General features: G+C 63.2%; 58 protein-coding genes (1 of these 58 only partly in view). 23 read left to right on the forward strand and 35 right to left on the reverse strand.

Translation table 11 applies throughout. The features are described from left to right. The first annotated feature begins 128 nt into the window (after positions 1-128). The 6 genes from AABB87_RS03315 (at position 129) to AABB87_RS03340 (ending at position 5,128) form a co-directional block, all read left to right on the forward strand. A complete protein-coding gene (locus AABB87_RS03315) occupies positions 129-1,313 on the forward strand; it encodes an MFS transporter (RefSeq protein WP_341969823.1) in 1,185 nt (394 codons plus the stop codon). Beyond that, complete coding sequence (locus AABB87_RS03320) at positions 1,310-1,438, forward strand: hypothetical protein (RefSeq protein ID WP_341969825.1); 129 nt, start codon at positions 1,310-1,312, stop codon at positions 1,436-1,438. Before AABB87_RS03315 ends, AABB87_RS03320 begins: the two co-directional genes overlap by 4 nt. Further along, entirely contained in the window at positions 1,429-2,007 is a 579-nt protein-coding gene (locus tag AABB87_RS03325; protein WP_445944827.1) for a class I SAM-dependent methyltransferase, read from the forward strand. Before AABB87_RS03320 ends, AABB87_RS03325 begins: the two co-directional genes overlap by 10 nt. Before the next feature lie 46 nt (positions 2,008-2,053). Continuing rightward, the gene (gene dapA, locus AABB87_RS03330) at positions 2,054-2,935 is read left to right on the forward strand and encodes a 4-hydroxy-tetrahydrodipicolinate synthase (protein WP_058719969.1); all 882 of its coding nucleotides are present in this window, start codon (positions 2,054-2,056) and stop codon (positions 2,933-2,935) included. A gap of 119 nt (positions 2,936-3,054) precedes the next feature. Continuing rightward, positions 3,055-4,254 carry an outer membrane protein assembly factor BamC gene (gene bamC, locus AABB87_RS03335; protein ID WP_445944828.1) on the forward strand — a complete coding sequence of 400 codons (1,200 nt, stop codon included), beginning with the start codon at positions 3,055-3,057 and terminating at the stop codon, positions 4,252-4,254. Positions 4,255-4,348: 94 nt separating this feature from the next. Next, positions 4,349-5,128 carry an MBL fold metallo-hydrolase gene (locus AABB87_RS03340; RefSeq protein WP_341969828.1) on the forward strand — a complete coding sequence of 260 codons (780 nt, stop codon included), beginning with the start codon at positions 4,349-4,351 and terminating at the stop codon, positions 5,126-5,128. 69 nt (positions 5,129-5,197) lie between these two features. On the opposite strand, the gene AABB87_RS03345 is transcribed toward AABB87_RS03340, so the two are convergent. The 3 genes from AABB87_RS03345 to AABB87_RS03355 form a co-directional block, all read right to left on the reverse strand. Then, positions 5,198-5,440 carry a hypothetical protein gene (locus AABB87_RS03345; protein ID WP_058719972.1) on the reverse strand — a complete coding sequence of 81 codons (243 nt, stop codon included), beginning with the start codon at positions 5,438-5,440 and terminating at the stop codon, positions 5,198-5,200. Positions 5,441-5,617: 177 nt separating this feature from the next. Then, positions 5,618-6,121 (reverse strand): hypothetical protein, encoded by a 504-nt coding sequence (locus tag AABB87_RS03350; protein ID WP_341969829.1) that lies wholly within the window; start codon positions 6,119-6,121, stop codon positions 5,618-5,620. A gap of 52 nt (positions 6,122-6,173) precedes the next feature. Continuing rightward, positions 6,174-7,286, reverse strand: a complete 1,113-nt coding sequence (locus tag AABB87_RS03355; RefSeq protein WP_341969830.1) for a JmjC domain-containing protein — start codon at positions 7,284-7,286, stop codon at positions 6,174-6,176. Positions 7,287-7,354: 68 nt separating this feature from the next. Between AABB87_RS03355 and AABB87_RS03360 the strand changes: the two genes are divergently transcribed. Next, positions 7,355-7,876, forward strand: coding sequence for an FKBP-type peptidyl-prolyl cis-trans isomerase (locus tag AABB87_RS03360; RefSeq protein ID WP_058719974.1), 522 nt, complete (start codon positions 7,355-7,357; stop codon positions 7,874-7,876). A 223-nt stretch (positions 7,877-8,099) separates the two neighbouring features. Here AABB87_RS03360 and AABB87_RS03365 read toward each other — a convergent pair whose 3' ends face one another. From AABB87_RS03365 to coaBC, 4 genes are all read right to left on the reverse strand, one after another. Further along, a complete protein-coding gene (locus tag AABB87_RS03365) occupies positions 8,100-9,098 on the reverse strand; it encodes an SDR family NAD(P)-dependent oxidoreductase (RefSeq protein WP_341969831.1) in 999 nt (332 codons plus the stop codon). 28 nt (positions 9,099-9,126) lie between these two features. Next, positions 9,127-10,584, reverse strand: coding sequence for an alginate export family protein (locus AABB87_RS03370; protein WP_341969832.1), 1,458 nt, complete (start codon positions 10,582-10,584; stop codon positions 9,127-9,129). A gap of 699 nt (positions 10,585-11,283) precedes the next feature. Then, positions 11,284-11,742: a dUTP diphosphatase gene (gene dut / locus AABB87_RS03375; protein WP_341969833.1), complete on the reverse strand. Its 459-nt coding sequence runs from the start codon at positions 11,740-11,742 to the stop codon at positions 11,284-11,286. Beyond that, complete coding sequence (coaBC, locus tag AABB87_RS03380; RefSeq protein ID WP_341969834.1) at positions 11,739-12,971, reverse strand: bifunctional phosphopantothenoylcysteine decarboxylase/phosphopantothenate--cysteine ligase CoaBC; 1,233 nt, start codon at positions 12,969-12,971, stop codon at positions 11,739-11,741. The genes dut and coaBC overlap by 4 nt, the downstream gene beginning before the upstream one ends. Positions 12,972-13,076: 105 nt before the next feature. Here coaBC and AABB87_RS03385 point away from each other — a divergent pair, with 105 nt between their 5' ends. Further along, positions 13,077-13,823: a YoaK family protein gene (locus AABB87_RS03385; protein ID WP_341969835.1), complete on the forward strand. Its 747-nt coding sequence runs from the start codon at positions 13,077-13,079 to the stop codon at positions 13,821-13,823. On the opposite strand, the gene trmB is transcribed toward AABB87_RS03385, so the two are convergent. The 8 genes from trmB to AABB87_RS03425 form a co-directional block, all read right to left on the reverse strand. Beyond that, the gene (gene trmB / locus AABB87_RS03390; RefSeq protein ID WP_058719979.1) at positions 13,820-14,566 is read right to left on the reverse strand and encodes a tRNA (guanosine(46)-N7)-methyltransferase TrmB; all 747 of its coding nucleotides are present in this window, start codon (positions 14,564-14,566) and stop codon (positions 13,820-13,822) included. The two genes, AABB87_RS03385 and trmB, sit on opposite strands and share 4 nt — an antisense overlap. 97 nt (positions 14,567-14,663) lie before the next feature. Further along, complete coding sequence (gene deoC, locus AABB87_RS03395) at positions 14,664-15,416, reverse strand: deoxyribose-phosphate aldolase (protein ID WP_341969836.1); 753 nt, start codon at positions 15,414-15,416, stop codon at positions 14,664-14,666. After that, entirely contained in the window at positions 15,413-16,255 is an 843-nt protein-coding gene (locus AABB87_RS03400; protein WP_341969837.1) for a purine-nucleoside phosphorylase, read from the reverse strand. Before AABB87_RS03400 ends, deoC begins: the two co-directional genes overlap by 4 nt. A gap of 15 nt (positions 16,256-16,270) precedes the next feature. Beyond that, on the reverse strand, positions 16,271-16,687 hold the full coding sequence (cdd, locus tag AABB87_RS03405; protein WP_341969838.1) for a cytidine deaminase: 417 nt from the start codon (positions 16,685-16,687) through the stop codon (positions 16,271-16,273). 2 nt (positions 16,688-16,689) lie between these two features. Then, positions 16,690-17,670, reverse strand: a complete 981-nt coding sequence (locus tag AABB87_RS03410) for an ABC transporter permease (RefSeq protein WP_341969839.1) — start codon at positions 17,668-17,670, stop codon at positions 16,690-16,692. After that, a complete protein-coding gene (locus AABB87_RS03415; RefSeq protein ID WP_295080479.1) occupies positions 17,663-18,787 on the reverse strand; it encodes an ABC transporter permease in 1,125 nt (374 codons plus the stop codon). Before AABB87_RS03415 ends, AABB87_RS03410 begins: the two co-directional genes overlap by 8 nt. After that, on the reverse strand, positions 18,784-20,379 hold the full coding sequence (locus AABB87_RS03420) for an ABC transporter ATP-binding protein (protein ID WP_341969843.1): 1,596 nt from the start codon (positions 20,377-20,379) through the stop codon (positions 18,784-18,786). The genes AABB87_RS03415 and AABB87_RS03420 overlap by 4 nt, the downstream gene beginning before the upstream one ends. After that, entirely contained in the window at positions 20,379-21,374 is a 996-nt protein-coding gene (locus AABB87_RS03425; RefSeq protein ID WP_058719984.1) for a BMP family lipoprotein, read from the reverse strand. Before AABB87_RS03425 ends, AABB87_RS03420 begins: the two co-directional genes overlap by 1 nt. Before the next feature lie 391 nt (positions 21,375-21,765). On the opposite strand from AABB87_RS03425, the gene AABB87_RS03430 reads away from it, so the two are divergent. From AABB87_RS03430 to AABB87_RS03455, 6 genes are all read left to right on the forward strand, one after another. Beyond that, complete coding sequence (locus AABB87_RS03430; protein WP_341969844.1) at positions 21,766-22,053, forward strand: FeoA family protein; 288 nt, start codon at positions 21,766-21,768, stop codon at positions 22,051-22,053. Further along, positions 22,043-23,920, forward strand: a complete 1,878-nt coding sequence (gene feoB / locus AABB87_RS03435; RefSeq protein ID WP_341969845.1) for a ferrous iron transporter B — start codon at positions 22,043-22,045, stop codon at positions 23,918-23,920. Before AABB87_RS03430 ends, feoB begins: the two co-directional genes overlap by 11 nt. A 157-nt stretch (positions 23,921-24,077) precedes the next feature. After that, positions 24,078-24,500 (forward strand): hypothetical protein, encoded by a 423-nt coding sequence (locus AABB87_RS03440; protein WP_341969846.1) that lies wholly within the window; start codon positions 24,078-24,080, stop codon positions 24,498-24,500. Between the two features lie 103 nt (positions 24,501-24,603). Continuing rightward, a complete protein-coding gene (locus tag AABB87_RS03445; RefSeq protein WP_341969847.1) occupies positions 24,604-26,421 on the forward strand; it encodes a patatin-like phospholipase family protein in 1,818 nt (605 codons plus the stop codon). Then, on the forward strand, positions 26,394-30,650 hold the full coding sequence (locus tag AABB87_RS03450; RefSeq protein WP_341969848.1) for a non-ribosomal peptide synthetase: 4,257 nt from the start codon (positions 26,394-26,396) through the stop codon (positions 30,648-30,650). The genes AABB87_RS03445 and AABB87_RS03450 overlap by 28 nt, the downstream gene beginning before the upstream one ends. After that, positions 30,647-31,342 (forward strand): TVP38/TMEM64 family protein, encoded by a 696-nt coding sequence (locus tag AABB87_RS03455; RefSeq protein ID WP_341969849.1) that lies wholly within the window; start codon positions 30,647-30,649, stop codon positions 31,340-31,342. The genes AABB87_RS03450 and AABB87_RS03455 overlap by 4 nt, the downstream gene beginning before the upstream one ends. 17 nt (positions 31,343-31,359) lie before the next feature. Here the strand turns inward: AABB87_RS03455 and AABB87_RS03460 are convergent, their stop codons facing one another. Together AABB87_RS03460 and AABB87_RS03465 are read right to left on the reverse strand one after the other, a co-directional pair. Beyond that, complete coding sequence (locus AABB87_RS03460) at positions 31,360-32,007, reverse strand: helix-turn-helix transcriptional regulator (RefSeq protein ID WP_341969850.1); 648 nt, start codon at positions 32,005-32,007, stop codon at positions 31,360-31,362. Further along, positions 32,004-33,362 (reverse strand): MFS transporter, encoded by a 1,359-nt coding sequence (locus tag AABB87_RS03465; RefSeq protein WP_341969851.1) that lies wholly within the window; start codon positions 33,360-33,362, stop codon positions 32,004-32,006. Before AABB87_RS03465 ends, AABB87_RS03460 begins: the two co-directional genes overlap by 4 nt. A 203-nt stretch (positions 33,363-33,565) precedes the next feature. On the opposite strand from AABB87_RS03465, the gene AABB87_RS03470 reads away from it, so the two are divergent. From AABB87_RS03470 to AABB87_RS03490, 5 genes are all read left to right on the forward strand, one after another. Further along, the gene (locus AABB87_RS03470) at positions 33,566-34,009 is read left to right on the forward strand and encodes a protein-tyrosine phosphatase family protein (protein WP_341969852.1); all 444 of its coding nucleotides are present in this window, start codon (positions 33,566-33,568) and stop codon (positions 34,007-34,009) included. Position 34,010: 1 nt separating this feature from the next. Beyond that, entirely contained in the window at positions 34,011-34,610 is a 600-nt protein-coding gene (locus AABB87_RS03475) for an RluA family pseudouridine synthase (RefSeq protein WP_341969854.1), read from the forward strand. A gap of 3 nt (positions 34,611-34,613) precedes the next feature. After that, positions 34,614-35,258: a DUF938 domain-containing protein gene (locus tag AABB87_RS03480; RefSeq protein ID WP_341969855.1), complete on the forward strand. Its 645-nt coding sequence runs from the start codon at positions 34,614-34,616 to the stop codon at positions 35,256-35,258. Continuing rightward, on the forward strand, positions 35,255-36,025 hold the full coding sequence (locus AABB87_RS03485) for an SDR family NAD(P)-dependent oxidoreductase (RefSeq protein ID WP_341969856.1): 771 nt from the start codon (positions 35,255-35,257) through the stop codon (positions 36,023-36,025). The genes AABB87_RS03480 and AABB87_RS03485 overlap by 4 nt, the downstream gene beginning before the upstream one ends. A 190-nt stretch (positions 36,026-36,215) precedes the next feature. Beyond that, complete coding sequence (locus tag AABB87_RS03490) at positions 36,216-37,178, forward strand: Tim44 domain-containing protein (protein ID WP_341969857.1); 963 nt, start codon at positions 36,216-36,218, stop codon at positions 37,176-37,178. Positions 37,179-37,274: 96 nt separating this feature from the next. On the opposite strand, the gene AABB87_RS03495 is transcribed toward AABB87_RS03490, so the two are convergent. The 7 genes from AABB87_RS03495 to rpsP form a co-directional block, all read right to left on the reverse strand. After that, positions 37,275-37,658, reverse strand: coding sequence for a hypothetical protein (locus AABB87_RS03495; protein WP_341969858.1), 384 nt, complete (start codon positions 37,656-37,658; stop codon positions 37,275-37,277). A gap of 355 nt (positions 37,659-38,013) precedes the next feature. Further along, positions 38,014-39,003 carry a CobD/CbiB family protein gene (locus tag AABB87_RS03500; RefSeq protein WP_341969859.1) on the reverse strand — a complete coding sequence of 330 codons (990 nt, stop codon included), beginning with the start codon at positions 39,001-39,003 and terminating at the stop codon, positions 38,014-38,016. A gap of 28 nt (positions 39,004-39,031) precedes the next feature. Then, positions 39,032-39,727, reverse strand: a complete 696-nt coding sequence (locus AABB87_RS03505; RefSeq protein WP_341969861.1) for an NUDIX hydrolase — start codon at positions 39,725-39,727, stop codon at positions 39,032-39,034. An 87-nt stretch (positions 39,728-39,814) separates the two neighbouring features. Then, entirely contained in the window at positions 39,815-40,168 is a 354-nt protein-coding gene (gene rplS, locus AABB87_RS03510; RefSeq protein WP_058720001.1) for a 50S ribosomal protein L19, read from the reverse strand. Positions 40,169-40,337: 169 nt separating this feature from the next. Next, positions 40,338-41,126, reverse strand: a complete 789-nt coding sequence (gene trmD, locus AABB87_RS03515) for a tRNA (guanosine(37)-N1)-methyltransferase TrmD (protein ID WP_341969865.1) — start codon at positions 41,124-41,126, stop codon at positions 40,338-40,340. A gap of 21 nt (positions 41,127-41,147) precedes the next feature. After that, positions 41,148-41,774, reverse strand: coding sequence for a ribosome maturation factor RimM (gene rimM, locus AABB87_RS03520; RefSeq protein ID WP_058720003.1), 627 nt, complete (start codon positions 41,772-41,774; stop codon positions 41,148-41,150). A gap of 11 nt (positions 41,775-41,785) precedes the next feature. Continuing rightward, positions 41,786-42,043 carry a 30S ribosomal protein S16 gene (gene rpsP / locus AABB87_RS03525; protein ID WP_058720004.1) on the reverse strand — a complete coding sequence of 86 codons (258 nt, stop codon included), beginning with the start codon at positions 42,041-42,043 and terminating at the stop codon, positions 41,786-41,788. Between the two features lie 287 nt (positions 42,044-42,330). Between rpsP and AABB87_RS03530 the strand changes: the two genes are divergently transcribed. Together AABB87_RS03530 and AABB87_RS03535 are read left to right on the forward strand one after the other, a co-directional pair. After that, positions 42,331-42,891 (forward strand): GNAT family N-acetyltransferase, encoded by a 561-nt coding sequence (locus AABB87_RS03530; RefSeq protein ID WP_341969866.1) that lies wholly within the window; start codon positions 42,331-42,333, stop codon positions 42,889-42,891. Next, on the forward strand, positions 42,888-43,331 hold the full coding sequence (locus tag AABB87_RS03535) for an NINE protein (protein ID WP_058720007.1): 444 nt from the start codon (positions 42,888-42,890) through the stop codon (positions 43,329-43,331). The genes AABB87_RS03530 and AABB87_RS03535 overlap by 4 nt, the downstream gene beginning before the upstream one ends. 61 nt (positions 43,332-43,392) lie before the next feature. Here AABB87_RS03535 and AABB87_RS03540 read toward each other — a convergent pair whose 3' ends face one another. From AABB87_RS03540 to murJ, 8 genes are all read right to left on the reverse strand, one after another. Beyond that, positions 43,393-44,403, reverse strand: a complete 1,011-nt coding sequence (locus AABB87_RS03540; protein ID WP_341969868.1) for an inorganic phosphate transporter — start codon at positions 44,401-44,403, stop codon at positions 43,393-43,395. A 9-nt stretch (positions 44,404-44,412) separates the two neighbouring features. Further along, a complete protein-coding gene (locus AABB87_RS03545; protein WP_058720009.1) occupies positions 44,413-45,063 on the reverse strand; it encodes a DUF47 domain-containing protein in 651 nt (216 codons plus the stop codon). A 284-nt stretch (positions 45,064-45,347) separates the two neighbouring features. After that, on the reverse strand, positions 45,348-45,911 hold the full coding sequence (gene folK, locus AABB87_RS03550; protein ID WP_341969869.1) for a 2-amino-4-hydroxy-6-hydroxymethyldihydropteridine diphosphokinase: 564 nt from the start codon (positions 45,909-45,911) through the stop codon (positions 45,348-45,350). Next, positions 45,895-47,580 (reverse strand): polynucleotide adenylyltransferase PcnB, encoded by a 1,686-nt coding sequence (gene pcnB, locus AABB87_RS03555; RefSeq protein ID WP_341969870.1) that lies wholly within the window; start codon positions 47,578-47,580, stop codon positions 45,895-45,897. Before pcnB ends, folK begins: the two co-directional genes overlap by 17 nt. Beyond that, positions 47,577-48,266 carry a histidinol-phosphatase gene (locus AABB87_RS03560; RefSeq protein ID WP_341969871.1) on the reverse strand — a complete coding sequence of 230 codons (690 nt, stop codon included), beginning with the start codon at positions 48,264-48,266 and terminating at the stop codon, positions 47,577-47,579. Before AABB87_RS03560 ends, pcnB begins: the two co-directional genes overlap by 4 nt. 2 nt (positions 48,267-48,268) lie before the next feature. Then, positions 48,269-48,961: a DnaA regulatory inactivator Hda gene (hda, locus tag AABB87_RS03565; protein ID WP_341969872.1), complete on the reverse strand. Its 693-nt coding sequence runs from the start codon at positions 48,959-48,961 to the stop codon at positions 48,269-48,271. Positions 48,962-49,045: 84 nt separating this feature from the next. Then, entirely contained in the window at positions 49,046-49,933 is an 888-nt protein-coding gene (locus AABB87_RS03570; protein ID WP_341969873.1) for a SirB1 family protein, read from the reverse strand. Between the two features lie 18 nt (positions 49,934-49,951). Further along, positions 49,952-51,514, reverse strand: coding sequence for a murein biosynthesis integral membrane protein MurJ (gene murJ, locus AABB87_RS03575; protein WP_341969874.1), 1,563 nt, complete (start codon positions 51,512-51,514; stop codon positions 49,952-49,954). 262 nt (positions 51,515-51,776) lie between these two features. On the opposite strand from murJ, the gene rpsT reads away from it, so the two are divergent. Further along, positions 51,777-52,070 (forward strand): 30S ribosomal protein S20, encoded by a 294-nt coding sequence (gene rpsT, locus AABB87_RS03580; protein ID WP_058720014.1) that lies wholly within the window; start codon positions 51,777-51,779, stop codon positions 52,068-52,070. Between the two features lie 156 nt (positions 52,071-52,226). Here the strand turns inward: rpsT and AABB87_RS03585 are convergent, their stop codons facing one another. After that, a complete protein-coding gene (locus tag AABB87_RS03585; RefSeq protein WP_341969875.1) occupies positions 52,227-53,048 on the reverse strand; it encodes an alpha/beta fold hydrolase in 822 nt (273 codons plus the stop codon). Continuing rightward, positions 53,048-54,094, reverse strand: coding sequence for a M14 family zinc carboxypeptidase (locus AABB87_RS03590; protein WP_341969877.1), 1,047 nt, complete (start codon positions 54,092-54,094; stop codon positions 53,048-53,050). Before AABB87_RS03590 ends, AABB87_RS03585 begins: the two co-directional genes overlap by 1 nt. A gap of 181 nt (positions 54,095-54,275) precedes the next feature. Here AABB87_RS03590 and AABB87_RS03595 point away from each other — a divergent pair, with 181 nt between their 5' ends. Continuing rightward, entirely contained in the window at positions 54,276-54,401 is a 126-nt protein-coding gene (locus AABB87_RS03595; RefSeq protein WP_341969879.1) for a hypothetical protein, read from the forward strand. Positions 54,402-54,510: 109 nt separating this feature from the next. Here the strand turns inward: AABB87_RS03595 and AABB87_RS03600 are convergent, their stop codons facing one another. Next, positions 54,511-54,519 carry the end of a DUF3579 domain-containing protein gene (locus AABB87_RS03600; protein ID WP_058720015.1) on the reverse strand. The gene runs 345 nt beyond the window's last position, so the window shows 9 of its 354 coding nt (coding positions 346-354); its start codon lies off the right edge, out of view; it ends in the stop codon at positions 54,511-54,513.

Here is a 54,519-nt window from a genome sequence, read left to right on the forward strand (position 1 = left end):
CTGGTCGCGCCGCAGACGACTTCACCTGCGGGACAACCTGAAATCCAAATTCTGGCTAGAGTGCCGGGATGACTGCCGCACATTCCTCCCCTCTGCCTCCAGCATCCTCAGCCCCTGCGAAACTTTCGATGTTTCAGGTACTGCTGTGCGGCGCCATGATCGTCACCCTGTCCATGGGCATACGCCACGGCTTTGGCCTGTGGCTGCAGCCCATCACCGTGGACCGCGGCTGGACGCGCGAGACTTTTTCCTTCGCGCTGGCGATTCAAAACCTCTCTTGGGGCTTGGCGGGGCCCTTCACCGGCATGCTGGCGGATCGTTTTGGCCCTTTCCGCGTGCTGATGGTTGGCGGCTTGCTTTACGCCCTGGGCTTGGTGCTGATGGCGCTGTCCACCTCGGGGCTGGCTTTCACCGGCAGCGCCGGGCTCTTGCTGGGCATTGCGCAGTCGGGCACCACCTACGCCGTGATTTACGGTGTGATCGGCCGCAATGTGGCGCCGGAAAAGCGTTCCTGGGCCATGGGTGTGGCCGCAGCGGCGGGCAGTTTCGGGCAGTTCCTGATGGTGCCGGTGGAGAACTGGCTGATCGGCTATACCGGCTGGCAGAACGCCTTGTTTGTGCTGGGCTGCGCGGCCCTGATCATCATTCCTTTGGCCCTGGGCCTGCGTGAACCCAAGGGCGCCGCAGCAGCACCGGGCCACCAGCAGAGCATTGGCCAGGCCTTGCGCGAGGCCTTTGGCTACCGCAGCTTCCAGCTGTTGATGCTGGGCTATTTCGTCTGCGGCTTTCAGGTGGTGTTCATCGGCGTGCACATGCCCAGCTATCTGAAAGACCATGGCCTGAGCCCGCAGGTGGCGACCTATTCCCTGGCCTTGATTGGCCTCTTCAATGTGTTTGGCACCTACGCGGCCGGCTCGTTGGGCCAGCGCTTCCCCAAGCGCTTCATCCTCTCGGCCATCTACGCCTTGCGCGCCGTCGCCATCGTCTGCTTTTTGAGCGCGCCGCTGACGCCCACCTCGGTCTATTTGTTCTCGGGCGTGATGGGCTTTTTGTGGCTATCCACCGTTCCGCCGACCAATGCGGTGCTGGCGCAGATCTTCGGCATTCAACACATGTCCATGCTCAGCGGCTTTGTGTTCCTAAGCCACCAGATCGGCAGCTTCCTGGGCGTGTGGCTGGGTGGGCGGCTCTATGACCTGAGCGGCAGCTATGACGTGGTCTGGTACTTGGCGGTGGGCCTGGGCGTGATGGCGGCCTTGGTGAATCTGCCGGTGCGCGAAACCGCGATTGAGCGGCGGATGGCACCAGCATGAAACGGATCGCGCGGGCTTGGTGGTGGCGCCTGCTGGCCGCCGTGCTGCTGGCCTTGGTGTTCCTGGCCTATATTCAGCCCGCAATGATGATCAATCTTTCCGAACAAATCTGGGCTTGCTTTTGACCTCTGACGTTTCCCCCTGGCTGCTGCGCTGGCCCGCAGCCGCCCCAGCCGGCGCCACGGCGCTGGACCTGGCTTGCGGCAGCGGCCGCCACCTGCGCTACCTGGCTGCAAAAGGCTTGCACGTCACCGGTGTCGACCGCGACAGCGCGGCCACCGCGCCGCTGCAAGCCCTGGCCGAAATCATCACCGCCGACATCGAAGCCGGCCCCTGGCCACTGGCCGGGCGGCAATTCGATCTGGTACTGGTGACGAACTACCTCTGGCGCCCGCTGCTGCCGCAAATCATCGCCTCGGTGGCCCCGGGCGGCTGGTTGATTTACGAAACCTTTGCCCATGGCCAGCAGAGCATTGGCCGCCCAGCGCGTGCCGACTTCTTGCTGCAGCCCGGCGAGTTGCTGCACGCTTGCGCGGACTTGCGCGTGGTGGGCTATGAAGATGGTTTTGAGTCTGCTCCCGATGAAATCAGCCCTGCGGCGGTCAACGGCCGCTTCGTCCAGCGCGTTGCGGCTGTTCGCGCCGCGTCTGAAGACGAGGGGGTTTTCCAGCGATATGCCCTGCCCCGCCCGTAAAAGGGTTTGCGGCTGAGTAGAATCGACTGATTACAAGGATTGCTCAATGAACGGACTAGTTGGCAGCATCGTCGCACTCATCACGCCGATGCTTGAAGATGGCAGCGTTGATTACCCCAGCCTGCGCAAGCTGATTGACTGGCATATTGCCGAAGGCACCGACTGCATCTGCGTGGTCGGCACCACCGGTGAGTCGCCCACCGTCAGCATGGAAGAAAACCGCGAAATCATTCGCGCTGCGGTTGAGCATGCCAAGGGCCGCGTGCCCATCATGGCTGGCACCGGCGCCAATTCCACCTCGGAAGCCATTGAACTGAGCCGCTACGCCAAGGAAGTCGGCGCCGACTGCACTTTGTCCGTCGTGCCTTACTACAACAAGCCCTCGCAAGAAGGCATCTACCAGCATTACAAGGCCATCGCCGAGGCCGTAGACATCCCCATGATGCTCTACAACGTGCCCGGCCGCACCGTGGCCGATATGCAGCCCGAAACCACCTTGCGCTGCGCCAGCTTGCCCGGCGTGTTCGGCGTCAAGGAAGCTACTGGCAATATCGAACGCGCCGCTTGGCTGATCAAGAACGCCCCCAAGGGCTTCTCGATCTATTCCGGCGACGACGGCACCGCCATTGCCCTGATGCTGCTGGGCGGCCACGGCAATGTCAGCGTGACGGCCAACGTCGCGCCACGCGCCATGCATGAGCTGTGCAAGGCCGCGCTGGCCGGTGACATCGCCACCGCCCGCCGTATTCACTTCCAGCTCTTGAGCCTGCACAAGAACCTGTTCTGCGAACCCAGCCCGGCCCCCACCAAGTGGGCGCTGGCCAAGCTGGGCCGCATTCAGCCTCATCTGCGCTTGCCCATCACCGGCTTGACGCCGGCCGGCCAAGCCGTGGTTGAACAAGCCATGAAAGAGGGCGGCCTGCTGTAAAGGCAGGGCATGCGGGGCGGCAACACATGCGGCCCCGCAGCTTCTTCTGCTCTAATCGCCCCACTGAATTCGACGCCGCTGTTGGCCTGGCCCAGCAGCTGCAACCCTGACTCCCGGAGATGTCTAGCGTGACTCGTTCTGCACCCCTTACCGCCCAAAGCACCCCGCTGCGCATGGCCACGCTGATGCTGGTGGGCTCGCTGGCCGCCGGCTGCTCGTCGATTGACAACGTGATTTCCACCGACAAGGTGGACTACCGCAGCGGCGCCAAGCAGACCACCGGCCTGGACATCCCGCCCGATCTGACCCAGCTGGCACGCGACACTCGCGCGCCCGGCGCGGCCGTCAGCGCCGCCAGCTTCCAGCAAAGCAGCGCAGCCGCCAAGGCAGCACCCGCCACAGCCGCCGCCAACACCGTCGCACTGAACGCCGCCGGCAAGGTGCAGCTGGAGCGCGTTGGCAACGAGCGCTGGCTGCATGTGGACCAAACGCCCGAGCAACTGTGGCAACCCCTGAAGGATTTCTGGGTTGAGCGCGGCTTTGAGCTGGCTAAGGATCAAGCCGACATCGGCCTGCTGGAAACCAACTGGAACGAGAACCGCGCCAAGCTGCCGCAAGACGTGATCCGCTCCACCATCGGCAAGGTGTTTGACAGCTTCTACTCGACCGGCGAGCGCGATATGTTTCGCACCCGCGTCGAACGCTCGCCCAAGGGCGGCACCGACATCTTCATTGCCCACAAAGGCATGCAAGAGGTCTACACCAATCAGCAAAAGGAAGCCACGGCCTGGCAACCCCGCCCGAATGACCCGCAGCTGGAAGCCGAGATGCTGTCCCGCCTGATGGTCAAGCTGGGCGCCAAGGACGAGGCCGCCAAGGCGGCTGTGGCTGCCGCAGCAGCGCCCGCCCCCGTGGCCACGGCCGCAGTGGCCGGCACCGCCGCAGCCGCTGTCACGGCACAAAGCCGCAGCCTGGCCGATGTGCCGGACGAGTTGAAGGTCAATGAAGGTTTCGAGCGCGCCTGGCGCCGCGTCGGCCAATCGCTGGATCGCCACGGCTTCACCATCGAAGACCGCGACCGCAAGCAAGGCCTGTTCTATCTGCGCTATGCCGACCCCAGCCAAGCCGGCAAGGAAGAGCCCAACTTCTTCCAACGCCTATTCAGCAAGGACGACGGACCGGCCAAGGTGCGTTACCGGGTCTCGGTCAAGTCCGAGGGCGAGCGCAGCACCGTCACCGTGCTGGACGACAAGGGCCAGAAGCAGAGCAGCGAGATCTCCAAGCGCATTCTCAATTTGCTGATGGACGACCTGCGCTAAACCACAGCGCCGCGAAACCATCCCAACGCCACCACCCTCGGGCTGGTGGCGTTTTTCATTCCCCACCCATCAGCTCATTCCAGCGAGGCCACGCATGCGTTTTTGCAGCCTAGGCAGCGGTAGCGGCGGCAACGCCACCCTGGTCGAAGCCAGCCAAGGCATCACCAGCACGCAGCTGCTGGTGGATTGCGGCTTCAGCCTGCGCGAATTAACCCGCCGCCTGCAGCGCGCCGGCAGCGCGCCCGAGGCACTCACCGCCGTTTTCATCACCCACGAGCACGGCGACCACATCGGCTGCGCGCTCAAGCTCTGCCAGCAATACCGAATCCCCCTGTGGACCAGCCGCGGCACCTGGCGTGCCGTCGGCAACCCGGACTTTGAGCCCAGCCTGCTGCACTTCGCCCGCGACGGCGAGCTGATCGAGTTGGGCGATCTGCAGCTGCAGCCGCTTGCCGTTCCGCACGATGCCAACGAGCCATTGCACCTGCGCTGCAACGACGGCGCCAAACACCTGGGCTTGCTGACCGATCTGGGCTGCCCGAGCAGCTCGGTGCTCGCCGCCTTGCAAGGGCTGGATGCCATGCTGCTGGAGTGCAATCACGATGAAGAACTGCTGAAAAATTCCAGCTACCCCGCCAGCCTGAAGCGCCGCATCCTAGGCAGCCACGGCCATCTCTCAAATGCGCAATCGGCCACCCTACTGCAACAGTGCCTGCACGCAGGCCTGCAGACCGTGCTGGCGGCCCATTTGAGTGAGCGCAATAACCGGCCCGAGCTAGCCGCCGCTGCTTTGGCTGCAGTGCTGGGCTGCTCCGAGGACGAAATCCCGGTGGCCGATCAGAAGCTGGGCAGCGACTGGTTCACGATCGACTGAAAAGCCCAGACGTAAAAAAACCGCCGGGCTTGCGCCGGGCGGTTTCTTCAGAGAACCGACGGGAGTCGATTACTTCTTAGCAGCGTCAACAGCGCTGGCAGCAGCGGCGCCAACGGCCGAAGCAGCGTCAGCAACAGCCGAAGCGGCGTCAGCAACCGGAGCAGCAACAGCGGAAGCAGCAGCGTCAACAGCGCTGGCAGCAGCCGAAGCGGCTTCAGCGACGGGAGCCACAACAGCGGCTTCTTCCTTCTTGCCGCAAGCGGTCAGGGCAACAGCAGCCAACAGGGTAGCCAACAGGATCGACTTGTTCATACTTGTCCTCAAAATTCGTTAAACGACGATTCAATTACCGGTAATTTTTTGAAGCATCGCGATTGCATCGATTCCCTTGGGAATCAAGCCGTCGCGTGCCTCGACGTCACAAGACGAGGAAACCTCGAGCGCTTCCATCGCCTAGCCAACAAGTATAGCTGGTACTTTTGTCACGCCTCACAGGCCCAAGGTCCTTGAGCCGAATGATTCGTAAGACCGTTGCAAGCTTGCATCAAACTCTTCGCTCAATGCCTGCACCTCGCCCTTATCCAGGGAGATATGACCGCGCCAATGACCTTGGTCGAATAAACGCAAGCCCAAATGCCCGGCCGCGCCTTTAACGATCAACAAAGCTTGATGCCGACTGCCAGGCGGCAGCCCTGGCTCATCCAAGGCGCGGGCATGAACGCAGTGGCCGTAGCGAGCCCGCCACTGCACAAAGCGCGGGTGGCGGCGAGCCACATCGTCATATTGCTCGGCCAGCAAGTGCAAGCGCCGCCCCGGCTGGGCCCATTGGCGTAAATGCGCCAGCACAGCTGCATCCGACAAGGGCCAGTCGGCAAAACTGCGGTCCAACCAGAACATCTCTCGGCAGCCCTGCTCTGCCGCCCAAGCGATGGCCTGCGAAATGGCCGAGGAAAACGCCTGCCGCCCCTCAAAGCTGCCACTTTGGTCTTGCATGGATTGCTCCTTCGCAGGCTCGCTCATCTAACCCGTCAAACGATGGCGAGCATCAGGCCGCCCGAACCCAGCCATCCTCGGCCCACTGGTCCAGCAACTCGCGCGCACCTTCTGACAACTGTGCCAGTTGCTTGGCCGTCAGGCGCCGCTCATCCGCAAAGATGCGCATCAGGCGCGCATCACGGCCCGCAGCGCGGAAGGATTCGCCATTGATGAAGACATGGGCGGCGTCGTAGAGCATGCGGCTGCAACGATCCAGCACGGCGTCGGCACCTTCAGGCAAGGGCTCGCCGGCCTCAAACCAGACCTTGGGCTTGGGCTCAGTCAAGGCTTCGCCCAAGGCCCGCTCCAGCGCCAAGGGCTCGCGCAGCGCGCGCTCGGCCGCGTCACGCGCAAAGTCCAGCAATTGCTGGGGCACCAAGCCCGGCGTGGCGGTGGCGGGCTGCTTGGGGTCGGCATACATCTTGTTGGCGTAATGCTGATCCTCATCATCCATCAAGCGGCTCAGCAAATCCTTGGCCAGCTCGGCACGCCACGGCGTACGAAAGCCCACGGAGCAGGTCATGCATTCGCCGACAGCCACGCCGTCATGCGCCCAGCCCGGCGGCAGGTACAGCATGTCGCCCGGCTCCATCAAATACTCTTGCTCGGGCTCGAAGTTGGCAATGATCTTCAACGGCACATCGTCGCGCAGCTCAGCATTCTTTTGCTGCCCGATGCGCCAGCGGCGCTGGCCATGCACCTGAATCAGGAAGACGTCGTAGGAGTCGAAATGCGGGCCCACGCCGCCGCCATCGGTGGCGTAGGAGATCATCAAATCATCCAGCCGAGCCTCAGGCACAAAGCGGAACTGCTCCAGCATGTTGTAGGCCGCATCCAAGTGCTGCTCCAGGCCTTGCACCAGCAAGGTCCAACCGGCTTTGGAGTACGGGGGCAGTTTGGCAATCGGGCCCTTGCGCATGGCCCAGCGGCCATCAAAAGCGCTGACCAAGCGCGACTCGGTGTCTTCGCTGGCGGCCAGGGCAGCCAACTCGCTGCGCGAGGCCGGCGGCTTGACGCCGGGCATGGCCTGGCGCACCACCAAGGGCTTCTTCTGCCAGTACTGGCGCATGAATTGTTCGGGCGTGAGGCCACCCAAAAGAGCCAAGTTTGCGGTGATATCCATGGCCGACATTGTGCTTGATGCCGCGCGCGCCGGATGCAGCCCGGCGAGGCATGTGAAACAATGGCGGCATGAAAATTTCCGCCCCCTGTGTTGTCGCCTTGAGCTGGCGACTTGAAGATGCCCAAGGGCAGTTGATCGACGAATTGGCCGAGCCGCTGGAGTTTTTCTACGGCGGCAGCGACCTTTTTGCCAAGGTCGAAGAAGCCTTGTTGGACCAAGGCGCCGGCTACGAAGTGAGCCTGGCCCTGCAGCCCGAAGAAGCCTTTGGCGACTACGACTCCAGCCTGGTGTGCTTCGAGTCGCGCACCCTCTTCCCCGACGAAGTGGAGCCCGGCATGCAGCTTGAAGGCCTGCCCGAAGGCGCAGCCACACCCGATATGCCCCAGCACGCGCTCTACACCATCACCGATGTCTACCCCGAGCATGTGGTGCTGGACGGCAACCACCCGCTGGCCGGCCTCGGCCTGCGCATGCATATGAAGGTGCTGGATGTGCGTGATGCCACGGAAGCCGAGATCGAAGCCGGCACCCTGGGCGAAGCCGTGTTCAGCGTGATTGGCGGCGCACCGGCGGATCAGCCTTTGCACTGAGCGAGCTTGGCGGCCGCTGAACCCGCATGGGTGCCAGCGGCCGTTGGCAAGAAAGCGTTGCCAGCAAACTGCAAGACGAGCCGGAGGGCTGCGCCCTCCTCCGCTCAAAGCCCAACCATGTTGGCCCGCCGCTCAGACGGACCCTTACGGAATCGTTAGATCCCGCCGGGGCTCAGCACGCTGCGCTGGCAAGTCCAGTCCGCAGCGACTCCTGCTTAGACCCTCAGTAGGCGGTCCAACCGCCATCCGTGGCGTACATCGCGCCGGTCAGATTGGAAGCTTCGCTGGACAGCAAGAACAGCATCACGCCAACTTGCTCACCCACGGTAGCCGGGCGACGTTTGGAGTCAGCGTAAGCCAAGACGCTCTGCGTCTTGATGGTGCCCATCTTGGGGCCCGTAGAGGCCTTGGCGGCCGCCATCACCAGCTGACCCGCACGCGCCACCATCGGCGTGTCGGTAGCGGCCATATTGACCGAATTCACCCGAATGCCGTAGGGCGCGTAGTCGATCGCCGCATTGCGAGTCAAACCATTGACCGCATGCTTGCTGGCCACATAAGCGGGATTGCCGGCCAAACCGGTCAAGCCGGCGATGGAGCCCACGTTGACGATGGCACCACCTCGCCCTTGCTTGACCATCTGCTTGAGTTCGGCGCGCAAGCTGCGGAAGACACCGGCCGCGTTGCTCAGGAACACCCGGTCCCAATATTCATCGGTGGCTTCGTGGATCGGGGCAAAGATCAATGACTTTTGCTTCTCGTAATCGATGGGGTCACCCGAGTAGACACCATCCATCACCCCGGCGTTGTTGATGGCGAAATCCAAGCCGCCGAAGTTATCGACTGCGGCCTTGACCATCAGATCGCAGGTCGCGGAATCACCCACGCTGCCATGCACGAACACGGCCTTGCCGCCCGCCGAATTGATGCGATCAATGGTGCGGGCGCCCAAGTCTTTGATCCAGTCGACGCCAACAACATTGGCGCCTTCACGCGCTGCGCGAATAGCCACGGCCTCACCCATGCCACGGGCGCAACCCGTGACGATCAGGGTCTTGCCCTTGAAACGGCCGGGGATGAAATAGTCCTCAGCCACCGGATCCACATCCTTGACGCCAACCGGCGCCTGCTTGCTGGCCTGAAACTGCGCGGATGCGTTGCTTGCGGCCACGCCTGCGGCCGCCATCACTGCAACACCCTTCATCAAATCTCTGCGTTCCATCGCTATCTCCATGGGTTGGTGGACAAGACTAGTAACCGATTCGCACAAAGAACATCGTGCTGATCCAGGGGCTGGAATAAGTGCCCAGCCCTTGTTTGATCGCGTCGCCCGCAAAAGTGGCGGCGATATGTCCCTGGAACATCACATTCCTGGACATGAAGTACTTGGCGGTGAGATTGAGCTCAGTGCCCAGATTCTTGGACTTCAAGAACGACAAGGCTGGATTGCCACCCAGATTGGTCAGCGAATCGGCGCTGAAGAACCAGAGTTGCGGAACCAGTTCAATCTGCTGCTGCGGCCGCAGTCGCATTTGGATGCGATGCGCCACCAGGTTGGAATCCTGGAAGATCTTGTAGTGGTTGATACCTTGAACCCAGGTTTCCCCATTGCCGCCCGACAACAAAGGATCCCAGCGACCGAATTTCTGGGAATCGGCCTGATCACCCGAAAACCGGGCGTAGCGGTAGCTCAGAGTGGGCGTCCACGGCGCTTGAGCAAACACATAGCCGAGTTCGCCAAAATAGGCCCAGGCCTCCATATCAAACTTGCTGTGGGTCTGGCGCGCCAACTCTGCCGCCACGAAGGGGCCTGCCTTGCCCGCAGGCGCGGGCTGCCAGCGCATGCGCATATCGGCCACACGCAGCCCTTCGCGCGGCAACTGATTGGCGTCTTTGTAATAAACCGACTTGGACTTTGGCACATGTAATGCGGTAAAGCCCAAATTGAAATCCCCCAGCGCCGAGGCTTCAAGGTTCACGCCTTGAATCTGGGTTTTGGAATCCAGCTCGGGCATCTCGTCCGGCTCGACGTGAAACAGATCAAGCTTCCAGTTATTGAAGGCGAAGCGGCCCAGCGTCACGCGATCACCCGCCCAGCGCGGATTCGACTGCAAAGCCGCCCGATTCAGGCCATTGGCGGCCGTATTGACCAAAAGAAAACCTTCACCGATGGTGAATCTCTGCCGGCCGGTGGACAGGTTGTAGACAAAACGATCGCCCTGCTCAGAAGTCGTGCCGCCCACAATGCCGACAAAAGCATCTTCCACCGCCAAGTGGCTGCGGGTTTTGTCGGTAAACAACTCTTGACCGACCGAGCCGCTCGCCAGCGCGCTGATACCACCATAGGTATAAATTGAAGGCGAAATGGGCGTAATGCCATACAGACCCAAATGCACAAAGCCTTCAAGCCAGTCGCTATAACCCTTGCCAGCGGATTGGCCGACCGCAAATGGGTTGCCATTGAGCATGACATCATTACGGCCAAACCACGCATTATTGTTGCCGTAATACATGGCCAAGGTTTCCAGCTTGGCGCGCACGACCGTCCCATTGGATTCATACAAAGTGGGGAATGCGGGCAGCACCTGCGCAGCCGGCGTTTCTTTGCCGGCGGCGCCGCGCTCGGCCAAAGTCACTTCAATGGTCAGCAGCACACCGCCGGTCGCGCCGGGTGTGGCTTCATGCTTGGCCTGCTGAATCTCAGGCATGAGCGAGATACGTGCCAGCGAGGACAGCAAGCGCAATTCCGAATAAACATCACTCGGGAAAACGGCAATCGTGCGCCGCACCAAATCCTCGACACGGCCATTGAAGGCGGTATCCGCACTCGGATTTTTGATGAGGACTTGAATCGACTCAATTCTCTGGCCGGAAACCGGATCAGTTTGCACTTGCGCCCAAGCTGGCTGCGCCAAACCAAGCCCAATTACCCCAAGCGCCCCGACAAGACCTGAAACCAGGAATTGATGCCGCATATCAATTACTCCAACTTAAAATCATGACAGGGCGATTTAATTTGCCGAAATATTGACTGAATCGAATCAATAATCACGACCATCGGGCCACCGACAAGAATAATCAAGCTACCCTAAAAGCATCACGCCCATAAAGATGAGCTGGCAAAAAATCCACCAATTCACCGAATAGAAAATTCTATTTCAAACTAGGGACGACCCTTAAAACGGCCACCCCCTAGAGTTAGGGACAAAAGCAGCTAGATCCAAGACTTTCAAATTCCCAGCCCTGAAAACTGAATTCAAACCCAGCGCACAAAATCTAGACATGCACTAGCCGGTGACTGAGCGATAAAAAAAGAAGGGCGTGGTTTTGCCCTAGCAAGGCAAATACCACACCCTCCGTGCCGCGCCTCACCATGCGCGGAGGATCTCAAGAGCTGCGCGAAGCCATCAGGCTTTGCCGGTCGATCCAAAGCCGCCCTCGCCCCGCTGCGAGGCATCGGCGAAATCGTCAACGCGGCGGAACGCGGCTTGCACCACGGGCACCAGCACCAGTTGGGCAATGCGCTCCATGGGCTGGATCACAAAAGCCGTCTGGCCACGGTTCCAGCAGCTGACCATCAACTGGCCTTGGTAGTCGGAATCGATCAAGCCAACCAGATTGCCAAGCACGATGCCATGCTTATGGCCCAGGCCGGAGCGCGGCAGGATGATGGCCGCCAGGCCCGGATCATTGATATGAATGGCCAGCCCGGTGGGCACCAGAAAGGTTTGGCCGGGCTCCAGCGTGACGGGCGCATCCAGGCAGGCGCGCAGGTCCAGGCCGGCGCTGCCGGGGGTGGCATAACTGGGGATTTGCTCGGCCATGCGGGCGTCGAGCACTTTGAGGTCTACCGTGGTTTGGGTCATGCTTTTGGGTCGGTTTGATGCAGACGCTGGGCAATGTCTTGCACCAGCTGACGAGCCAGGCTCGCTTTGTCGTTGTGAGGAATCTCGCGCTCGCCCCTGGCATCAACCAGCAGCAAAGCGTTGTGGTCTTGGCCAAAAGTGGCCGGGCCGATATTGCCGACCAGCAAGGGCACGTTCTTGCGCAAGCGCTTGGCGCGGGCGTGTTCCAGCAGCTTCTCGCTTTCAGCCGCAAAGCCGACGCAGAAAGGCGGCGGGTTCAGAGCCGCGACGCTGGCCAGGATGTCGGGGTTCTCGCACATGGCAATCATGGGCGCGGCGCCGCTGCCGTCTTTCTTAATTTTTTGCTGGGCATGGCTGGCGGGCCGCCAGTCGGCCACCGCGGCGGTGGCGATGAACACTTCGTTCTGCGGCGCCAGCGGCAGCACCGCATCAAACATCTGCTGCGCGTTTTGCACATCGATGCGGCGCACGCCACGCGGCGTGGCCAGGTGCACCGGGCCGGCCACCAGGGTCACCTCGGCACCGGCTTCACGCGCCGCGCGGGCGATGGCGAAACCCATCTTGCCGCTCGAATGATTAGTAATGCCGCGCACCGGGTCGATGGGCTCAAAGGTGGGGCCGGCGGTGATCAGCAGCTTTTTGCCGGCCAAGTGTTTGGGCGCCAACATGGCGCAGATGTCCTCGAACAGCTCGGCGGCTTCGAGCATGCGGCCGTCGCCAACCTCGCCGCAGGCTTGCTCACCGGCACCGGGGCCGAGGATTTGCGTGCCATCGGCAATCAGCTGCGCCACATTGCGCTGCGTGGCCGGGTGCGCCCACATCTCGCGGTTCATGGCCGGCGCCACGGCCAGGGGGCAAGTGCCCATGGGCCGGGCCAGCGCCGTCAAACTCAGCAACTCATCGGCTCGGCCTTGCGCCAGCTTGGCGATGAAGTCCGCGCTGGCCGGGGCAATCAGCATCAGATCGGCCTCGCGGCTCAGATTGATGTGGGCCATATTGTTGGGCTCGCGCGCGTCCCATTGGCTGCTAAGCACAGGCCGGCCCGACAGGGCTTGCAGGGTCACGGCGGTGATGAACTGCTCGGCCGCCTCGGTCATCATGACCTGCACCGATGCGCCGGCTTTCGTCAGCAAGCGGATCAGCTCGGCAGTTTTGTAGCAGGCAATGCCACCCGAGAGGCCCAGCAAGACATGTTTGCCAGCCAGTTGAAGAAAAGAGGTTTCAGACATGGGCAGCACTCTAGCAGGCTGACCGCGCCGCAGCGGGCATGCGGTGCGGCTGGCAGCAGGCGGCAAGAGACAGTTGGCGCATGGCGCATCCCGTATGCTCAGCGCATGCCCGTCAACTATCTTGCTGAGCTCACCGCCCCGGTGCGCAGCCCGCGCGCCAATTTGCATCTGGGCGCCGGCCTGGCTTTTGTGGCCGGGGCGTTGAACGCGGGCGGCTTTCTGGCGGTGGGCCAATACACCTCACACATGACCGGCTTGGTGTCGGGTGCGGCGGATGAGATCGCGCTCGGCCATATCGGTCTGGCGATCAGCGCGCTGGTGGCGGTGGCTGCTTTTGTGATGGGGGCGGTCAGCACGGCCGTGATGGTGAACTTCAGCCGCCGCAATTTCCCGGCCTGGACCTATGTGCCCACGCTTTTGCTGGAGGCCGCGCTGCTGCTGGCCTTTGGCCTGATCGGCAGCGCGATGCTGCCGCAGCAGATTGAGCGGGTCTCGCTGACCACCCTGCTGCTGTGCTTTGTGATGGGCTTGCAAAACGCCCTCATCACCAAGATCTCCAAGGCCGAGATTCGCACCACCCACGTCACCGGCTTGCTGACCGATCTGGGCCTGGAGCTGGGACGCTTGCTGTACTGGAACTTGGGGCCGCAGTTGGAACAGGTGCGCGCGGACCGGCGCCGCCTGCGCATTCACGCCACCCTGGTGCTGGCCTTCTTTGTTGGCGGCCTGTCCGGCGCCTTGGGCTTCAAGCACGCCGGCTTCATCGCCACCCTGCCCTTGGCCGCCGCGCTGCTGGTGCTGGCCTTGGCCAGCTTGCTGCGCGGTTGGCAGTCAGACGGAGCCGACAGTTAGGCCTTGCGACGGAACACCAAATCCCAAACGCCGTGGCCCAGCTTGATGCCACGGTTCTCGAACTTGGTCAGGGGGCGATAAGCGGGCGTGGGGGCATAGGCCTCGGCCGTGTTCTCCAGCGTTGGCTCGGCGCTGAGCACTTCCAGCATCTGCTGGGCATAGGGCTCCCAGTCGGTGGCGCAGTGCAGATAGCCGCCGGGGCGAATGTGCTTGACCAACTTGGCCACGAACTCGGGCTGGATCAGGCGGCGCTTGTTGTGGCGCTTTTTGTGCCAAGGGTCGGGGAAGAAGATGTGCACGCCGGCCAGCGAGGCGGGGGCAATCATCTGCTCCAGCACTTCCACAGCGTCGTGCTGGAAGATGCGGATATTGCTGAGCTGGCGCTCATCGATGTGCTTGAGCAAGGCGCCGACGCCGGGCTCATGCACTTCGCAGCCGATGAAGTCATGGTCGGCCAAGGTCTGAGCGATCTTGGCGGTGGCGTCACCCATGCCAAAGCCGATCTCGAACACCACCGGCGCCTCGCGGCCAAACACGGCCGCAGGGTTGAAGGTCTGGCCCGGCGTGAAGGGCAGCACAAAGCGCGGCCCCAACTCGGCCAAAGCCTTGACCTGGCCCGAGCCCATGCGGCCGGCACGCACCACAAAGCTCTTGATGGGGCGATGCTCGGCCTTGGCATCTGGGGCGGCAGCCGCGACGTCGGGTGACTGAGGCTGCTCGGGCAATTCTGGGGTGACGGACATGCTACTGCTCGAAAAATGAGGCGGGCTTCGCGCTAGGTGCGAAGAGATGCGAAGGAATGCGACGAAGTGCGAAGGAATGGGGCTGAAGTTTAGGGCCTCAGTAGCCAGCCGGTGCACCTGCTGCTGCCGAGCCTTGGCCGCCCAAGACCGCCAAGATGTCGTTCAGCAAACCGCTGGCACCGAAGCGCAAGCGCCGGGCGTTCAGCGACTGCTCGCCCAGCGCGGCCTGCGCCAACGCGAGATAGCCTTGCGCCTCCGCCACCGTGCGGATGCCGCCGGAGGCCTTGAAGCCCACGCTGGGGTACGCAGCGATTTCAGCCAGCATCACCTGGGCGGCTAGCGGCGTGGCCGACACCGGCGTCTTGCCGGTGCTGGTTTTGACGAAGTCTGCGCCGGCGGCAATCGCCAGCTGGGTCGCGCGTGCGATCAGCTCGGGCGTTTGCAGCTCACCGCTTTCGATGATGACCTTCAAGGTCAGTGGGCCGCAGGCCGCGCGCACGGCGGCCAGAAACTCGGCCGCCTGATCCAGCTCACGGTAAGGCAAGACAACATCCACCTCATCGCCGCCGGCCGCGCGGATGGCGGCCACATCGGCCAAGGCCAGAGGCAGGTTCAAGTCACCCGCCGGAAAGTTCGCCACCGCCGCGACCTTGATCGCCGCAGGCAAAGCCGCGCGTGCCTGGGCCACAAACCGCGGCCACACGCACACGGCCGCCACGGGACCGAAAGGCGTTTGTGCGCGCTGGCACAGGGCCGCGATGTCGGTGGCGCTATCGGCCTCGTTCAGGCTGGTCAGGTCCAGGCATTGCAGGGCCAGGCGGGCGGCGTCAGCAGCCGCGAGCGTGCTCATTGCATCGAGGGCAGTTCGGCCAAGCTGGCCACCACGGCGGCCAGATACTTGGCGGCCACTTCGGCGGAAGACTGCGCTTGCTGCAGGGTCAGCGCATGCGTCAGCGCCTCGTCGGACAGGCCGGCGGCCATATTCGTCATCAGGGCCAGGCCCATCACGCGCAGGCCGCAATGGCGGGCCAGAATGGTCTCGGGCACGGTGCTCATTCCGACGGCCGAAGCGCCCCAGGCGGCAAACATGCGAATCTCGGCCGGGGTTTCAAACTGTGGCCCCAGGGCCCAGATGTAAACGCCCTCACCCAAGGCCTGGCCTTGCGCCTTGGCCACAGCCAGGGCATTGGCGCGCAGCTCGGCGTCGTAAGCGGTGCTCATGTCGACAAAGCGCTCGCTGCCGGGCTCGCCCACCAGGGGGGAGCGCTGCGGGGCGTTGATGTGATCGGTGATCAGCATCAAGCTGCCGGGCGGCAAATCGCTGCGCAGCGAGCCCGAGGCATTGGTCTGCAAGACCGCCTTGACGCCCCAGCGCTTGAGCGTACGCAGCGCGCCGGCCATGCCGGTGCAGTTACCGCTTTCATAAGTGTGGGCACGGCCACGCAGCATCACCACACGTTGTGCGCCGATGCGGCCGACCACGATCTCGTTGACATGGCCCTCCACCTTGGGCTGCGGGAAGGCGGCCAGCTCGGCATAGCTCAGATGCTTGGCGTCTTCCACCAGGCTCACGGCACCCGACCAGCCCGAGCCCAGCACCACGGCCACGGCCGGGGCTGCGCCGAACAGACTGTTGAGCTTGGCGACGGAGTCGGCGATCTGGATGTCCAGTGTTTTGTTATCAATCATGATGGTCTACTGCTTTCAAAATTTGAGATGGTCGGGGCCGAAGCTGTGCGGCAGCAGTTCGCCCAGAGTCCATTGCTGACGGATGCCGCCGGGGTCGGCCGCGAGGATGAGCAGTTCTGCTGTCGCGAACTCGCGCAGCTTTTGCCGACATCCACCGCAGGGTGTGATCACGTTTGGCCCGGGTCCACTGACCAAGACCGCCTTGGCTTCGCGGCCACCGGCCATCACCATCGCACCGAGTGCGGTGGCTTCGGCGCACCAGCCCTGCGGGTAGGCGGCGTTTTCAATATTCGCGCCCACATGGATGCGGCCTTGCTCGTCCAGAATCGCCGCCCCCACCTGATAGCGCGAATAGGGCGAATGCGAATGCGCGCGTGCGGCCAGGGAGGCGGCCAGCAGGCGCTCTTTCAATTCGGGCGTGAGTTCAAGCATGCTCAACGCTCCTTCACATACGGTGTGCCCAGTGCCTTGGGCGCCAGGGCCTGGCCGATGAAGCCGGCCAGCAAAACAACCGTCAACAAATAAGGCAGCGCTTGAATCAGCTGCACCGGCACCTCACCCACGCCGGGGATGGCCACACCCTGCATGCGGATCGCCAAGGCGTCCAAAAAGCCGAACAGCAGGCAGGCAAACAGCGTAGGCACCGGCTTCCATTTGCCGAAAATCAGCGCCGCCAGGGCGATGAAGCCACGCCCAGCCGTCATATTGGGCGAGAAGGAAGCATTCTGTGCCAGCGTCAGATAGCTACCCGCCAGGCCGCACAGAACGCCGTTGATCAGCAGCGCCGCATAACGCAGCTTGGCCACGGACACCCCGGCCGCATCAACCATGGCCGGGTTCTCACCCACCGCACGCAAGCGCAGGCCCGGTCGGGTGCGTTCCATGAAGAACCACACGCCAGCCACCAGGGCAAAAGCCAGATAGACCAGCACGTTATGGCTCAGCAAGCCGTGGCCGACGATGGCACCCAGCCAGTTGCCCAGATCGGCTTGCGCGCCGCTGGGCTCGCTCCAGGCCGGCACCAGGCCGGTCAGGCGCACGCTGGGGTCGATGGGTGGGGTCTGGCCGCCTTGGGCGAACCAGGCAATGCCCAGCACGGCGGTCAAGCCTGCCGCCACCATATTCAGGGCCACGCCCGACACCACTTGGTCGCCGCGATGGCTGACACAGGCAAAGCCGTGAATCATGGACATGAAACTCGCCACGGCGATGGCGGCCAACAGCGCCAGCCCCGTCGAATGCGTCACCGTGCCCACGGCCGCTGCGGCAAAGGCGGCGAACAGCATCTTGCCTTCCAGTCCGATGTCCACCACACCGGAGCGTTCACAGATCAAGCCGGCCAAGGCGCACAGCAGCAGCGGCACCGACAGCCGCAGGGTCGAGGCCAGCAACGAGCCCAGCATCAACTCATCCATGAGCCGGCTCCTTTTCTTTCTTCTCGAACGCGGCCAGCACGCGGCCAAACAGCGGCACGCTCACGGTGGCCATGGCGCCAGCGAACAGCACGATCAGGCCTTGGGCCGTGACCACCATATCGCGGCTGAAACCGGGGATCTCGAAGCTCAACTCCACCCCGCCTTGATAAAGCATGCCAAACAGCAAAGAGGCCAGCACGATACCCACCGGGTGGTTGCGCCCCATCAGCGCCACCGCAATGCCGGTGAAACCGGCGCCGGCCACAAAGTCCAGCGTCAGCTTGCCCTGCACGCCGGAGATTTCATTCACCGCCACCAGGCCGGCCAAAGCGCCCGACAAGCCCATTGCCAACAAGACTTGGCGCTTGGGCGCAATGCCGGCGTAATGCGCCGCACGCGGCGAGGAACCGACTGCGCGCAAGGCATAGCCCGGGCCGCTCTTCCACAAAAACCATTGCACGAACACGCAGGCCAGCAGCGCCAGCAACAAGCTCAGATTCAGCGGCGAGGACGGCAACTCCCAACCCACCATTTCAGCCAAGCTGTGCAAGCTGGGCATGCGTGCGCTGTCGGCAAAAGCCTGGCTTTCCACCGCCATGCTGTCGCTGGGCCGCAGCCAATTGACCAGCAAATAGACATTCAGGCTGCTGGCCAGAAAGTTGAACATGATGGTGGTGATGACGATGTGGCTGCCGCGCCAGGCCTGCAAATAGCCCGGCACCGCCGCCCAAGCCATGCCGAACAGCGCGGCCGCTAGCACCAGCAGTGGCAACAGCACCAGCGCCGGCAAATGCGGCCCCAGCAGCAAGGCCAGCAGCGCCAGGCCCAGGCCACCGAAAGTGGCTTGGCCTTCACCACCGATATTGAACAAACCGGCGTGAAAAGCCACCGCCACGGCCAGGCCGGTGAAGATGAAGGTGGTGGTGTAGTAAAGCGTGTAGCCGATGCCGCGGGCGCTGCCTAGGGCACCGTTGAGCAAGACACCGAGTGCTTGCGCAGGGCTTTGGCCGATCAGTAGCAGCACCAGGCCGGCGACGCCCAAGGCCACGGCCAAATTCCACAGCGGCAGCAGACCGACATCGATCCAGCGCGGCAAAGGTTTGAGGGACTGGCTCACGCGGCCACCTCCTGATGTTGTGCCGCCATCAACAAGCCCAATCGTTTTTCATCACAGTCTTCAATCGCCAACTCACCGGTGATGCGACCACTATTCATCACCAGCACCCGATCCGCCAGGGCCAGGATTTCGTCCAACTCGCTGCTGACCAACAGCACCGCGCAGCCCGCATCACGCAAGGCGCGCAGCTGCTTGTGGATGAACTCGATGGCGCCGATATCCACCCCGCGAGTGGGCTGGCCCACCAGCAAAACCGTGGGCGCCTGGCCGATCTCTCGCGCCAGCACCAGCTTTTGCTGATTGCCGCCGGAGAACTTGGAGGACCCCAGATTCACATCACGTGGCCGCACATCAAAGCGCTCTTGCATGGCTTGCGTGGCGGCGCGCATGGCGCCGTGATTCAAGCCCAAGCCTTGCTGATACTCAGGGCGATGCTGATAACCCAGCGCCGCCGTTTCCCAGGCCGGGAAGCTCAGCACCATGGCGCAGGCCAGGCGGTCTTCCGGCACATGGGCCAGCTTGAGTTCGCGCGCCAGGCCGGGCGTCAGCCAATCACCGCTGGCCGCGTCAAAGGCCCGCTCGCCCACTTGCATGCGGCCGCCTTGCGGCGCCAGCATGCCGGACAGCACTTCCAGCAATTCACTCTGGCCGTTGCCGGAAACACCGGCCACGCCAACGATCTCACCCGCATGCAGGCTGAGGCTGACCTCGCTGAGCGCATGCACGCCATTGGCGGAGCGGACGCTCAAGCCTTGCGCTTGCAGGCGCAGGGCCTCGCCACTGGGTTTGAGGCCGGCCACCCGGCCCAGATTGACCTTGCGCCCGACCATGGCCTCGGCCAGATCGGCCTCGGAGGTGTCGGCGATGGCGCGGGTCTGAATCACCTGGCCGGCGCGCATCACGGTGACCGTGTCGCACAAGGCCATCACTTCCTTGAGCTTGTGGGTGATCAAGATGATGGTGGTGCCACTCTTGTCCCGCAGACGGCGCAGGGTTTCAAACAACTGCGTCGTTTCTTGCGGGGTCAGCACCGCGGTGGGCTCGTCCAGGATCAAAACCTTGGCGCCACGGTACAGGGCTTTCAAAATCTCGAGGCGCTGCAACTCGCCCACGGGCAAGTCGCCCACCAGGGCGTCCAAATGCACATGCAGGCCGGTCTCGGCCATCAAAGCTTCCAGACGCTGGCGCACGGTGCGTTTACCGCGCTGCAGGAAAAAGCCGGGCTCGGCGCCCAGCATGATGTTGTCCAGGCAAGTCAGCGTGTCCACCAGCATGAAATGCTGATGCACCATCCCTAAGCCCAGCTCAATCGCCTGATGCGAATTGGCGATCTGCACCGCCTGGCCGTTGACCTCGATATGACCCGAGTCGGCCTGGTAGTAGCCGTACAGAATCGCCATCAAGGTGCTTTTGCCGGCGCCGTTCTCGCCCACCAGGCCATGCACGCTGGCCGGGGCAATATCCAAGCTGACGGCTCGATTGGCCTGCACCGCGCCAAAGCGTTTGCTGATTTGATGCAAACGCACGGCGGCCGCTGCAGGCACGGCGGGCATCGCAGCCCCAGGGGCCACGCCCCGCTCCAAGGAAGTCATCAGTATTTGCAGCCGCCGGTGGCCATGAAGTCCACGACCTTGATCTTGCCGGAAATGATGTCGGCCTTGATGGCCTCCACCCGGGTCTTCAGCGCGGGCGTGATCAGCTTGGCGTTGTGCTCGTCCAGGGCGTAGTCCACGCCGCCTTCTTTCAGGCCCAGATCGCTGACGCCGGGCTGCCAGCCCTTGAGCACGTTGTAAACCGCCACATCCACCCGCTTGACCATGGAGGTCAGCATGGTGCCGGGCTGCAGATGGTTCTGATTGCTGTCCACGCCGATGGCCAACTTGCCGGCGTCTTTGGCGGCCTGGTAGACACCGGTGCCGGTGCCGCCAGCAGCGGCGAACACCACGTCCGAGCCCTTGGCGAACTGGGCCTTGGCCAATTCACCACCCCGCGTGGGGTCATTCCAGGCGGTGGAGGTGGTGCCGGTCATATTGGAGAACACCTCGGCCTTGGGATTGGTGGCCTTGGCGCCCTGCTCGTAGCCGCACTGGAATTTGCGGATCAGCGGGATGTCCATGCCGCCGACAAAGCCGACCTTGCCGGTCTTGCTGGCCAGCACCGCCATGGCGCCGACCAGATAGCTGCCTTCATGCTCCTTGAAGAGCAGGGACTGCACATTGGGGCGATTGACCCGCGCATCGATGATGGCGAACTGGGTCTTGGGGAAATCTTTGGCCACCTGTTCCAGGGCCGAGGCCTGCGCAAAGCCCACGCTGATGATGGGGCTGGCGCCACGCTCGGCCATGCGGCGGATGGCCTGGGCACGCTGGGTGTCGTTGCTGATCTCGAATTCGAGGTAAGTCTTGCCGGTTTCCTTCTTCCAGCGCTCGATGCCCCGGTAGGCCGACTCGTTGAAACTCTTGTCGAACTTGCCGCCCATATCGAAGATGACGGCGGGTTGGGTCTGGGCTTGGGCCTGGCAGAGGCCGGCCGCAGCCATCAGCGTGAGAGTCACAGCGGCGCGAAAAAGCGGATGGGGTGCAATCATGGCGGTGGCAAGAGCTGGCTGAGATGAAGTAAAGGGCAAGAAGCGTGGTTGTCAGGCAGGCAAAAACACCAGCCTCACGTTCACGCGCGGCACATTGTAAGAAGCGCCAGTGTATCGACAGCGGAGTAGAAACACTAAAACGTTTGCGCCCGCATCAACAAAGGCTTCTCGCGGATTGCTTGCAGGCCGAATTTGGGCTCCAAATTGACTATTTTTTGATCACATCAGCCTGCGGCGGCTCGCCGCCAAGCCTGTTCTACAAGGCCTTTGGGCTTGAGTAGGATCAAAACGTCATTCAAAAGTGCCGGCCTACAATAAGAATCATTCGCGATTCGATTTATTTTCGCACTACTCACGCTGTTGCGCCGGCACCGCACAGCCAGGATGCCCCATGACTCAAGCACCGCCCGCCAACCTCGCGCTGGCTTCCATTGGTGAGCCTTTGCTGGTCCAGCACGTCAGCGCCCCCGCCCACGCGCCGGAATGGGCGCAATGGTTGGAGGAGATCGGTTTTTTGCCGGGTGAGGCGGTCCGAGTGATGGCACGCGGCTTGCCCGGTGCCGATCCGCTGGTGGTACGCATTGGCACCTCCACCTTCGCCTTGCGCCGCGCTGAGGCCGAATGCGTGCTGGTCAGCCGCCCCACGAATTCCGCCAAGATCGCCCCTCATGTCCGTTGAATCCGTCATCCACGTCCATCGCGGCGGCCCCTTGCTGGCCCTGGTGGGTAATCCGAATTGCGGCAAAACCGCCCTCTTCAATCGCCTGACCGGCAGCCACCAAAAAGTTGCCAATTACGCCGGCGTGACGGTGGAGCGCAAGGAAGGTCGCCTGCTCAGCGCCGCAGGCCGCGCCCTGCGCCTGCTGGACCTGCCGGGCACTTACAGCTTGCACGCGCGCTCGCCCGATGAGCGCGTCACCTGCGATGTGCTGAGCGGCCGCGCGCAAGGCGAAAAGCGCCCCGACCTGGTCATCTGTGTGCTCGACGCCACGAATCTGCGCCGCAATCTGCGCCTGCTGCTGGCCGTCAAGCGCTTGGGCCTGCCCTGCGTGGCGGCGCTGAATATGAGCGACCTGGCCGCCAAGCGCGGCTTGCACATCGATACCAAGGCGCTGTCACAAGCCCTGGGCGTGCCGGTGATCAGCACCGTGGCCACCCACGGCCAGGGCATTGACGAACTCAAGGCCCTGCTCGATCAAACCCAGGTTTGGCAAGGCCCGGCCCCCGGCGCCCAAGCGGAGCTCAGCGCCGAAGCCGACCATGCGGTGGTGCGCCAGATCCTGCAGGACCTGGGCCTGGATGTGCAATTGCCCGACCTGCTCAGCGACAAGGCCGACCGGGTCTTGCTGCACCCGGTGGCCGGCTTGCTGATTCTGGGCGCTGTGCTCTTCCTGCTGTTCCAGGCGGTGTTCTCTTGGGCCGAGGCGCCCAAGGACTGGATCGAAGGCGGCATCGCCTGGCTCGGCGCGCAGCTGACCCAAGCCATGCCGGCCGGCTATTTGCAAAGCCTGCTGGTGGACGGCGTGCTGGCCGGCGCGGGCAGTGTGCTGGCTTTTTTGCCGCAGATCCTGATCTTGTTCTTCTTCATCCTGGTGCTCGAAGAATCGGGCTATCTGCCACGTGCCGCCTTTTTGCTGGACCGCTTGATGGGCAGCGTCGGCCTGTCGGGCCGCAGCTTCATTCCGCTGCTGTCGAGCTTTGCCTGCGCCATTCCCGGCATCATGGCCACGCGCAGCATCGCCAATCCGCGCGACCGCCTGGTCACCATCATGATCGCGCCGCTGATGACCTGCTCGGCCCGGCTGCCGGTCTATGCCTTGTTGATTGGCGCATTCATTCCGCAACAGCAAATCTGGGGCGGGCTGGAATTGCAGGGCCTGGTGCTGTTCGGCCTCTACCTGGCGGGCATCGTCGGCGCCATGGCGGTGGCCTGGGTGCTCAAGCAATTCACCAGCCGCGCCCAGGTGCGGCCCTTGATGATGGAATTGCCCAGCTACCACTGGCCCAGCCCACGCAATGTGTTGATCGGCTTGTGGCAGCGCGCGCAAATCTTCATCAAACGGGTCGGCGGCATCATCCTGAGCCTGACCATCATTCTTTGGGCGCTTGCCAGCTTCCCCGCCCCGCCACCGGGCGCCACCGGCAGTGCCATCGAGTACAGCATCGCCGGCTATCTGGGCCGAGGCTTGGCGGTTTTGTTCGAGCCCCTGGGCTTCAACTGGCAGATCAGCCTGGCCCTGGTGCCAGGTCTTGCCGCCCGCGAGGTGGTGATCAGCGCGCTGGGCACGGTCTATGCCCTGTCGGCCAGCGGCACCGATGCGGCGCAAGCCCTGGCCCCGCTGATCGCCAAGAGCTGGTCTTTGCCCACAGCCTTGTCGCTGCTGGCCTGGTTTGTGTTTGCCCCACAGTGCATGGCCACCTTGGCCGCAGCGCGGCGCGAAACCGGCAGCCTGAAGTGGCCGCTGCTGATGGCGGCTTATCTCTTCGGTCTGGCCTATGCCGCGGCCTTCATCACCTTCCGACTCAGCAGCATGTTGTTGAGCTGACATTGGCCGCACACCCACCCAGCCAGCCGCTCAACTAGGTGTTTACGTTGATGCCAGAGGCCTCTAGCAAGGGCTTTAGAGGGGCAAAGCTGTCCATACAATGCCCAGCTAAATCTTGACCCGATCAAGCCATCCCGTGTTTCTTGGAAAAACCACCATGCAAGTTTCCCGACTGCTCGCCGCCCTGTTGTTGACGAGCGCCACCCAGGCCTTTGCTGCAGACCCAAGCTACCTGCTGGTCGATCATTCCAACGCGTCGCTGATGGACAAGGCTACGGCCAAAGAAGTCTGGGCCAGCAAGGGACCTGCCAAGTTCCACAAGTTCTACCCGGTCAAGAAGTGGGGCTTTGCCACGGACGTGGAAGGCGGCTTCGATGCCGACAAAAACTGCATCATCACCGCCCGCACCACCATGCTGCCGCGCGGCGTGAAGGTGGACACCTTGGTCTTGCGGCCCGCCAAGTCGGCCACCACGTTCGGCATTCAAGCCAACGCCACAGTCGAGCAATGCAAGGCCCTGGCCAAAGCCAAGCTGAGCGACAGCATGGACGCCGTGCGCACCGCCCTGCTGCACGACTAAAAACATCCGTGAACGCGGCGCCGAACTCGCAAGCCTTGAATGGCTTGCTTTTCGGCGCTTTTTAGTTTGGCCAGCGACTAGGCTGCCGCCCTAGACTCAGCGCATGGAGCATTCGCTGAGTTTTCGCGTTCGCGTCGCCGAGGTGCTGCGTGCCAGCGCCGTCTTCGGCTCACTGAGCGAAATCGTGCTGCAGGCCCTGGTGGGCGTGATGGACGAGTGGCGGGTGCATGGCGGCGAAGAGCTGATCCGTGAAGGCGCGGAATCCGACAGCATTCTCTTCGTCATCAGCGGCGGCCTGCGGGTCTGGCGCCGCGACCGGGACGGTCGCGTGCTGCTTTACAACCAAGTCCAGCCCGGCCAGAGTGTGGGCGAGCTGGGCATGATTCTCCAGCAGCCACGCGCCCAGCATGTAACGGCCTTGCGCGACTCGCGCCTGGCGCTGCTGAGCCGCCAGGCTTACGAGCAGCTCTTGCAGCGTTTCCCGCTCGAACTGAGCCAGGTCTTTCTCAAAGCCGTCTACGACCGCATGCGCAATGCCACGGACGCGGTCGCCGTTCAAGGCCTGGCGCAAACCTTCGCCCTGGTGCCCTTGCACGCGGACCCCGGCGTCGGGCCACTGGCGCAGGAGCTGAGCCTGGCGCTGTCCAAGCTTGGCCGCACCGCGCATCTTTGCCAAAGCCCGGACGGCCAGCAGTTGCTGCTCAACGGCGAGCTGTTCACCGGCCAGGATTGGGCTCGCCTGGAGGATGAGCATGAGTTCATCCTCTACGAAACCCCGGATCGCGATTGCGACTGGAGCCGCTTCGCCCTGCGTCAGGCCGACCAGCTGATCTATGTTTCTGCCGCGAATCAATCCCCCGCCCTGACCGCGGTGGAGCAAAGCCTGATGGGCGAGACCGGCTACGCCTTCAAGCGCCATCATCTGGTGCTGCTGCACCCCGCCGATCAGGCCGAGCCGGTGCCGCCCGCTCCATGGCACCAGGGCCGCGACCTGGAACGCATCTACCCGCTGCGGCGCGAGCGGCGCGATGACTCTGAACGCCTGGCCCGCTTTCTCACCGGCCGCGCCGTTGGCCTGGTGCTGGGCGGCGGCGGTGCGCGTGGTTTTGCCCACCTGGGCGTGCTTCGCGCCTTGCAGGAATGCCATATTCCGGTCGACCTGATTGGCGGCAACAGCATGGGCGCACTGATCGGGGCCCAGGTGGCTTGCGACCTCAGCCTGCCCGAGATCTTGCGCAACACCCAAAAATTTGCGGCCGGCGGCGAGCGCCCCACCCTGCCATTGATTTCCATCGTCGGCGGCCGCCGGGTCGAGCGCGACCTCAAGCGCATGTTTGGTGAGCGTTTGATCGAAGGCCTGTGGCGCCCTTATTTCGCCGCAGCCTGCAATCTCACCCTGGGCAATACCACCGTGCAAGACCAGGGCCCGCTGTGGCGCGCGGTGCTGGCCAGCAATTCGCCCGCCGGCCTCTTTCCGCCGGTGCTGTTGGATGGCCAGCTGTTGGTGGACGGCGCGATTCTGGAGAACGTGCCGGTGCAAGCCATGCGTATGCGCTTGGGAACGCCGCTGGAGCGACGGCGCGGCAATGGCCGCATCATCGCCATCGATGTGGATGTGCGTGAGAACCTCAGCGCCGACCCCGGCCTGCAGCGCCTGACGGTAATGAGCACCCTCAAACGCATGCTGTCCGCCAAGGCGCCCTCATCGCCAAGCATTGCCGACATTCTCTACAGCGCCGGCCATGTCGGCGGCTTGAATCAGCGCTTTCGCACCATCGCCCAGGCCGACCACTATTTGGAGCCACCGGTGGCCGATTTTTCCCTCATGGCCTATGCCAAGGGAGCCGATATCGCCGAAGTTGGCTATCGCTACGCCATGGAAAAAATCAGTCAATGGGATCATCACCAGACCGGCCACTGAACGCCCCAGCGCTAAGCCTGCCACTCTCGCTGAGCCAGCGCGAGGTCTGGTTGGATCAGCGGGCCTGGCAGGGCTGCGCCCACCTCAATATTGGTGGTGGCGCATTCCTGGTCGGTCGGCTGGATCTCGCACGCTTTGAGCACGCCTTGCGCCTGCTGGTGAACCGCTGCGACGCCCTGCGCCTGGCCCCGCTGGCCGATGGCACGCAGCAGCTGCTGCCCTTTTTCGAGCCTCGGCTGGAGGTGGTGGACATTGCCCATGGTCAGCCGCTTGACGCCTCGGCCGCCAAGCAGGCCATGCGCGATTGGTGGAATGCCCGCATCCGCGAGCCCTTTGTGCTGGGCGGCCAGCCGCCCTGGCGCTTCGCCCTGCTGCGCGCCAATGATGAGCTGCATGGCCTGACGATTCAGTTCCACCACCTGGTGATGGACGGCTGGGGCACCACCCAGGTGATGCGCGAGTGGGCCGAGATCTACCAAGCCTTGGGCCAGGAAGCCAGACCCGGCGAGGAATTCACCGAGCTGCATCAACTGGTGCAAATACACGGTGCGGGCGATCAGCCCCAAGCGGCGGCCCCTGGCACGCCACCCGCCGGATCAGCACCCGCGGCCAGCTACCTGGACTTCATCGAAGAGTCCACGCAATACCAAGCCTCCGCCCTGTTCGAGCGTGACGCCAATTATTGGCGCCAGCATCTGCATGAATTGCCCAAACCCTTGATCGAGCCGCGCCGGCGCCTGGCTGCCGAGCCCGATGGTGGCAGCGCGCCAAGTAGCGGCGCCAAGTCACTGCCGCCCGCCCATGTCGTGACCCAGCAGTTGGAGCAGGCCGACTACGCGGCGCTGAGCAATGCCGCGCTGGCCCTGGGGGCGACGCCCTTCACTTGTTTTCTGGCCGCCCTGGCGCTCTACTTCGCCCGCGTCCAGGAGCGTCAGTCGGTACTGATTGGGGTGCCCAGCCTGAACCGTTCGGGCCGGCGCTTTCGCCAGACGCCAGGCATGTTTGTAGGCATTCTGGCCATCAAGATCCAGCTCGAGCCGCAAAGCAGCGCTGCTGAGCTGCTCGCTCATGTGGCCCAGCAAGTGCAAGGCGCACTGCGCCACCCGCGCTATCCGCTGAGCGATTTGAGCCACCAATTGCAGTTGCTGCGAGAGGGTCGCGACAGCTTGCTGGACGTGCTGCTGTCCTTCGAACGGCAAGACTATGCTTTGGAGTTCGGCGCGGCGGAGCTGCAGGATTCGCGTCAGCTATTTGCCGGCCTGGCGCGCTATCCGCTGGCCGTGACGGTGTGTGAATTCGCCGGCGCGGCCGACACCGAGATGGTGTTGGAAAGCAGCAGCCTGGCCTTCAGTGCCGCAGAAACCGCCATGCTGGGTCGGCGCATCTGGCACTTGGCCCAAACCTTGGTGCAAGAGCCGCGCGACCGCTTGAGCCAGTTCGAGATCGTGCCGGGCGAGGAACGCTGGGCGCTGCTGGAAGGCTTGCACAAGGATCTGGCCCAGCTCGATGCACCGCAGCCCTATATCGACTTGTTCGAACACCAGGCAGCCCTGCGCCCCGAGGCCTGCGCGCTGATCTGGGAGCAACCCGAGGGCCAAGGCCAGGAAGGAACTACCTGCCAGCTGAGCTACTCGGCGCTGGCGCGCCGGGTCGAGTCCTTGGCGGGGCAGTTGCGCCAGCTCGGTGCCACCCGCAACAAGGTGGTGGCCCTGGCCGCCGAGCGTTCGCCCGAGATGGTGGTGGCCTTGTTGGCCATCGGCCGCGCCGGGGCGGCTTTTTTGCCGCTGGACCCACAACTGCCCCACGCCCGCTTGGCCAGCATCTTGCTCGACAGCGAGGCCGTGGCCTTGTTGGTGGACAGCCATTTGTCGGCCGAGCTGCCGCCCCTGCATTCGCGCTGCCTGCGCATCCCCAAGCTGAGCGAACCCATCCCCGCGCCCGGGACGGCAGGGGCGGCCGAAGCCGTGCATGCCGAATCTTTGTGGACCTGGGCCAAGGCTAGGCCCGAGGATCTGGCCTATGTGCTCTTCACCTCCGGCTCCACCGGCCGGCCCAAGGGGGTGATGATTGAACATGACACCTTGTCGCGCCGCCTGGCTTGGTTGTCGCGCGCCTGGGCCATCAATGCCAGCGACCGCTCGGCCCAGGGCACGCAGCTGGGCTTTGACCCCGCGCTGATCGAACTCTTGCTGCCGCTGACCCAGGGCGCCAGCATCGCTCTGCCCCCCCCGGGCCGGCTGCACCCGCAAAAGCTGGCGGCCTTCATCCTCAAGCATGAGGCCACATTCAGCGCTTTTGTGCCAACCACCCTCGGCGGCCTGCTGGCCGGCTGGCGCGGCAAGAACAGCAAGAGCAAGCAACTCAAGCTGCGTGTGGCCTGCTGCGGCGGCGAGGTGCTGGCGCCCGAGTTGGCGCAGCGCTTTGTCGATGAAACCGGCGTGCAGCTCTACAACGTCTACGGCCCCACCGAGACCGCCATCTTTGCCACCGCCTGGCTGTGCCAGGGCAGCCAGGATGCCAATGGCGATGCAGAGCCTGGCATGCAGACGATGGAACCCAGCGGCGATATCCCCATCGGCCGCCCCATCGATGACACCCGCATCTATGTGCTCAGCCCAGACCTGGAGCCCCAACCCTTCGGCGTGCCGGGCGATATCTTCATCGGCGGCAAAGCGGTGGCGCGCGGCTACCTGGGCCGACCCGACCTGAATGCGCTGGCCTTTGTGCCCGACCCTTTTGTCGAAGCCAGCTTGCCGCCGCAACGCATGTACCGAAGCGGCGACCGCGGTTGGCTGGACACCCTCGGCAATCTGCATTTCAGCGGCCGCAATGACCGCCAGATCAAGCTGCGCGGCTACCGCATTGAGCTAGGTGATGTGGAAGCCGCCTGCTGTGCCGTGCCTGGCGTCAAACAAGCCGTGGTGCAGAAAATTGATCACGAAGGCAAGGCCTTGCTGCACGCCTGGCTGGCGCTGGAGCTGCCGCTAGGCCTGCCCGAGGTGCAAGCCGGCCTACGCGCACGCCTGCCCGACTACATGCGCCCGAGCAGCTTCACATTGATGGCCGAGCTGCCACTGAGCAGCAACGGCAAGATCGACCACAAAGCCCTGCCTGAGCCGCTGCTGGCCGGCGTCAAAGCTGAGCACCGCGAAGCCAATACCGAGCTGGAGCGTGAGCTGCAAAAGCAATGGACGCTGGCCTTGCGCGCGCCGCAGCCCAAGCCCGCAGCGTCCGAAGAGCACACGGCCGAAGCGCCCTTGCCCCTGGTGGGACTGCACGACAACTTCTTCGACCTAGGCGGCGACTCACTCGCGGCCCTGAGCATTCTGGATGCGATGGAGCAGGTTCTGGGCCGCCGATTGCCGCTGCAATTGATCACCGACAACCCCACCATCGCCCAACTGGCCCAAACGCTCACAAAACCGCAAGCTCGGCCCGGTATCCTGCGCGCCATGAACTACAGCCCCGGTGCCGCCCCGCTCTATCTGGCCTCTTCCGGCCACGGTGACGTGATGCGTTTGCAAAACCTCGCCTCGGCCCTGAAGGGCGAGGTCAATCTCTTCATGCTGCAGGCGCCGCTGGACCCGGCGCCCACCACCATGGCGGAATTCGCCAGCCTCTATGCCGACAGCATCCTGGCCCAAAACAACCCACCCGGCTGGTTGGCCGGCTTCTCGGTGGGCGGCATCACCGCCATCGAAACAGCCAATGAACTGGCACGGCGCGGCCACGCGGTGCGCGGCCTGATCCTGCTCGACTCCATCCACCCCGACGCCATGTTTGGCGGTGCCGGCTCCTGGCGCACGCTGGGCTGGCTGGTGCAAAAACTGCATGTTCAAGACCTCAGCATGAATGGCCGCCGCCTGGGCGCCATGTTCAGCGACCCCGGCCTGATCAGCCAGGTGCTGGCTTTGCGCGGCTACCGCTGCGCGGGCTTTGAGGGGCCTGTGCTGCTGATCAAATCCACCGGCCTGGCCAGCTGGAACCGGCTGCTCTTCAAGCCTTGGCAGCGCCTCATGCCCAAGAGCATGGTCACGCGCGAAGTCAGCGGCCTGCACGGCTCGATTTTCGAGCCCCAGCATGTGGACCAGCTGGCCAATGAGTTGCGGGAGTTTCTACAGGCCTGTGAGGCGCTGGAAGGCCGCAGCGACCACGCAGGCGATGCCGAACCCTTGGTTGCGCTGAGCGATACGACCAGCCAAAACCTGCCTTCAGGTCTGCTCGCATGAACCCCTCGATGCACAAGCGGCGCTTGCAGCGCCGGCTGATTCTGCTCGGCCTGTGCCTGCTGGCCTTGCTGGGCCTGGCCTTGGCATGGAGCAGCACGCCGCTGCGCGAGGCCCTTGATCCGGCAAAGCTATTGGCCCAGTTGCAAGCACGCGGTCAAGCCATGGGGCCGCTGCTGACGATTGCATTCTTTTCGCTCGCCGTGAGCCTGGCCGTGCCGCTGAGCTTGCTGACCTTGCTGATGATTGCCGCGCTGGGGCCGCTGCAAGGCGCGCTGGCCAGTGTGGCGGGCGCCTTAATCGGCGCGGCGCTGAGCCACGGCGCCGGCAGCCTGCTGGGCCACGAGGCGCTGTGCCGCCTGGCCGGGCCGCGCGTGCAGCAACTCAGCCAAAGCCTAGGCGAGCGCGGCTTGCTGGCCGTCATCACCTTGCGCCTGCTTCCTGTGGCGCCTTTTGCGGTGGTGAATATGGTGGCCGGCGCCACCCATATCCGCTTGATCGATATGCTGCTCGGCACCTTGATCGGCATCCTGCCCTCCACCCTGGTGATGGCTTTTTTTCTGGACACGATTCTGCAGGCCATCCAACACCCAGGGCCGCTGACCTGGGCCGTGTTGGCCGGGGCCTTGCTGCTGCTGGGCGTGGCCATGGCGCTGGTGCGGCGCTGGATGCAGAGGCAAGGTCGCGAGCTGTAGGCTGGCTCAAACGCGCGTCACGCCCGCGCCTGAATTTCATACACGCAGCGTCGCCCGCCGCTGAGTTGGTGCTCCACCCGCACCACCTGAGCCCCCTCGCCCAAGCATGCTTGGAACAAGGCCAGCTCGGAGCGGCAAAAACCCTGGCACTGGGTCGCGGCGGCGCAGATGGGGCAATGGTCTTCAATCAGCAGCAGCACCTGACTCGCGCCGCGCGCTTGCCCTTGCCCTTGCACTTCCACCCGGGCCATGTAACCTTCTTCGGCCCGCAGCGCGGCCAGCGCACGCACTTTCGCCGCCAAGCTGGGCTTGCCAAGCAGCTTGGCTTGGTAGAGGGCCAGCGTTTCACGCTCCCTGGCCTCAATCAATTGCTCAAGCGCCTGCGGCCCCAGCACTTGCGCGGCTTGGCGGATCAGCTGCACGGCCAGGTCGCCATGCCGATCCGGGAAGCGGGCATGGCCGGCCGCGCTGAGCGACCAAATCCGTGTCGGCCGCCCGGCGCCGCGCACCTCATCCTCTGCCGTCAACAAACCCTGCTGCAGCAAGGCCTGCAGCTGCTTGTGCGCCCCCATGGGTGTAATGGCACAGGCAGCAGCCAAGGTCGCCGCAGACTGCGGCCCGCGGCTTTTGAGCTGGTAAAGCAATTGCTCGGCGAGCTTGCTCATGCCTGCGCCTGCCGACGCGCCAAGCGCAGCAAGGCCAGTGCGGCCAGCACACAACACAGCCCTCCCAGGCCCATGATCCAGCGCGTCGACAACAAAGAGATCAAGCCACCCGCCAGCGCCACCGTGACGTTGGCAATGCAGAAAATGGTGGACAGCAGGCCCATCACCCGACCTTGGCCATAATTCGCAAAGCGCTCAGACACCCAAGCCGGCAAGACCGCGTTGTAAAGCGCCAGCGGCGCGCCCAGGGCGATGATGACGAACACGCCCAAATGCCCAGGCAACACCGCCAGCAAACTCAAGCCCAACGCCGCACACAGCGCGAGCAACGCAGCGCCTTGCAGTGCCCGGCCATGGCCGCCGCGACTGAACTTGCCGGCCAGCACCGAAGCGAGAGTCATGGTGGCGCATTGGGCGGCGGTGACCCAGGCGATGCCGCGGCTGTCCAGCCCCAGGTTTTCCACCATCCACAGTGGCGCGAATTCGTACAGGGCGTTGATGCCCATGGTGTAGAAAAGCTGCATCACGAACAAGGCCGCCAGCAGCTTGTCGCGAGCCAACAGGCCCAGGGCCTGCTGTGCCCACAAGGCCCGCCATGACCAAGGTGCGGCGGCCTGCGCACCCGCCGCAGCGGGGACCCACAAAGTCAGCACCGCCAGGCAAGGCAGCATGGCCAGGCCAGCCAGCACAAAGGGCACGGCCTCACCCAGCGGCAGCGTCAGCCCACCCACCAAGGGCCCCAAGAGCCAGCCCATGTACAAGCAGGAATTCAACCAGGCAAACGCGCGGGTGCGGTCGATTTGCTGGTGCATATCCGCCAGCAAGGCCCGCGCCACAGCCACATTGCTTTCGGTCAGGCCGGTGACGAAGCGGGCCAGCACAAAGAGCAGATAGTCGCGTTGCGCCAGCGCCAAGGCACTCAGCAAATAGCTCACCAAGGTGGCGCTCAGCGTCACGGCCAACACAGCACGCCGGCCGTAGCGATCGGACAAGGGGCCGATGAACAAGCTGCCCAGCAAGATGCCCAGCGGATTGGCGGCCAAGGCAAGCCCCATCAGCAGCTTCGGGTCCAGACCGGCGAAATGGGTGAAGTCATCGACCGGCCCGCCGACAAATATGGGCGCCAGGATCGGATAAGGCATGGACACGCCAATCGTGCTCATCAGCCCCAAGGCGCAGATCGCCAGCAAGACCCACATGGGGTGTTTCAGCGGCGCCATCGCGGCGGCTGCACTGGGTGCGGCAGGCGCATTGCTTGTTGCATCGGGTGAACTGGCGGATGAAGGTGCCGGGATCTGAGCAGGCAAAGTGGCGGCCGACTGGCCGGTGTGTGGCGGCGATTGCGTTGACGTCATGCCGCCATCTTCGCAGGCCCGGATAGTTAATCAACTTTTTGTTGATTAACCCCATGCAAGTCAGGCTCAAGAGGCATGCCAAAGAAGCTGGCGGCGGACAGGCACAATGCGGCGCTTGGTGTTCATTTCGCCTCCCGACCCGCCCCACCTCCTCTCTTATTGCCATGCCATTTCGCAGCGTCACCCTTGCCCCCGCCCTGACCGTGAGCGGACAACTCTGGTTGCAGTCCATGCCCGGCCGGCTGGAGTCCTGGGGTGCCTTTCTGGATGAGGCCAGGCTGCGCCAACTCAATCTGGTGGTGTGCCTGAACCCTCTGGAAGAGGTGGCGCAGCTCTCGCCCAGTTATCACAAAGCCATCGCCGAAGGGCGCTTGCCCTTTCGATGGCAGCACCTGCCGATGCGCGATTTCGGCCTGGGCGCCGACCCGGCCGCATTCACGCAAGGTGTTGAGCAAATCGCCCATAGCCTGCGCCTGGGCGAGCAAGTGCTGCTGCATTGCGCGGCTGGCATTGGCCGCACCGGCACGGTGGCCGCTTGCGTCCTCAAGCATTTGGGCCTGAGCGCTGAACAGGCGCTGGCCGCCGTTCGGGCCGCCGGCTCCAACCCGCAATCGGCGCTGCAGTCCGGCTGGATCGACCGGTTCTAAATTGCAGATTCTTTTCGTTAACGAGCAACTGCTGCTGGTCAACAAACCCAGCGGCCTGCTGTCGGTGCCCGGCCGGGGTGAGGACAAGCAAGACTGCGCTATCCACCGCGCGCAGGCGCAGTTCGCCGATGCCTTGATCGTGCACCGACTGGACATGGCCACCTCGGGCCTTTTGCTGATGGCGCGCGGCGCCGAAATGCAGCGCCGCCTGAGCATGGACTTCGCCGCCCGCAAGGTGCACAAGCGCTACATCGCCCTGGTGACGGGCCGGCTTGCCGCTAAGCCTGACTGGCAGGAAGTCAATCTCCCCCTGCTGACGGACTGGCCCAATCGCCCCCGCCAGAAAATCGATTTCGAAGCCGGCAAGCCCTCGCTGACCCGCTACCGGGTGCTGAGCACCGACGAGGCGCAAAGCCGCGTTGAGTTAGAGCCTGTCACCGGCCGCACCCATCAATTGCGCGTGCACATGCTGGCCCTAGGGCACCCCATCGTTGGCGACGCGCTCTACGGCCAAGCCACCGGCGGCGCCATGTGTTTGCATGCCTGCTCACTCAGCCTGCCCGAACTGGGCCTGCACTTTGACTGCCCACCGGAGTTCTAAATCATGACTGTGCCCATTCCTGCGCACCCCCCTGCCCGCCACTCTCCTGCCGCCGAGCGCAATCAATTCCCCATCGGCGAGGCCCTGCTGCGCCTGCTGCCGCCCACCGGCCTGGCGCTGGAAATCGCCAGCGGCAGCGGTCAGCATGCGGCGCATTTCAGCGCCCTGCTACCGGGCTGGCACTGGCAGGCCTCCGATCCGGACGCGCAAGCCTTGGCCTCCATCACCGCCTGGAATCCCAATGGCTTGCCGCCGCTGCAGCTCGATGTCTGCCAGCCCGACTGGGCGCTACCCGCCAGCCACCAAAGCCTGGACCTAGTGTTCTGCGCCAATATGCTGCACATCTCTCCCTGGGCCAGCTGCCAGGGCTTGATGAAAGGAGCAGGCCGCCACTTGAAGGCGGGCGGCCTGCTGGTGGTCTACGGCCCCTTCATCCTCAGCGATCAAGACACCGCCCCCAGCAATCTGGCTTTTGACGCCGATCTGCGGGCGCGTGATGCCCGCTGGGGCTTGCGCGAGTTGGATGCTGTCAAGGCCGAAGCCCTCGCAGCCGGGCTTGAATTGCGCGACATCCAGGCCATGCCGGCCAATAATCTGCTGCTGGTGTTCAGCCGCCAGCCCAGCCACCCGAAGAAAGCACAAGCATGACAAGCCAGACTCAAACCGCGCTCTACATCGTTACCGGCAGTTCGCGCGGCATGGGCGAAGCGATTGCGCGCCAATTGCTGGCACCCGGCCATCTGGTGATTGGCATCGCCCGCAAGCGCAGTGCGGCTCTGCAGGAACTCGCCCTCGCGCAGGGCCTGGCACTGGAACAGTGGGAGCTCGATTTGAATCAGCCCCTGGCAGCGGCCCAGCATTTGCAAGCCTGGCTGCAAGCGCAAGACCCGGCACGCTTTTCTGAAGCCACCCTGATCAATAACGCGGGCGTGGTGGCTACGCCCGGGCCGGTGGACGAGGCCAGCCTGGAAGAGCTCTCGAATGCCTTGCGCGTAGGCCTTGAAGCCTGCTTGCTGCTGAGTAGCGCTTTCCTGCGCGCCACCGCCCATCTGGGCGCGGCGCGGCGCATTCTGAATATCTCCTCGGGCCTGGGGCGCCGCGCCATGGCCGGCTCGGCCTCTTACTGCGCCGCCAAGGCGGGCATGGACAATTTGTCGCGCGCCATGGCACTGGACGAAGCCGCTAAGCCGGCTGGCGCGCGCATCGTCTCCTTGGCACCCGGCATCATCGACACCGATATGCAAGTGGCGCTGCGCAGCGGCGACCCAGCCAAGTTCCCCGATGTGGCGGTGTTTGCCAACTTCAAGGCCAGCGGGCTGTTGATGAGCCCCGAGCAAGCTGCGGCAAAGGTTTTGACCATGCTGCAACGTGAGGATTTCGGCAGCCAGGTGCTGGCGGATGTGCGCGAGGCATAAACTCTTGTGCGCTGCTTTGCACTTTTTTACGTAATGGGCGCGCACCGAACAAAGCTGACTTGAAGAAGGCTACCCTAGGCCCCACCTTGTGTCAGCGGGCTTTTCTGACCTGAGCCAGCAAGGCCAACGCCGGCCGGCATCCAGCCCATTTCAGCCCATATTCAGCCCAAGACGGCTTTGAGGAGATTTTGTGAAACGTGTTGTTCTGTCTGCACTGATTGCGGTTTGCGCCCTGGGCGTGGCCTCGTTTGACGCCCATGCCAAGCGCTTGGGCGGCGGCGGCTCCTCGGGCATGAAACGCGCTGCCCCGACCCAGCCTCACGACGCCAGCAAAGGCGCCCCGGCCCAGCAAGCCACACCGGCGCCGCAACAAGCAGCCCCGGCCGTGCCCGCTGCGGCTGCTGCCGCCAAGCCCAAGAGCAGCTGGATGGGCCCGCTCGCCGGCCTGGCCGCCGGTCTGGGTATCGCCGCCTTGGCCAGCCACTTCGGCATGGGCGGCGCGCTCGCCAATATGATGACCATGTTGCTGCTGGCCGGCGCGGCCTTCTTCCTGATCCGCTTCTTGATGCGCAAATTCGCGACGCCCAAGCCGCAAGGTCAAGGCATGCAGTTTGCCGGTGCTGGCGCTCCGTTCCAGCCAGCGCCTGTGCAGCCAGCAGCCTCGCAGCCGACGCCTTTGCAAGCCGCCCCGGAGCAGCCCAGCCAAACCGCTTTTACTGGCAGCTCCGCTGCCCCAGCAGCAGCGACGGCAGCGGCAGTGGCAGCAACGGCCCCTGCCTTGAACGATGGCTTTGACACCGCTGGTTTCGAGCAGCTGGCCAAACGCGTCTTCATCCGCCTGCAGGCCGCCAACGACAGCGGCGATCAAACCGATCTGCGCCGCTTCACCACGCCCGAGATGTTCGGCGTCGTGCAGCAGGAATTGCTGGACCGCAAGGGCGCCGCGCAACGCACGGACGTGCTGCAACTCGACGCCCAGGTGATCGAGCGCGCCCAAGAGAATGGCCAGCAAATTGTCAGCGTGCGTTTCTGGGGCCTGATCCGCGAACAAAGCGAAGCCGCTGCCGAGAACTTCGACGAGGTCTGGCACTTGGTTCGCCCCTTGGACGAAAGCCGCGAATGGGCAATCGCCGGGATTCAAGCCCGCGCCTGATCTGCCACCGTTCACACGGACAGCAAAAAGCCCGCTAGCGCGGGCTTTTTTATTGACTGCGGCCGGCCGGGCCGCTGGAGCGTCAGCAAATGATGCTCAGGCGCCGTTCTTTCCGGAACGCGCTACCGCCTCGTAGGCCTTGACGTCAGCGCTGGCCGAACGATTCACAGCCACATCGCCATCGAGTTGCGGGGCTGGAATGCTGGGATGCTTGAAGTCGTAGGCCCTAGCCTCCAAGTTGCTGACCCGGCCGTCCTGGTTGGAGTCGGCATCCTTGAAACGCTTCACCGAGCTAGTGGTGCTGGTGCTGTCGGCAGCGCTGGGTGCAGGGGCGGGTGCTGCGTTGATGGCATTGGCCACCGCCGTTGACACGGGGGTCTCGCTGAAGGCGGGCTCCGGGGGCGGCTTTCTAGGCTTAGCTTCTGGCTGGGCATCGGCCTGGGCGGCGCGACGGGCGCCTTCGCGGGAAATCTCCACCACGGCCGAGCCGGTATCTGATGCGCTAGCGACAGATGGGGCGGGCGCAGGCGGGCTCGCCTGCGGCTCTCGCCGTTTGCTGAGTTCTTCAAGTGCTGGCCGCTGGGCCAATCCGACGGAATCGGATGAATTCGATATTGATGCAATCATGGCAAACCTCCGCGAGGAAGACTTGACGAAGCCACCCAGAATTGAGCGCTCTAGACAAGAGAAGCGATCGAAAAAAGATGGTTCTCGCTCAGTTTTCGGCCGGACCACAGAAAACTTTAGTCGCACTGAGTCAGCCGACACCGCCATTGTGCCTCGCTTGCCGGTCAATCCCAAACATCGAGGCTGTTTTGGGCCTTGACAGCTGACCTCAACCCAACAAATTCGCCAGCGTCAGCAAGGCCAGCAAGAGCATCCAAAGCACAACCGAACGCCAGATCAAGCCGACCACGCTCTGCAAATGCCCCAGCTGCGGAATCTGGCCAGGGGTGGAGCCGTCAGCCCCGGTCGCATCAGCATCCACCCCGGAGCTGAAGGTCTTGCTGCGGTCCGGCGTCACGCCCGGGGCGGCCACACCGCCAAGCTGCAAACCCAGCGCACCGGCAGCCGAGGCCAAGATGATGCCTTCATTGGGGTGAAGCCACAGCCGGGCATCGCGTCGCCAGCCGTTCACCGCTTCCTCGAAATTACCCACGATGGTGAAGCCCGCAGCGGTAAAACGGGCCGGCATATAGTCGATCAAACCGAACAAACGGCGCGAAAGCTGCATCAGGCGCTCATTGGTCGGTGCATCCAGGGTACGGCTCTTAAACGCCCAATAGCGCCCGGCAAACTCGGCCATGCGGTAGAGCACCGCCCCGGCCGGACCCAGGCCCAGGGTCGAGAACAAGATGAAGCAGAAGAACACACCAAATACATGGCGGTGCGCCGCCAGCAGCGAATGCTCGATGGCATGGCGGACGAGTTCGGTGCGGGGCAATTCGCTGGCATCGAGGTGGCGCCACTCCGACAACAAGCGGCGCGCCTCGTTGTCGTCAGCGCGTTCCAGCGCATCGCGGATATCGGTGAAGTAGTGGCTGAACTGCCGAAAGCCCAAAGTCAGATACAAGACCGCCACATCCAGGGCCAGAGCCAGCAGCAAGCTGAAATGGCGCACCGACAGGTACATGATGGCCACGGCCAAAGCGGGGCCTAACACCGTGATCGCCCAAACGATGGTGGAGTGATGTTCGCGCCCGGCATCGAAGTTTCGCCCGGTCCAGCGGACCCAGCCGATCACGGCGCGGTGGATGCCATTGCCATGGCGAAGGGGTTTGAGCTGTTCACACAGCAAAGCCAAAAGGACCGCGAAGAAGTTCATGGCCGGAGATGATAGCGGGCGCTTCGCCTCATGCCGAAAGCAAGCGGTAGAAGTTGCGCAAGATCGCCGCGGTGGCACCCCAAATAAAGTATGGGGACGGCTCGGTTTGACTGCCCGCAGGCGTCCACGGCATCGAGTAAAAATGGCGCTCGCCGCCATCAAACACGAAGCGGTGGCGCTGATGCCGGGCCGGCGTCATCAAAAAGCTCAAGGGCACTTCAAAGGCCTCGGCAACTTCAAACGCATCCAATTGCAGCTCGAAGCCAGGCCGCACCAGGGCCACAACGGGGTGAACCCGGAAAGAGGTCACCGTCGCATAGATAGGCAGCTGGCCGATGACCTCGATGTAGTCGGCGCCCAAGCCGATCTCTTCCTTGGTTTCGCGCAAGGCTGCGGCTTCAGGCGAGGCATCCGTTGGCTCCATGCGCCCACCCGGAAAGCTGATCTGGCCGGCATGCGAACGCAGATGTTCGGTGCGGCGCGTCAGCAACACTTGCACGCCCTCCTCGCGCATCACCAAGGGAATCAAGACCGCAGCATTGGCGGGCGGGCGGGCATCCAAGCTACCACCATCCCCCTTGAATTCAGGCTGCCAGAGCGGCGGCGCGGCCAGACGTGCACGCAGGGCATCGGGGCGCAGGCGAGCCGCTTCAACGGCCGGCAAATGGCTGTCAAAGCCCAGCGCGGGCACGGCTTGCGGATTCAGCAAAGGGGGTCGGGACATGCAAAAACCTCAGGCAAAGAAAAAACCGCCGGAAGCAAGCTTCGGGCGGTTTTCCCCTGGTTTGACTCGGGATCAAAGATCCGCGATTCAGCCCAATTTTTCCTTGATACGAGCCGACTTGCCCGAACGATCGCGCAGGTAGTACAGCTTGGCGCGACGGACATCACCGCGGCGCTTGACTTCGATCGAAGCGATCAAAGGGCTGTACAGCTGGAACGTACGCTCAACGCCTTCGCCGTTCGAGATCTTGCGAACGATGAAGCTCGAATTCAGACCGCGATTGCGCTTGGCAATGACCACGCCTTCAAAAGCCTGCACGCGCTTGCGTGTGCCTTCAACGACGTTGACACTCACGATGACCGTGTCGCCAGGGCAGTAGACCGGGAAGGTCTTGTTCAGACGAGCAATTTCTTCTTGCTCAAGGGTTTGGATCAAGTCCATGGAGTTCTCCTAGTGATCATGGCGGCACCGACCTTCGAACTCGTCAAAAGACGGCCAAAGTGACTAAAAAATTTGGCTGTGGCCCGCGCGGCTGGGTAAACAACCCCGCTTAGAACCTCAACCGATTCGGCCCACCAGAGGATCGAACAGCCCGCTAGTATAGCGCGACTTAAGGGGTATGGGCAAGTTGGGCGAGAAATCGCTCGTCGAGTTTGCTCAGGCGCCCGGCCGCACGGGCCGCCAGAATCAAATCGGGGCGCCGGCGCCAGGTGATTTCCAGCGAGCGCTCGCGCCGCCAACGGGCGATGTTGGCGTGATGACCCGACATCAAAACCGCCGGCACAGGCAAGGCCTCGTCTTGCCCCGGCAGACCGGCCAAGACTTCCGGCCGACTGTAGTGCGGGCAATCCAGCAGGCCATCAGAGAAGCTGTCTTGCTGGTGGCTTTGCGCATCATTGAGCACACCATCCTGCAGGCGGGCAATGGCATCAAGCAAGGCCAAGGCCGGCAACTCACCGCCCGAGAGCACGAAGTCGCCCAGACTCAGTTCCAGCGTCACATGACGATCCAGAAAGCGCTGATCCATGCCTTCGTAGCGACCGCACAGCAGCACGCCGCCCTGCCCTTGCGCCAGCTCCTGCACCAGAGCCTGATCGATGCGCCGGCCGGTGGGGCTGAAATGAATCACCGCGGGCGGCTGGCCCGCATCGGCGCCCGCCCCTAGGCGCTGAGCCTTAGCGGCGGCGATGGCACGCTCCAGCGGCTCCACCAACATCACCATGCCCGGGCCGCCACCGTAGGGGCGATCATCGACACGGCGGTAGTTGTCATCAGCGAAATCGCGCAACTGCCACAGGCGTGCATCGACCTGACCGCTCTCGAAGGCACGGCGTGTCACGCCCTGGCTGAGATGCGGCCCGAACAACTCGGGGAACAAAGTAATGATGTCGAAGCGCATGGCTTAGCGCCGGCCCTGAACTTAGAAGTCCAGACCCCAATCCACGGTGATCACGCGCTGCTCAAGGTCGACATCGTCGACAAACTTAGCCACAAAAGGCACCAGGCGCTCTTGGTCCGGCTTGACCGGCGCCACCAGTCCCGGCGGAATGATGCGCAGCACGCTGTGCGGACCGGCATCGATCAGGCCTTCGACCTGACCCAAGGTTTCGCCCTGACGGTTGACCACAGTCAAACCGATCAGATCAACCCAGTAATACTCATCCGGATCCGAGACCGGAAAAGCCGAACGCGAGATGAAGATGCGCGCGCCGCGCAAGCTCTCAGCCGCGTTGCGATCCGCGCAATCTTGGGCGTTGGCCACCAGGCCCTCGCCATGCTCGCGGATCGAGAGAATTTTCAGCAGTCGCGGCAGCGCTTTCGCACCTGCTACAACCGGGCCAGCTTGGCCAGCGACCTCGGGCCGCTTGAGAAACCAGCGGCGCGAGGAAAAAAGTGCCTGGGCATCGCTGGAATAGGCTTGCACCTTGAACCAGCCCTTGACGCCCCAGGCGTCAAGAATGCACCCAACCTCAATCGCATCCTCTGGCCAAGCCGCCTCGTCGGCAGCGGGCGAAGGTTGACGGGAATCGGTGGGTGCTCTTGTCATTTCTTGGTCAATCAGGCAGCGACAACAGCCTTCTTGGCCTGGATCACCAGACGCTCGACGGTAGGCGACAGCTGGGCGCCAACGCCAACCCAGTAGTTCACGCGGTCAACGGCAACGCGCAGCGGCTCGGCAGCGCCGGAAGCCACGGGGTTGTAGAAGCCGACCTTCTCGATGAAGCGGCCGTCACGACGCTGCTGGCTGTTAGCAACGACGATGTTGTAGAAAGGACGCTTTTTAGAACCGCCACGAGCCAGACGAATAACAACCATGATGTTTCCTTAATGATGAATTTTGTTGTCCACCGCACCAGGAGACACTCAGGGCGAGCAGATCGGGGTAGCGCTTCGAACGAGTCTTGTGCCTGACAATGCCTCTGGGTGGCGCTCAACCAAGGTTGAACCTCTCACTCAGCGGCCGCATCTGGCGGCAAGCTTTTCCTTCCGAAACACCGTTGTTGGCCCTGTAGATACGCCGAACAAACTCGAAAAACTCGAAGTCAATCCGACCAGCGCCAAAACCCAGCATTATAAACTCGACTGAGCGACAGACAAAGAATATGAGCACAGAAAACCCAATTATCCTCAGCAACATCACGATTCGACCCAGCACCGAGGCCGATCTCGACGCCATCCAGGCCATTTACGCCACTGCCGTGCTCCACGGCACCGGCACTTTTGAGACCGAAGTCCCCGATCAGGCGGAAATGCAGCGCCGCCGCGCCGAAGTCCTGTCGCGCCAGCTGCCCTGGCTGGTGGCCGAAGTGGGCGGCGAGGTGCAAGGCTATGCCTACGCGAACTACTTCCGCCCTCGCCTGGCCTACCGCTTTTGCGTGGAGGACTCAATCTATCTGGCGCCTTCCGCCCAAGGCAAAGGCCTGGGCCGACTCTTGCTGGCCGAGTTGATCGCGCGCTGCGAACAAGCTGGGGCGAGGCAGATGCTGGCCGTCATCGGTGATTCGGCCAATGCCGGGTCGGTGGGCCTGCACAAAGCGCTGGGCTTCAGCCCCAAGGGTGTGCTGGAAAGTGCGGGCTGGAAGTTCGGCCGCTGGCTGGATGTGGTGATGATGCAGCGCCAATTGGGCCCGGGCGATCAAAGCGAGCCCGAGGCTCGCGCATGAACGGCGCCAAGTCCAAGACCGTCGCCACCTGGCTCTCTCTGCTGCTGGGCAGCCTGGGCCTGCACCGCATCTACCTCTACGGCCTTGGCGACAAGCTGGCCTGGGCCTTCCCGCTGCCCACGCTGATCGGCCTCTACGGCGTGCGCCGCATGGGCGAGTTGGGGCAGGACGATCGCCTGTCCTGGTTTTTGATGCCCGTGCTGGGCGTGATGCTGGTGATTGCCATGATCAGCGGCATCGTCTACGGCCTCACCCCTGACGAGAAATGGGACAGCGAGCACAACGCCGGCAAGGCCTCCCCCGCCAGCGGCTGGGGCGCGGTCATCGGCGTGGTGCTGTGCTTGCTGATCGGCGGCACTTGCCTGATGAGCACCATCGCCTTCAGCGCCCAGCGCTATTTCGAAACCCAGGTGGAGGCGGCGCAAGCCATCAGCCAGTAAGGCCCGCCAGGCACAAAAAAAGGCGACCCGTGGGTCGCCTTTTTCATTACAGCCAACAGACTCAGAACAAGCCCAGGCTGACCCAGTAGAACAAGCCTGCCACCAAGGCCGAGGCGGGGATGGTGAAGATCCAGGCCCAGACGATATTGCCTGCCACGCCCCAGCGCACGCCCGAAGCGCGCTGCACCGAGCCCACGCCGACGATGGCGCCAGTGATGGTGTGTGTGGTCGACACCGGAATACCGAGGCCCGTGGCCAAGAACAAAGTGATGGCGCCGCCCGTTTCGGCGCAAAAGCCGCCCACCGGCTTGAGCTTGGTGATCTTCTGGCCCATGGTGCGAACAATGCGCCAGCCACCAAACATGGTGCCCATGCCGATGGCCAGGTAGCAGACCACGATCACCCAGTCAGGCGGCGCGCTGGCCTGGGCCGACATAAAGCCCGAAGCCACCAGCAACATCCAGATCAGGCCGATGGTTTTTTGCGCATCATTGCCGCCGTGACCCAGGCTGTACAGGCCGGCAGACACCAGTTGCATACGCCTGAACCAGCCATCGACCCGGATCGGTGAGCTGCACCTGAATAACCAGGCCACCACCACCATCATGGCCGAGCCTAGCAAGAAGCCCAGCAAAGGCGAGACGAAGATGAAAGCCACCGTCTTCAGAATGCCACCCATCTGCAAAGCACCGAAGCCGGCCTTGGCCAACACCGCGCCGCAAATGCCGCCGATCAAGGCATGCGAGGAGCTCGACGGAATGCCGTACCACCAGGTGATCACATTCCAGGCGATCGCGCCGATTAAGGCGCCGAAAATGACGTGGTGGTCGACCACACCGGGGTCAACAATGCCCTTGCCGATGGTCTTGGCCACCTGCAAGTGAAAAATGGAGATCGCCAGCACATTGAAGAATGCGGCGAACAAAACCGCCTGCTGGGGCTTCAAAACCCCGGTCGACACCACCGTGGCAATCGAGTTAGCCGCATCGTGGAAACCGTTCATGAAATCGAACGCCACCGCCAACACGACCAGCAAGACCACTACCCAAAAAGAAACTTGCACTGCATCCATGCGACGGACTCAGGCGTTTTCGAGGACGATGCCCTCGATCAAGTTCGCCACATCCTCGCAGCGGTCGGAGACGGACTCCAGCTGCTCGTAAATGGTCTTGAGCTTGATCAGTTCACGCACATCTTCTTGCTCGCGGAACAGGCGCGACATGGCGGTGCGCATCACACGGTCGGCATCCGACTCCAAACGGTCGATTTCTTCGCAGACCTTGATGGCAGCCTCGCCCGCCTCGGGCTCGCGCAGCTTAGGCAGCAGCGACACCGCATGCTGCACCCGCTCGCAGCAGCGTGCGCTCAGCTCGCCCAAACGCAAGACTTCCTCGGGGATGCTGCGCACGTCGTAGAGCGACAGGGTCTCGGTGACGTCTTGCAGCAGGTCCAGGATGTCGTCCATCGCATTGATCAAGCCATGGATCTGCTCGCGATCGATCGGCGTGATGAAGGTGCGATGCAACATGCGGTTGACTTCGGCCGTCACCCGGTCGGCATGGTGCTCGGCCTTGTTGACCTCTTCGGCGTATTTCTCGCGCAGTACCGGATCGTTGTAGTTCTGAATCATCAGCATGAAGGCGCGCGCGCCTTCAGTGATTTGAGCCGCATGCTCGTTGAAAAGCTCGAAAAAATTGCCCTCACGGGGCAGTAATTTTGAAAAGAAAGACACGCCAACTCCGATCTCGCCAAACTACCAAAAAGGATAGAAATTGGCACAAAACTCATAAGAAATTCATCACCATGTCACACATGGCAGGCGCGCAGTGTAGTTGGAGCAGGCCCATTTCGTAAGCCGCAGCACCCAAATTCACGTGAATACAGCGCCTATCCATGCGTATTTGCAGGCTTTTGGGGGCCAAGAAGCTCATGTGCCGATGGGGCGGCAAGTGCAATTCCGGGGCAGCGAAGCCGATGCGGTGAGCCATGAGGCGGCCGCCCTGGACTAGCGCGGAATCAGGCCGAATGCAGCGACAAATCCAGGCGCTGAATGGCCTGTGTAGCCACGCCAGGCAGGTAGTCGCGCAAGTCCGCAAGGCCCGGCAATTGCAAGTTTGGCTGCAACTCCAGCAAGGGCAGCAAGGTGAAAGCCCGCTGGTGCAAGCGCGGATGCGGCAGGATCAGGCGCGGCGATTCAAGGCGCATTTCGCCATAGGCCAGCACGTCCAGATCCAGCGTACGCGGCGCATTCAGATAGGGGCGCTCGCGCCCATGAGCCAACTCAATCGCTTGCAAGGCATCCAGTAGACCCAAGGGCGGCAAGCTGGTTTCAAGCTGAGCCACTGCATTGAGGAAGTCCGGCCCGCCCGCCTCCACCGGCGCACTGCGATACGCCCCCGACACCGCCAGCAGGCGCATGCCAGGCAAGGCGGCCATGGCCGCCAGTGCCTCGCGCAAGGTGCGGGGCAAATCACCCAGATTGGCGCCTAGGCCGATATAGGCGATCACAGGAGGATTCAACTCAGCCGCCGGTGCAGGGCTCAGCGGCTGACTCGCACCCGAATCAGGACGCTGAGTCATCCCTGGGTTCACGATTGGCCGACTCTGGCGCGCCAGTGCCCTGCGCGGCCGCATTGCCGCCAGCAGACTTAGCGCCCGGCTTGCGGCGGCGGCGGCGCTTCTTGGCGGGCGCAGCCTCTTCCTGGAAAGTGTCCGGGGCAGCAGCTTGATCCGCACCCTCGGCGGCTGGCTTGCGGGGCAGCTGATGCACTTTGCCGCTGCGGCGCGTGCTCTTCTCGGCTTCACGCACTTCTTCGATCAAGGCGGCGCGCTCATCGTCGCTGCCCAGTGCGAAGTCTTCCCACCAGTCGGCCAGGGCCGGTTCAATCTCACCCGCATCAGCACGCAGGCGCAGGAAATCGAAGCCCGCGCGGTAACGCGGCTGCTCCACCAAGGTGTAGACACCGCTGCCGCTGCGGCGCTCAAAGCGCGGCTGCATCATCCAGATCTCGCGCATATCGGTAGCCAGCTTGCCGCGGCCCGAGATGTCACCAATGCGGGCATCGAACACCGCGTCCACCGCTTGAGCCAGAGCCGGCACAGCGCCCTCGCCGCTCTCGCGGATGCGATTCCAGCGCTCCAGCACTTCAAACCACAGCATGCAGGCCAGCATGAAGCTGGGCGAGACGCCACGGCCTTCGGAGACACGCAGATCGGTATCTTCGAACGCCATGCGGATGAACTTGCCGCGCACGCCATCTGCCAGCTCGCCTTGCTCGTTGAGCATGGCGTCCAGGATGGGGAACACGCCGCGGCCCAGGCCCTGCTTGCGCAACTCTTCCAGGCTGGCCAGGGAGTGGCCGGTCTGCAGCAGCTTGATCATCTCGTCAAACAAACGCGAGCTCGGCACATTGGCCAGCAGCTGCGCACAAGCCTTGACCGGCGCACGCGTCTTGGCTTCCAGCTCAAACCCGAGCTTGGCGGCGAAGCGCACCGCGCGCACGATGCGCACCGGGTCTTCTTTGTAGCGGGTCTCGGGGTCGCCAATCATGCGCAGCACACGCTTCTTGGCGTCGGCCAAGCCGCCGTGGTAGTCCACCACCAGCTCGCGCTGCGGGTCGTAATACAAGGCGTTGACGGTGAAGTCGCGGCGTGCCGCATCTTCGATCTGCGGGCCCCAGACGTTGTCGCGCAAGACCCGACCCTCGGCATCCACCACATGGCTTTTGCCAGCCAGCTCGGCCTTGGAGGTTTTCTCGTTACCGGCCACCTGATCGGCATCGTCATTGACCAGCAAGGCACGGAATGTGGAGACCTCAATCACCTCATGCTCGCGGCCACGGCCATACACGACGTGAACGATGCGAAAGCGCCGGCCGATGATGAAGGCGCGGCGGAACAAGCCCTTGACCTGTTCGGGCGTGGCATTCGTCGCCACGTCAAAGTCTTTGGGGCGCATGCCCAGCAGCAGGTCGCGCACCGCGCCGCCAACGATATAGGCCTCAAAGCCGGCATCACTGAGGGTCTGCACCACGCGCACCGCGCGCTCGTCCAGCAAGCTGGGGTCGATGCGATGCTCGCTGACGGGCACTTCGACCCGCTTGCCCAAATTGCCGCCGGCACCAGCGCCGGGCTTGCCGGCCTTGGCCGCTTTATCCGCTTTCACGGCATGGCCGGCGGCCGCAGCGGGTTTGGCGCTTTTTGCAGCCGAGGGCTTGCCCAACAGCTTGTCTAAGAATTTTTTGATCATGCGAACAATTTCAAGGTAGTCCATGCGCGGGCCGAGGCAAGCTCGGCCAAGGCTGGCGTGGGATTGGTGGCCACCGGATGGCTGACCAAGTCCAGCAAGGGCAGATCATTCATCGAGTCACTGTAAAACGTCACGCGCTCGAAATCCGACCATTGTCGCCCCAAGCCGGCCAACCAGTCGCGAACGCGGCTGATCTTGCCGGCTTGGAAGGATGGCACGCCCTGGATGGCGCCGGTGTAGCGACCCTGCTCGTCGCGCTGCAACTGCACCGCGATCAGGTGTTCGACGCCGAATGCGGCGGCAATCGGCGTCGTGACGAATTCATTGGTGGCCGTGACGATGGCCACCAGATCACCGGCCTGCTGATGCTGCCGCACCAACTCCAAGGCCTGCGGCTGGATTTCCGGCAGCATCACTTCGGCCATGAAGCGCTCACGCGCGGCATGGGCCTCAGCCAAGGGCCGGCTGCGCCAGACCGAGGTGGCGAAGTCGATATAGGCAGGCAGGTCCAACTGCCCGGCTTGATATTGAGCGTAGAACTCATCATTGCGGCGACGCCATTCCTCGCCATTGGCCCAGCCGATATCGACCATAAAGCCGCCAAATGCATGGTCGGAATCGGTCGGGATCAGCGTGCCGTCGAGATCAAACAGGGTCAAATTCTTCGCATTCACAAGCGTATTCATCCTTAACCGTTCATGCCTTCGTCGGCCAGCATCTGGCGCAGCAGAGGCACGGTGACCGCCCGCTTGGTCGACATGGCGAATTCGTCCAAGCGCGTCAGCAGGCGCATCAGCTGCTTGAGGTCGCGCGCAAAGCGGGTCAGCAAATAATCAATCACATCGTCAGAGACCTGAATGCCGCGGCGCCCGGCCTCCAGATGCAGGGCGGCGCGCATTTCCTCTTCGGACAGCGGCAGCAACTCGTAGGTTGGACCCCAGCCCAAGCGGGTGCGCAGGTCTTCACGCAGATCCAGATCAACCGGCGGCGCGCTGCCGGTGGCCACCAGGGTCAGGCCATAACTGGCAGCCTCAACAAACAGCGCAAAAGCCGCATGCTGCTGGCCGGCGTCAAAACGCTCGCAATCATCCAGCAGCAGCAGGCTGGGCTGGCTGGGCAACTCCCAGGGCAAGGGCGTATCGGCGTCGTACCAGCCGACCTGCAGGCCGGCGGCCTGCCAGCTCTCGGCCAAGGCCTTGAGCAGATGGGTTTTGCCACAACCCGGCTGGCCCCAGACGAACACGGGCGGCACGCCCGCCCCCACCACCATGCCGGGCCGAAGTGCCTCCAACTGCGCCAAAGCCACCGCATTGGCGCCGGGCAAGAAGTTATCAAAGGTGAAGACCGGCTCAGGGCCGATGGCTAGCGGTATCTGCTTCAATCAAAAAAATCCTCAAGGGCCGCGCCACAAAGCCCACATGTGGTGGTGCAGCGGCGGCGATTCTAGTGGGCGAATGCCCGGTCTTCAGTGCAAGGGCGGCGCTCCACGCGCCCCGCCCGCCTGCAAGCGCTGCAAATTCTGCAAACGCCGCGCCATGGCCACCCTGTCCTGGGCCTGCGGTTCTTGCTGCAGATAATCCTGCAGATCTAGCGCCGCCGCCTGCCAATGGCCCAAGGCCTCGAGCGCCAAGCCGCGGTCGCGCCGCTCCGCGGCCACATCAGGCAAAAGCACCACCAAGCGCTGTTGCACGGCAAGCATGCGCGGCCAATCTTCGGCGGCGCGGTGGATTTCTTTCAAATTACGCAACATGCGCGCCAAGATTTCGCGCGGCGTCGCCGCTTGCATGAAGAGCTCGACCGGCAAGTCCACCTCGCCCTCCATGCCGGCGGCCTGGCGAAAGGTTTGCAAAAACTCATCGAGCTTGTTGCGCGACAAGGTGTTGCCAGTGAAGGGATCCAACACCACCTCACCATTACCTAGCAACACTTTGACCAGGAAATGCCCGGGGAACGCCAAGCCCTGCGCCCGCAAGCCAAGCTGTACAGCGACTTCAATGAAGATCACCGCCAGGCTGATCGGAATGCCACGCCGGCTCGCCAACACCTGGTGGATATAGCTATTGCCGCATTCGTAGTAGTTGTTGACGTTGCCGGCGAAGCCCAGCTCCTGATGGAAATACAGGCAAAGTAACTGCAGCTTGTGCCGCGCCGAAGCATCAGGCGGCAGGCGTTCGCGCAAGCGTCTGGCCAGCTCATCCACTTCGGCCAATACCGCTTGCACATCCAAGCCAGGCTCATCATCTTGTGCAATGGAGGCCGCCGCTTCGAGCAGGTTCAGCCCCGCATCCTCGGCAACGAGGCTGCGGAAATAGTCCAGGGGAGAAGGTGCGTCCAGGCGCAATCGATGTGGCATGGTTTGCTTAGTCTAGGCTCAAGCCCGCCGCATGAATTGACGCAGACGCAGGCCAAACAAAGTCAGCACCGCAAAATAGACCACGGCCGAAGCACCCAGGCTGGCTGCCATCCACAGCGCACGCAAGCCTTCCGTTTGCCCCAAAGCGATCCAATCCAGGCGCCAGGCCAGGTAGTACTGCAAGCCACCCATGGCAGCGCATGCCAACAGCACCTTGGCCGTCAAAGCCAGCCAACCCGCCTCGGGCGCATAGCAGCCCAGCTTGCGCAAACCATGCATCAGCCACAGCGCATTGACGATGGCACCCAGGCCAATCGACAAAGCCAGGCCCGCCACGCCCACCCAGGGCACCAGCACCAGGTTGAACAACTGCGTCAATATCAAGACGCCCACGGCAATGCGCACCGGCGTGCGCATGTCCTGGCGGGCATAGAAGCCGGGCGCCAGCACCTTGACAGCCAACAAACCCATCAGGCCCACGCCCCAACCCATCACGGCACGCGCGGTTTGCGCCACGTCAGCCGCCAAAAAAGCCTTGCGGTGATAAAGCACCGCCACCAGCGGATCGGCAAACACCAGCAAAGCCACGGCGCAAGGCAGACCGAACACCAGCACCAGGCGCAGGCCCCAATCCATCATGCCGGAGTACTTGGCATGATCGCCCACCGCCTGCGCCGCCGACAGCTGCGGCGTCAGCAAGGCACCCAGAGCCACGCCGAGCAAGGCCATCGGGAACTCCATCAGCCGATCGGCATAGTTCAACCAGGACGTGGCGCCCACGCCGATATGGCTGGAAATCTGCGTATTGATCACCAAGGAAAGCTGGGCCACGCCCACACCCAACAAGGCCGGCCCCATCTTGCGCAGCACCGCGCCAACACCCGGATGCGCCGCCGCATCACGCAGCTTGCACAAGGACATACCAAAGCGCGGCACCACGCCAATGCGCTTGAGCGCCGGCAACTGCACCGCCATTTGCAAGACACCGCCCAGCACCACGCCCAGCGCCATCGAATAAATGGCCGGGAAACCATGCTCACGCATCACCGGCGCCAGCCAATAACCCATGCCAATCATCGATAAATTGAGCAGCACAGGCGTGGCCGCCGGCACCAGATAGCGCCCCCAGGTATTGAGAATGCCAGCCGACAAGGCCACCAGGGACATGCAGCCGATATAGGGAAACATCCAGCGCGTCATCACCACCGCCGCCGCTTCGCCATCGGCCGGCATGCCCGAACCCAAGAGCCACACCAGCACCGGCGCGCCCACGACGCCCAGCACACAAGTCGCCAGCAGCGCCCACAAGAGCACGGTCGCCACCGCATCAATCAGGGCATGGGTGACGCCGTCGCCGTCCTTGGCCCGCGTGGCCGCCAAGAGCGGCACGAAGGCTTGCGAGAAAGCGCCTTCGGCAAACAAGCGCCGCAACATATTGGGGATGCGAAACGCCACCAAAAAGGCGTCCGAATAGACCGAGGCACCAAACAAGGCCGCCGTCATCTGCTCACGGACCAAACCAGTTATGCGCGAAGCCAGCGTCAACAAGGAAATCAAGGAAGCGGTGCGCAGCAGATTCATGGATGAAATATTGTTGCCTTGGCCCCGGGGCAGCCAGCTCAAAAGAAAATAGACGTGACCAGATCAAAACTTGGCGCAGCGGATTGGCTGCGACTGAATAGGCGCTAAATGATTGATTTACGGGCCAGCAAGCGACGCATTATCATGGCGGCTTGCACCTCGAGTCTGGAGGCCGCGCGTCAATTCAGCGCGGCAATTCTTGATAAGCATTGAATTCAGTGCTACACTCGCGGTCTTTGCACCAACTGGGTAGAATCACAGCATGGCAACTAGCTCCAAAGTTAAGAAGACTGTCCGTTCGGCATCGGGCCTCAAGCGCGCCCGCCAGGACATCAAGCTCAACGCAGCCAACACGGCCCTGCGTTCCAAATTCCGCACGGTCATCAAGAACGTGCAAAAAGCCGTCGTCACTGGCGACAAGGCCAAGGCAGCTGAGCTGTTCGTGATCGCTCAAAGCGTGATCGACTCCGTCGCTGACAAGGGCATCTTCCACAAGAACAAGGCTGCTCGCCATAAGAGCCGTCTGTCGGCGAAGATCAAGGCTTTGGCCGCCTAAGAACCAGTTCTGGTGCAAAGAAGTAAAGGCTCGCTGGATGCGAATCCAGCGGGCTTTTTTCATGCATTGCCCAGACCTGCACCCTGCTTCGGCAAGCCCGCGGCCCCGCTCTGGCGACTGCCATCAGGCTAAGGCCCTCAGGCCAATGCCATCCGGCTAATGCCAGCTGCCGTCGGCCACGCCGTTCAGGCGCCGCCACTCCAGCCAATCCTGCACCGCCTGCGCCACCCACGGACCATCGTCCAGGGGTAAATCATGGCCCGCCTGGGCATGCAGACGCAAAGGCGCACCCCAAGCCCGGCTGATGGCTTGTGAGCAGCGCCAGTCCACCAGGCCATCGGCCTTGCTGCACAACAGCAACATGGGAGGCACGGGCTGCAAGCCACTTGCTTCGAATTGCATCGCCGCCCAGAGCTGGCGCGCCGTATTGCGCAAGCCCACCGGGCGCTGATTGCGCAAAGCCACCCACTGATCCAGCACCGCCTCGGGCTCACGCTGCAGTCGCGTGGTCATGCCCAGTACCTTGGCCTCACGCTGGCGATTGCTCAAGCGACTCAAGCTGAGCAGAAAAAAGCTCAGATAGTTCAGCGGCCGCAGGCGCCGGTAAAACGGGCTGAAGGGCCTGAAGCTGGTATTGATCAGCACGCCTGCGCGGATCTCTTCCGGGTAGCGCCGCGCCCATTCGCTGGCCACCATCGCGCCGAGCGACATCGCCAGCACATGCACAGGACCTATCACCCCGCGCCCGCGCAACTCCTGGCGGCAGAACTCCACCATGTCCGACACCCGCAAGGGGCTGGCCACTTGGTTCAGCACCCCGTTGCCGGGCAGATCCAACATCAGCAGGCGAGCACCCGGCTGCTGCGATTGCAGCGCCGGCTCCAGCACATTCGGAAACGCACCCCAATGCCCGCTCTCGCGCGCCAAGCCGCGCAGCAAGACCCAGACCGGCGCGGATTCGTCTGCATTCATGCTCATCAGACCTTCACTCCAGGTTGATCTCCGCGTTGATACCAGCGCAATAGGGCGCGCCGCTCCTGCTCGGCGCGCTGCTCCGGCTGCGGCAACCAGCGCGGCATGCCAGCAGCGGCGCGCAAAAGAAAGTCTAACCAAGCCAAGTGGCGCCGCAAAACCCGGCGGTGCCGATGCCCAATCTGCGGATTGAACATGCCGTGCTTGGTGAATAGTTGGCGCGGATTTTTCTTGACCCACAGCCAGGAGCCCATCTCCAGCGTGAGCGGCAAAAAAACCTGCTCGGCGCGCGCACTGGCCTCGGTGTAGAGATAGTCCCAGAGGTCGCCATGGGTCAGGTATTGCCGACTCTGCGGCTCGAAGACGTAAGCATGTTGAGCGTGGGTCTGATCAAGGATTTCACACAAGGCATGCATCTCGGCCAAGTGCGCGATTGGCTGGGCCGTGTGCGCGAAGGGAAACCAGATCCGGTCCGCCAAGCCAAAGCCGGAATGGCAATCCACCGTCAACACGTGTTCATGCGTAAGCAACTCGCGCCGCACACAGTCGCACAAAGCTTGGCTTTCCTGCTCCATCGCCGCCCCGGCTGGGCCGCGATACCAGGGCAGTTTGGCGCTCAGGCGCTGGCCGCCAACAAACAAGGGCACCTGGGCCGTCGATTCAAGCGGCGCATTGCGCATCAAATCCACGCCCGCCGGATTGGCCCGCGTGCCGCGCCACAAGCCACCCGGATTGACGAGCGGCATGAAGACAATGCGCACCGACTCCAGCAACTGATGCAGGCTGCTGTCCCAGCGCAGGCGCGACACCAAGCTCGCCAGAAAGGCCATCACCAATTCCGCGCCGATGCGCTCCAGGCCGTGAACACCACCGAAAAAACCAATGGCAGGGACCTGCGGGCTGGGGTTGCCCAGGCACAGCGCCAGCAAAGGAAACGTCCGCCCGCCCACCTGCACATCACCCAGGTGTTGGCGCTGCACATGCTCAGCACCCTGCTCACACAAGCGCTCCAAGAGTTGCAGTTCTGGCAAGGCGGCGACGACTGGGCTCACACGGGAATGCCGGGCAAGGGCATGAATGGAGGTGACGAGCCATGCCGGCGGCAAGGCGGCTAGCAGCATAGCGCGCCAGAGGCCAGCGCCCTAGCGCACATTCCCAACGCTGTGACACGAAACCGTCATCGATGGCGCCTAGCCTGCCAGACATCGACGGAACCACCGAGACAGCCACGCCATGCATCAAACACCGTTCAATCGCCCCCACAAGCGTTCGCAGCTCTGGGCCTTGACGCGTGAAATGCTCAGTGGCCTGGTGGAAACCTTGGCGCTGCTGCGGGCGCGATGGAGTTCGTCGCGCTAGGACACCTCAAACGAAGAGGCAGAACCGGGCAGGCAGATTGAGTATTGCGCAGGAAGGCGGTGCTGCCACAAGCGCTGCGCAATTAGCGCAGTAGACGCATCAGACGCAGTCAGCGCGA

The sequence above is a fragment of the Roseateles sp. PN1 genome (genome assembly GCF_038419725.1).
GTDB lineage: Bacteria > Pseudomonadota > Gammaproteobacteria > Burkholderiales > Burkholderiaceae_C > Paucibacter_A.

What these genes read in the sequence shown, in the direction of transcription:
- dapA (WP_058719969.1), top strand. Translation starts at nt 2,054, where the DNA reads ATGAACGGACTAGTTGGCAGCATCGTCGCACTCATCACGCCGATGCTT.
- AABB87_RS03530 (WP_341969866.1), top strand. Translation starts at nt 42,331, where the DNA reads ATGAGCACAGAAAACCCAATTATCCTCAGCAACATCACGATTCGACCC.
- AABB87_RS03560 (WP_341969871.1), bottom strand. Translation starts at nt 48,266, where the DNA reads ATGAATACGCTTGTGAATGCGAAGAATTTGACCCTGTTTGATCTCGAC.
- AABB87_RS03315 (WP_341969823.1), top strand. Translation starts at nt 129, where the DNA reads ATGTTTCAGGTACTGCTGTGCGGCGCCATGATCGTCACCCTGTCCATG.
- AABB87_RS03420 (WP_341969843.1), bottom strand. Translation starts at nt 20,379, where the DNA reads ATGACTTCCTTGGAGCGGGGCGTGGCCCCTGGGGCTGCGATGCCCGCC.
- murJ (WP_341969874.1), bottom strand. Translation starts at nt 51,514, where the DNA reads ATGAATCTGCTGCGCACCGCTTCCTTGATTTCCTTGTTGACGCTGGCT.
- AABB87_RS03425 (WP_058719984.1), bottom strand. Translation starts at nt 21,374, where the DNA reads ATGATTGCACCCCATCCGCTTTTTCGCGCCGCTGTGACTCTCACGCTG.
- pcnB (WP_341969870.1), bottom strand. Translation starts at nt 47,580, where the DNA reads ATGATCAAAAAATTCTTAGACAAGCTGTTGGGCAAGCCCTCGGCTGCA.
- AABB87_RS03500 (WP_341969859.1), bottom strand. Translation starts at nt 39,003, where the DNA reads ATGAACTTCTTCGCGGTCCTTTTGGCTTTGCTGTGTGAACAGCTCAAA.
- AABB87_RS03360 (WP_058719974.1), top strand. Translation starts at nt 7,355, where the DNA reads ATGAAAATTTCCGCCCCCTGTGTTGTCGCCTTGAGCTGGCGACTTGAA.
- AABB87_RS03370 (WP_341969832.1), bottom strand. Translation starts at nt 10,584, where the DNA reads ATGCCTGAGATTCAGCAGGCCAAGCATGAAGCCACACCCGGCGCGACC.
- AABB87_RS03440 (WP_341969846.1), top strand. Translation starts at nt 24,078, where the DNA reads ATGCAAGTTTCCCGACTGCTCGCCGCCCTGTTGTTGACGAGCGCCACC.
- AABB87_RS03365 (WP_341969831.1), bottom strand. Translation starts at nt 9,098, where the DNA reads ATGGAACGCAGAGATTTGATGAAGGGTGTTGCAGTGATGGCGGCCGCA.
- AABB87_RS03320 (WP_341969825.1), top strand. Translation starts at nt 1,310, where the DNA reads ATGAAACGGATCGCGCGGGCTTGGTGGTGGCGCCTGCTGGCCGCCGTG.
- feoB (WP_341969845.1), top strand. Translation starts at nt 22,043, where the DNA reads ATGTCCGTTGAATCCGTCATCCACGTCCATCGCGGCGGCCCCTTGCTG.
- trmD (WP_341969865.1), bottom strand. Translation starts at nt 41,126, where the DNA reads ATGCGCTTCGACATCATTACTTTGTTCCCCGAGTTGTTCGGGCCGCAT.
- AABB87_RS03480 (WP_341969855.1), top strand. Translation starts at nt 34,614, where the DNA reads ATGACTGTGCCCATTCCTGCGCACCCCCCTGCCCGCCACTCTCCTGCC.
- folK (WP_341969869.1), bottom strand. Translation starts at nt 45,911, where the DNA reads ATGACTCAGCGTCCTGATTCGGGTGCGAGTCAGCCGCTGAGCCCTGCA.
- rpsT (WP_058720014.1), top strand. Translation starts at nt 51,777, where the DNA reads ATGGCAACTAGCTCCAAAGTTAAGAAGACTGTCCGTTCGGCATCGGGC.
- AABB87_RS03410 (WP_341969839.1), bottom strand. Translation starts at nt 17,670, where the DNA reads ATGGATGAGTTGATGCTGGGCTCGTTGCTGGCCTCGACCCTGCGGCTG.
- AABB87_RS03485 (WP_341969856.1), top strand. Translation starts at nt 35,255, where the DNA reads ATGACAAGCCAGACTCAAACCGCGCTCTACATCGTTACCGGCAGTTCG.
- rpsP (WP_058720004.1), bottom strand. Translation starts at nt 42,043, where the DNA reads ATGGTTGTTATTCGTCTGGCTCGTGGCGGTTCTAAAAAGCGTCCTTTC.
- AABB87_RS03430 (WP_341969844.1), top strand. Translation starts at nt 21,766, where the DNA reads ATGACTCAAGCACCGCCCGCCAACCTCGCGCTGGCTTCCATTGGTGAG.
- bamC (WP_445944828.1), top strand. Translation starts at nt 3,055, where the DNA reads ATGTCTAGCGTGACTCGTTCTGCACCCCTTACCGCCCAAAGCACCCCG.
- rplS (WP_058720001.1), bottom strand. Translation starts at nt 40,168, where the DNA reads ATGGACTTGATCCAAACCCTTGAGCAAGAAGAAATTGCTCGTCTGAAC.
- AABB87_RS03585 (WP_341969875.1), bottom strand. Translation starts at nt 53,048, where the DNA reads ATGAGCATGAATGCAGACGAATCCGCGCCGGTCTGGGTCTTGCTGCGC.
- dut (WP_341969833.1), bottom strand. Translation starts at nt 11,742, where the DNA reads ATGACCCAAACCACGGTAGACCTCAAAGTGCTCGACGCCCGCATGGCC.
- AABB87_RS03535 (WP_058720007.1), top strand. Translation starts at nt 42,888, where the DNA reads ATGAACGGCGCCAAGTCCAAGACCGTCGCCACCTGGCTCTCTCTGCTG.
- AABB87_RS03570 (WP_341969873.1), bottom strand. Translation starts at nt 49,933, where the DNA reads ATGCCACATCGATTGCGCCTGGACGCACCTTCTCCCCTGGACTATTTC.
- AABB87_RS03460 (WP_341969850.1), bottom strand. Translation starts at nt 32,007, where the DNA reads ATGAGCAAGCTCGCCGAGCAATTGCTTTACCAGCTCAAAAGCCGCGGG.
- AABB87_RS03455 (WP_341969849.1), top strand. Translation starts at nt 30,647, where the DNA reads ATGAACCCCTCGATGCACAAGCGGCGCTTGCAGCGCCGGCTGATTCTG.
- AABB87_RS03465 (WP_341969851.1), bottom strand. Translation starts at nt 33,362, where the DNA reads ATGACGTCAACGCAATCGCCGCCACACACCGGCCAGTCGGCCGCCACT.
- AABB87_RS03355 (WP_341969830.1), bottom strand. Translation starts at nt 7,286, where the DNA reads ATGGATATCACCGCAAACTTGGCTCTTTTGGGTGGCCTCACGCCCGAA.
- AABB87_RS03540 (WP_341969868.1), bottom strand. Translation starts at nt 44,403, where the DNA reads ATGGATGCAGTGCAAGTTTCTTTTTGGGTAGTGGTCTTGCTGGTCGTG.
- AABB87_RS03345 (WP_058719972.1), bottom strand. Translation starts at nt 5,440, where the DNA reads ATGAACAAGTCGATCCTGTTGGCTACCCTGTTGGCTGCTGTTGCCCTG.
- coaBC (WP_341969834.1), bottom strand. Translation starts at nt 12,971, where the DNA reads ATGTCTGAAACCTCTTTTCTTCAACTGGCTGGCAAACATGTCTTGCTG.
- AABB87_RS03450 (WP_341969848.1), top strand. Translation starts at nt 26,394, where the DNA reads ATGGGATCATCACCAGACCGGCCACTGAACGCCCCAGCGCTAAGCCTG.
- AABB87_RS03505 (WP_341969861.1), bottom strand. Translation starts at nt 39,727, where the DNA reads ATGTCCCGACCCCCTTTGCTGAATCCGCAAGCCGTGCCCGCGCTGGGC.
- AABB87_RS03340 (WP_341969828.1), top strand. Translation starts at nt 4,349, where the DNA reads ATGCGTTTTTGCAGCCTAGGCAGCGGTAGCGGCGGCAACGCCACCCTG.
- deoC (WP_341969836.1), bottom strand. Translation starts at nt 15,416, where the DNA reads ATGAGCACGCTCGCGGCTGCTGACGCCGCCCGCCTGGCCCTGCAATGC.
- AABB87_RS03400 (WP_341969837.1), bottom strand. Translation starts at nt 16,255, where the DNA reads ATGATTGATAACAAAACACTGGACATCCAGATCGCCGACTCCGTCGCC.
- AABB87_RS03350 (WP_341969829.1), bottom strand. Translation starts at nt 6,121, where the DNA reads ATGCAAGACCAAAGTGGCAGCTTTGAGGGGCGGCAGGCGTTTTCCTCG.
- AABB87_RS03595 (WP_341969879.1), top strand. Translation starts at nt 54,276, where the DNA reads ATGCATCAAACACCGTTCAATCGCCCCCACAAGCGTTCGCAGCTCTGG.
- rimM (WP_058720003.1), bottom strand. Translation starts at nt 41,774, where the DNA reads ATGACAAGAGCACCCACCGATTCCCGTCAACCTTCGCCCGCTGCCGAC.
- AABB87_RS03445 (WP_341969847.1), top strand. Translation starts at nt 24,604, where the DNA reads ATGGAGCATTCGCTGAGTTTTCGCGTTCGCGTCGCCGAGGTGCTGCGT.
- AABB87_RS03385 (WP_341969835.1), top strand. Translation starts at nt 13,077, where the DNA reads ATGCCCGTCAACTATCTTGCTGAGCTCACCGCCCCGGTGCGCAGCCCG.
- trmB (WP_058719979.1), bottom strand. Translation starts at nt 14,566, where the DNA reads ATGTCCGTCACCCCAGAATTGCCCGAGCAGCCTCAGTCACCCGACGTC.
- cdd (WP_341969838.1), bottom strand. Translation starts at nt 16,687, where the DNA reads ATGCTTGAACTCACGCCCGAATTGAAAGAGCGCCTGCTGGCCGCCTCC.